The organism is Marinobacter lacisalsi, from assembly GCF_042651045.1.
Taxonomy (GTDB): Bacteria; Pseudomonadota; Gammaproteobacteria; order Pseudomonadales; family Oleiphilaceae; genus Marinobacter; species Marinobacter lacisalsi.
In genome coordinates this window covers 1-56766 of the sequence record NZ_JBHSDI010000001.1, presented here as the reverse complement: position 1 = coordinate 56766, position 56766 = coordinate 1, and the positions used below count along the sequence as shown (strand labels likewise).

Genomic DNA, 56766 nt, shown 5'->3' with positions numbered 1-56766 from the left:
GTAGGCCAGCTGTTTCTCTTCACCGAAGACGATCACCTTATAGTCGTCGGCAGCGGGCGTTGCCACGAACTGCTCCAGGAAATGGTGGCCTACCATGCCGTTGCCAATCACGATCAGGGTCTTGTTACTCATGGTTCTGTCCTCTCTCAATCTCTCGAATTCTGTTGTTCAGGCTGCCTGCTCGCAGTACTCGGGGCCGAAGGCGAGGTTGGCCCGCCAGGGGGTGATGTCATGCCCCAGCTGGATCTGCTCCGCATACCAGGGGCCGTCGGTGGTGTCGCCAAACAGCACAGTGCCCACCAGACGGCCGTCACTCAGCAGCAGGCGGCAGTAGCGGTTCTGTTCGTAGTCGTGCCAGACGATGGACTCGGTCGGTCCGTCCGCATCGGTCTGGCCGCAGGAAAAAATGGGGATGCCGCTGATCTTCAGCCGGGTGGGCTGGCTGGCGGACTGGAACGTCTGGTCACTGGCATGATCGCGGAGAACGTCCGCCAGAACCTGTGCCTGCTGGTAGCCCGGGTCCACCAGGCCAAAGGTATGGCCATCGATTTCGCAGCACTCACCCAGGGCGTAGATAGCCGGGTCGCTGGAGCGCAGCTGGCGATCGACCCGAACGCCACGACCGCACTCCAGGCCGGCCTCGCGGGCCAGCTCGGCGTTGGGGGTAATGCCGGCGGCGGTAATCACCAGGTCGGTGCTGATCAGGGTGTCGTCGTCCAGCTGCACCGCCCGTACGCAGCGCTTGCCCAGCAGGGCGGCGGGTGAATGGCCGGTGCGAATGCTGAGGCCTCGCTCTTCCAGGCTGTCGGCCAGCAGCTGGCTGCCAGTGGTGTCGAGCTGGCGGTTGAGCAGGTATGGATTGCGGTGCAGCACGGTGACGGCCATGCCCCGGCAGCGCAGCCCTTCAGCCGCTTCCAGGCCGAGGAAGCCGCCGCCGATGACCACAGCACGACCATAGCGCTGGCTCAGCTCGATCAGCCGGCGGGTGTCCCGCAGGTCCCGGAAGCTCAGCACGCCGTCCAGATTTTCCCCGTCGATACCCAGGGGCGCGGGGCGGGCGCCGGTGGCCAGCACCAGGGTGTCATAGCCGAAACTCTGGCCGCTGGCGGTTTCGACCTGCTTGTTATCACGGTCAATGCCGGTGACCGGGTCGCCGTAGTGTCGCTCAATACCGGCGGCGTCGAACCAGCTGTCTTCCTTCAGTCGGATCTGGTCCAGGGTGGCATCGCCAGCCAGTACGGACGACAGCAGCACGCGGTTGTAGGCGGCGTCCGGTTCTGCGCCCAGCACCACGATCCGGCTGAACGGGTGGCCGCCGTCGTGCAGCTGCTCCAGCAGTCGCTGGGCCACCATGCCGTGTCCGCAAATAACCAGTGTGTTCGAGTCCATAGGGCTGCTCCCGTTGGGTTCCGGTTGCCATTGGCGGGACGAAAAAAAGCCGGAGCATCAGGTCCCCCGAGGGAGAACGATGGTCCGGCGCCAATGCCAACAACGATGTTCTGTGAAGTCCGAAGACTCCTGGATGGTCCGGCCTGTCCATGGCCGGGACGATCATCCGTACCTGAGTTAATGCGAGTACCGTGCCAGCAAAAATTAATCCTTTGGTTTCATGTCGGTAGCGTATTCAGGCGATGTTCGGGCCGGGGTCGGCGTGCCCTCTGAGCGTTCACCACCCCGGTTTTCTGCACCGACATCGGGCACGAGAACCTTCAGGCTATGGCCTGCAGGCCCCTGCGGGTCTCTGAGCTTTCCTCATGGTCCTGGTCGTCATCGTCTTTCTGCTTTTCCTGGTCCGGGAAGCGCTGCTTCTCATAGAGGAACGACATCACGGCCTGCCGGTAATGCATGTAGTCCGGGTTGTCTGCCAGCGTCACCCGGTCGCGGGGCCGGGGCAGCTCGATGGCCAGGTCCTCGCCGATGGTGGCGGCCGGTCCGTTGGTCATCATGATGATCCGGTCCGACAACAGCACGGCTTCGTCCACATCGTGGGTGATCATGATCACCGTGTTATTGAGATCCTTCTGGATCTCCATCAGCGAATCCTGAAGATGCGCCCGGGTCAGGGCATCCAGCGCCCCGAAGGGTTCATCCATCAGCAGCACACTGGGCTTCATGGCCAGCGCCCGGGCAATGCCCACCCGCTGCGCCATACCCCCGGAAATCTCCCCGGGGCGCTTGTCGATGGCGTGGTCCATGTGCACCAGCGCCAGGTTGTGCAGGATCCACTCCTTGCGCTCCTTCCGGCTCATGGACTTGCGGAACACCTGCTGCACCGCCAGTTCCACGTTCTCGTACACCGTCAGCCACGGCATCAGCGAGTGATTCTGGAACACCACCGCCCGCTCCGGCCCGGGTGTTGTCACCTCATGGCCATCCAGCACGCAGCCGCCTTTGCTGGCGTTCAGCAGGCCAGCGACGATGTTAAGCACGGTGGACTTGCCGCAGCCGGAGTGGCCGATCAGGGAGACAAATTCCCCCTTCTTGATCTTAAGGTTCAGGTTGTCGAGGGCGACAAACGGCCCCGACTGGGTATCAAACGCCATCTGGACGCCGGTCAGTTCGAGATGTGATTTGTTCATGGAAGCCACCTTTGAGGTCTCGGAGTCCCGGGCGGGTAGTGCTTTCCGGGACCGTCAAAAACAGGGATGTTTTTGTCGAGCGTACATGGACGTATTTACCGCGTGTCCCGGAAAGCACTACCCGCCCGGGACGCCATGCACCGAAGCTTTAACTATTCGTTCCAGGCCACCTTGCGCTGAATCAGCAACATGCCCCGATCCAGCAGGAAGCCAATAAACCCGATGGCCAGCACCGCCACCATGATCCGGCTCAGGGACTCACTGCTGCCGTTCTGGAACTCATCCCAGACAAACTTCCCGAGGCCCGGGTTCTGGGCCAGCATCTCCGCTGCAATCAGCACCATCCAGGCAATGCCCAGGGACACCCGCAGCCCGGTAAAGATCATCGGAATCGACGACGGCAGAACCACCTTGCGAACGTGGGTCCAGAAAGACAGCCTCAGCACCTTCGATACATTCACCAGATCCGGATTGACCGCCGCCACGCCAAAACTGGTATTGATCAGCGTCGGCCACAGGCTGCAAAGGGTCACCGTGAACATCGAAGTCAGAAACGCTTTCTCGAACATCGGGTCGTCGCTGACATAGGTCGCTGATACCACCATGGTCACCAGCGGCAGCCACGCCAGCGGCGATACCGGCTTGAACACCTGGATCAGCGGATTGATCGCTGCATTCACATGCCGGTTCAGCCCGATCACAATGCCCAGCGGCACCGCAATGAGCGTGGCCAGGGCGAAGCCTGCCAGCACCGTCACCAGACTGGTACCAATCTGGTCGACAAAGGTCGGTGCGCCCGGATAGTCCCGGATCTTCACCTCCGCATCGGGGTTGTCCGCCAGGATGCGGGCGTTGCGTTCCTCCTGCATGGTGACGAACTTATCCGCCCGGGCCCGCTGGTCCTGATGCTCCTGCCACAGGGCGCCGGCCTGCTCCACCACATCGGCCGGCCCGGGAAAGGCGCCCAGGGAGGTCTGAACCTGGGGAGCGGCCACGTGCCAGAGCCCGACGAACACCACAATGCCCACCAGTGGCAGCAGAAGCTGCTGTGCCCTTGTCGCCAGCTGGCGTGGGGTGAAAAAGTCCGCCAGGGTGGCCAGCCAGCGGCCGGCCATGGTTGATGGATTGGTTTGGCTCAGGGTGCTCATAGCCGTTCTCCCTCTCTCAGTAAGTCAGGTTCAGGGCGTGTCATCGCCCTTCAGCCCGATATCAAAACTATCGATATAGGCGTTGGGTTCGCGGGGTGTGAAGACGACACCGTCGATCAGCTCCCCCTGGTGAGGCCGGACAAAGTTCTCCGCCTCCAGGTCCGGGAAATCGTCCGCCGACAGGGTGCCGTCCTCGATCAGGGTGCGGGCGGCTTCCTTGTAGATGTCGGCCCGGTAGACTTCCTGCGCGGTCTTCATGTACCAGTCATCGGACTTGGGCTCCGGAATCTGCCCCCAGCGGCGCATCTGGCTCAGGTACCAGATGGCATCCGAGGGGTAGGGATAGGTGGCGTAGTAGCGGAAGAACACGTTGAAGTCCGGTACTTTGCGCACATCGCCTTTTTCATACTCGAAGGTGCCGGTCATGGAGTTGGCGATCACTTCCTCATCCGCCCCCACATACTGCGAGCGGGCCAGGAGCTTCACCGCTTCCTCCCGGTTGGCATTGTCGTTCTCATCCAGCCAGTGGGCCGCACGAATCAGTGCCCGCAGCAACCGCAGATGGGTGTTGGGGTTTTCCTCAGCCCACTGACGGGTCACCCCGAACACCTTTTCAGGATTGTTGGGCCAGATTTCGTAGTCGGTGATCACCGGTACGCCGATACCCTTGAACACCGCCTGCTGGTTCCAGGGCTCGCCGACGCAGTAGCCCTGGATGGTGCCGGCTTCCAGGGTGGAAGGCATCTGCGGGGGTGGGGTGACTGACAGGTGTACGTCGGCCTCCAGGGTGCCGCTGGTGTCACCGCGCTGGGGGGCGTAGTAGCCGGGATTCAGGCCGCCGGCGGCAAGCCAGTAGCGCAGCTCGTAATTGTGGGTGGAGACCGGGAATACCATGCCCATGCGGAAGCGCTCGCCCTGGTCCCGGTACTGCTCAACCACGGGTTTCAGGGTGCTTGCGCTGACGGGGTGTTGCGGGTTGCCGTTGTCGTTGTCGGGAATCTGCTGCTTCATCACCTCCCAGACATCATTGGAAACGGTAATGCCATTGCCGTTCAGGTCCATACTGAAGGCCGTAATAACGTCGGCCTGGGTGCCATAGCCGATGCTGGCGCCGAGGGGCTGGCCGGCCAGCATGTGAGCACCATCCAGCTCGCCGGTGATCACCCCGTCCAGCAGGACTTTCCAGTTGGCCTGGGCCTCCAGTTCCACGAACAGGCCTTCATCCATGAAGAAACCCTGTTCCCAGGCCACCGCCAGGGGTGCCATATCCGTCAGCTTGATAAAGCCCAGTTTCAGGTCCGGTTTCTCGGCCGGGCCGATTTCCGCGTGGGCAGTGCCCGTCAGCCCGAGAACCAGGGATGTCGCCAGTATCAGATTCCGTTTCATTGCTTCCCCCTAAGAGGTCTTTCAGTTGGTGGAGCGCCTGACGAAAGGTCAGGGGCCCCTTTACTCGCAAAAAAAAAACGCCTGCCCTCCGGTTTCCAGAAGGACAGACGCCAATGTCTGCAGATCAGTCAGAATGTTTCGGAGCGGGCCACGCCATTGGGACCGTTCCTGAGTGGACTATTGCAGCTCTCGTGCCAGTTATTGTTTTCCTTTTAAAACAGCATGATGGGGTTTCCAGGTGGCGACTCGGCGGGAAAAGGGCCGTAGATGGCGGTGCATTTTCAGGCGTCACGCACCAGCGGTGTGCGAAAAAACAGCGGTGAACGAACGACTACGTCCTTCGATTCACCTGCAGAGAAGGGGGAGGGGTGCCCAACTGGCTGAGTCTGTTGTGATTTGGTGGGCGACAAGGAGGTATAGCCCAACCGTGCTGAGCGGTGGAACTATTCTTGCTTGGTCATGGGTATCTATATAAGGGTGTCCCGCCTTGCGTCTTTGCAACCGGTGGGACCTTGGCGGGCAACGACGCCCGACTGGTCTGTTCCCGGACCCCGGCTTCGGCCGGAGGTCCGTCAGGGCACGCCAGTCGGGCTTTTTTTATGCCCGGACAACCACCACAGGGAATTTGCGGAGCGACCGTGAGCAACCAGACACTACAACAACCCCGTCGAACCACCTGCCCCTACTGCGGAGTCGGCTGCGGTGTGATGGCCACTCCCCAGGCCGGCGACCGCGAGGCCGACAGTCCGCCGGTATCGGGCGACAAGGCCCACCCGGCCAACTTCGGGAGGTTGTGCGTAAAGGGTTCCAGTCTGCATGAAACCACGGGCAGTCAGGGGCAGACCCTCTATCCCCGGGTTCTGGGTAGCCGGGTGTCCTGGGACCGGGCGCTGGACGAGGTGGCCGGAGCCATTCGCGAAGCGGTGGAAAGCCATGGCCCGGAATCTGTTGCCTTCTACCTTTCCGGTCAGCTACTGACCGAGGACTATTACGCCGCCAACAAACTGGCCAAGGGCTTCATTGGCACGCCCCATGTGGATACCAATTCCCGCCTCTGCATGTCGTCGGCGGTGGCAGCCCACAAGCGGGCGTTCGGGGAAGATGTGGTGCCGGGGTGCTACGAAGACCTGGAACTGGCGGACCTGCTGGTGCTCACCGGCAGCAACGCCGCCTGGAATCACCCGGTGCTGTACCAGCGCATGAAGGCCGCCGACCGCCCCGGGCGCCGGGTGGTGGTCATTGACCCCCGGCGAACCGCCACCGCCGAGCTGGCGGACCTGCACCTGGCCCTGAAACCGGGCACCGATACGCTGCTGTTTAACGGACTGCTGGTCTGGCTGGCGGATACCGGGGCACTGGACCGCGGCTATATCGAAAAGCATTGTCAGGGCTTTGATGAAGCCCTGGCTGCCGCCCGCTGCGGTGCCTTTGCCCCCCAGCAAGTAGCCCGGGCCTGTGACCTGCCGGAACAGGATGTTGTCACCTTCTATCGCTGGTTTGCCGATACAGCGCGGACGGTGACCGCCTTCTCCCAGGGCATTAACCAGAGCTCGACCGGTACCGACAAGGGCAATGCCATCATTAATTGCCACCTGGCGACTGGCCGCATCGGTCGCTCGGGTGCGGGGCCTTTTTCCCTGACCGGTCAGCCCAATGCCATGGGGGGGCGGGAAGTGGGCGGCCTGGCCAATACCCTGGCTGCCCACATGGAATACGATACGCCGGGCGCCCGGGAGCGGGTGGGCGGCTTCTGGGGCACCGACCGGATTCCCCGGGCGCCAGGTCATAAGGCGGTGGAACTGTTCGACGCGGTGCATCGGGGCGAGATCAAGGTGCTGTGGGTGATGGGTACCAACCCGGCGGTCAGCCTGCCCGATTCGTCCCATATCCGTGAGGCCATGAAACACTGCCCGGTGGTGATTGTGTCCGACTGCATTGCCCGTACCGACACCACCGAACTGGCGGACATCCTGCTGCCGGCGGAAGGCTGGGGCGAGAAGGACGGCACCGTGACCAACTCGGAACGCTGTATTTCACGCCAGCGCCGGTTCCTTCCGGCAGCCGGCGACGCCAGGGCCGACTGGCGCATCCTGGCGGAGGTGGGCAAGCGGCTGGGCCACGGTGACGCCTTTCGCTGGGCCACCGCCGCCGATGTGTTCCGGGAGCACGCCCGTTTGTCGGCCCTGGATAACGACGGGGCCCGGCAGTTTGATCTGTCGTCACTGGCCCACCTGACCGACGATCAGTATGAGCAATTGTCGCCGGTGCAGTGGCCGGTCAACGGAAAACACCCCCGTGGCTGTGCCCGGCTATACGCCGATGGGCGTTTCAGTACCAATGATGGTCGTGCCCGCTTCGTGGCGGTGCAACCCCGGGTACCGGCGGCGCAGCCGGAACAGGCGGGGGAGGTCATCATCAACACCGGCCGCATCCGGGACCAGTGGCATACCATGACCCGAACCGCCCGCTCCCCCCGGCTGGTACAGCATCGGTCGGAGCCCTTTATCGATCTGCACCCGGACGATGTGGTTCATCTTGGCCTTGAAGCCGGTGGCCTGGCGCGGCTCACCGGCCGGAACGACCAGGGCGCTTTCCTGGGTCGGGTACGGGCCGAGCCGGGGCAAAGACGGGGCGAGGTGTTCGTACCCATTCACTGGAATGGTCAGTTCAGCCTCGGCGCTCTGGCCAGTTCACTGATCGTTCCGGTAACCGACCCGATTTCGGGCCAGCCGGAATCGAAGTATGGCGTAGTCTCCGTGCGACCGGTGCACGCCGCCTGGCATGGCCGGCTGATCCGGCCGATGTCCGCCCCCGGAGGCTGGCAGGCGGACTACTGGACCCGCGTACCCCAGGCCCATTGCGATGCCTGGTGGGTGGCCGGCTGCCAGCCCGTGGCGTGGCAACGGCAGGTGATCCGATGGCTGGGCGGTGCCCCGGACCTGGTGCTGGAAGACAGTGCCTCCGGACTCTATCGTGCCGCCAGGCTGCACAACGGACGACTTCAGGGAGTGCTACTGGTGGCCCGTCGTGCCGATGACCTGCCCGATACCGGCTGGCTGTCATCGCTGTTCGATGGCCGCACCCTGAGCGATCAGGAGCGTCGGGGCCTGCTCTCCGCGCGGGATGTGGACGTGGCGGATACCGGACCACTGGTATGCAGCTGTTTCGGTATTGGGGAGTTGCAGATAGAGGCCGCAATCCGTGAGGGGGCTGACGATGTGGAGGCCCTGGGCCACCGGCTGAAATGCGGCACCAACTGCGGTTCCTGCGTGCCGGAGCTGAAGGCATGTCTGGCTGCTGCCAGAGCGGAGCCAGTGGAGGCCATCCCCTGAACCGGGTCAGGCGTCAGCGGCTTCCAGCATGACAAAGGGCACCCGGAAACGCAGGCCCCGGGAAGCGCCGGTACCCTCCACGGTGCAGGTACGGCGATTGACCTTGATAACCTGACCTTCCCTGGCAGCCCGGCCTTCCCCGAAACGCACCTGATCCCCTTTTTGCCACTGCCCTGCCTGCTGTTGCTGGCAGGGCAGGGCCATCGTCCTGTCGTCCAGGAACAGTCCATGGTGCCTGGCGAGATCCGCCAGGTGCCGGCGGGTGCGATCTGCCAGTCCCACATCATTGAGCTGATCCAGCAACTGGTAGAAATGGTGGTTGTGCACCGAGCCGTGATAGCGCTTGCCGGCATGTTGCTGCAGCAAGTGGGCAAACTCATGGGTGCAGGTGTGCGCCAGCAGGTTCAGGACCGATATTTCGCCGCCAAAGTAACCCCGGCTGCGTATCTCACGGGTGGACAGCCAGCTGGCAGCCGTTTCCGGTGTCTGTTTCGCCATGACCATACGGACACCATAGGTGATCAGGTGAATCTGGTGTCGGTGGTCATAGCGATGATAGGTGGCACGACCGGAGCCGGTGCGGCATTGCAGGTCGGCATGGGGCCGTGTCTGGCGCAGCCGGTCACGATAGCTGGACCAGAGTGTGTCGCGGGTGGTGTCGCACATCAGCCGGGCGATGGCACGGCTGGCTTTCGGATCAGGTGTCATGTGTGTGCTGTAGTGGTCGGTTAACGCAACTTGTACCCTACCGGAAGGGTGTAGGTAAAGCTCCGGCCGACCATGGAATCGGGCACCTCCGGCAACGGGCTGGCGTCCCGCAGCAGCTCGAGGGCGGCTTCGTCGAGCAGCCGGTGGGAGGAAGAGTCCCGCAGCCAGGCTTCCAGCAGCCTGCCGTTGCGGTCGAACTCGAAGTGCACCACCGGGGTGCCCTCCTGGCGCAGGCGTTGGGCACGGCGGGGGTATTCCCGATAGCGGTTCAGGTGTCGGGCCAGCTTACTCAGGTACCGGTCGACCTCTTCATCTTCCCCTGCCATCAGCTGTACCTGTTCCTGTCGGGTGGCCTGGTCGGCCCCGGCGTCCGGTTCCGGTGTGTCTGCAGCGGCTTGTGCCTCGATGGTTGAGGCATTCACTGCCTCGGCAATCTCGGCTTCGGTGGGCGTCACCGGCTGAGGTTCTGCTTCTGCTGGCTTTGGCTCAGGTTCGGGTTCAGGTTCAGGTTCAGGTTCAGGTTCAGGTTCAGGTTCGGGTTCGGGTTCGGGTTCCGGCTCGGGCTCTGGTTCGGGCTCTGTTTCGGGCTCTGGTTCAGGTTCCGGCTGTGGCGCTGGTGCCGGTTCCGGTTTGGAGGGTTGCTCTTCCGTTGTCGGCTCAGGCGTGCCCCCTGCCAGCGACACCTTCAATGCCGGCATGGTGACAGTGGCATTGCCCTGGGTTTTCAGTTCGAGCCTGGGCACGGAGGGGACGGACAGCCAGACCGTCACCGCCGTCAGTGACAGGGCGATCACGAAAATGACGGTGCGGGCGGTGTTGTTCATTTCGCCGGCTCCGTCAACAGGATGACCTCTTCGTGACCAAGTTCCTCCAGCCTGCGGAACAACGTCTCCAGGTCGTTCATGGTGGTGATGCCGGATGCCCCGATGCGCAGTGGCTGTTCCAGCTCCTCTGCGGTTGGCAGGGCACTGGCCAGGTTGTCCAGGGCTACTGGCTCGTTGGCAACCAGGAACTGCCCCTGCTGGTTGACCACCAGGTCGGCTTCTGGCTGCTCGCCCGCCTCTGACGCCTTCATCTCGGGCAGTTCGGGCAACGGGGTATCGGTCAACTGGCCGGCCACGATAAAGAACATCAGCAGCAGAAAGACCAGGTTGATCAGCGGCAGCAGGCTGTCTTCCACCCGTTCAAGCAGCGTCTTGCGATCCTCGAAGGGTTCCGGGGTCAATGGGGTCATGGTGTTGACGTTGTCGTGCTGTCGGGGGGTGAGCGTTTCCATCGGGCGTCGATCCCGGCATTGTCCAGTTCGCTCAGGGTGAGGGTGAAGCGCTCCAGGGCCACTTCACCTTCCGTTGCCAGCCGGACCTCCCGGTGGCCGGCACCAAGCAGTTGCCGGCTGAGCTCCCGTGGTTGCCAGTTCCTCTCCTGCCAGCGCACCTCGCCGCTGGCCAGCAACTGAAGTTGCGGCAGCGCTTCGCCATCGACGCCCCGGCCGGGCGCCGTGTCATTTTCCAGCTCCAGGTAGCCGGTGGGTAGCAGGTAACTGGTCACCATAAAGAACACCAGCAGGATAAACACCACATCGATCAGTGGTGTCATCCGTATGGGCATGGGACGCGCGGGCCGGGGTTTAACCAGCGGCATGGGCAACCCGGGTGGGCTGGCGGGAGGCATCCCGGGGTTCCGGAGCCTGCCTGTCCTGCCGAGCAGGCTGCTGGTGCGCCTCGGCAGGCGCCGTGACGGTGGCGGTGTTCAGGATGTCCAGCAATTGCTCATTCATCTGGCTGTTGAGCCGGCGAAGCCGGAACTCGGCCCAGGCGGCGATGGCGGCAAACGGAATGGCAATCACCAGGCCGGCGGCGGTGGTTGTCAGTGCCTCGTAGATGCCACCACTGAGTTGGCTGGCACTGGCACGACCTTCGGTGGTGGCCATGGCGCTGAAGGCTTCCATCATGCCCATAACCGTGCCCAACAGGCCCAATAGCGGTGCCAGCGCGGCAATGACCTCGATAATTTTCAGGGGTGCCTCAAAGGGCTGCAGGGCTCTTTGGGCGCCCTGGGCGAGATTCTCCCGCAGACTGTCCGCTGGTTCGCCATTGCTGACACCGGCCATGGCACGGCGGGAAAGGGCCAGCATCGGGTTGCAGCGGGCCAGGAAAGAACCTGACGCCGTCGGCCAGGTGCCGGATTGCTTCCACTGTGCCACTTCACGGCGAACGCTTCCCACGGAACGGGGGGCGAACAGTGCCCCTGTGATGGTGAGGTAGAAAAAGGTCAGAACCCCCAGAGTTGCCAGGGCGATCAGCACGTACATGACCGGGCCGCCCATGGCTACCAGGTTTTGCAGGGGAGATTCCAGAGACGTCAGGTCTGCAGAGTCAGGCATGGCATCGATCCTGAATAAAATGCAAGTGAACGCAAACGATAACAATTTTTATTGAGTTCATCCAGTGAAACTCCTGTCACCGGCCAGGTTCGGGGTGGTCTGTTAAACTGGTGGCAGCAGATCGGTTCAATGAGGTAATGTGCCGCGCCATCGGGGCGTTAGCCGCCAGCTCCGATGTGCCTGACAAAGCCGTGAGTCATCAGAGAGTTTTTCAGCTACGCATGAGATTGATGAAGTTGCTGACAATATCAGGAGAGCGCATCGATGCGAGCCTGGTTTGACCGCCTGGCGAACAGGGGTGTGGTCCTGTTTGTGGGTGCGGTTGTACTGACGGTGGTCATCGTCAGTCTTATCAATATGGCCATCAGTCGTGATGAGCTCGAACGTCAGACCCGCACTCAGGTGTCGACCGTGGCGAAGATGGTCGCCTATGAACTGGACCGGAAACTGATCGAACGATTCGGCGTCCTGTCGGAGGCGGCGGACGCCATGAAAATGGACGCCACCTCGTTTCGCCAGTTTTCCCGCCTGATCATGGAGCGCCAGCGGCCGATCTCCCACCTGTTCGAAAATATATTCCTGATGGACGAGCAGGGAAGAATCCTGGAAAGCTATCCGGAAGTACCCGGGTTGAAGGGCGCCGATCTGTCAGGGCGCCCCTATTTCCAGGATACCGTCGCACAACTGACCCCGCAGATCTCGCAACCCTTCTCCTCCCTGCTGCGGGATTTGCCCACGGTGGTCATGACTGCCCCGGTGTTTGACCACAATGGAGCGATGGTAGGCGTGCTGGCAGGGTCTATTGTGCTGACGTCCAACAATTTCCTGAGCGAAGTCAGCAGTACCGGCGTTGGTGACGATGGGTACATCAGTGTGGTGAGCCGTTCTGGCCTGCTGCTGGTGCAGAAGGGTTACCACAGCGGTATAAAGACGGTGAATACCGGTAATGCTGCGGACCTGGCGGGAATGGAGGGGTTCGAAGGGGTCACCCGGGGCACCTCCCGCGACGGAGAATTGTCGTTGGTCGCAATCCAGCAGTTGAATATGGCCCCCTGGTACGTTTCCGCCACCTGGCCCCTGCATGATGCCATGGCCCCGGTCAATCGCCTGGGAGAAGACCTGGCGTGGATCGCCGCCATAGTGGCGCTGGTGCTGATGCCTGTCGCTTTCTATCTGTCCCGGCGTTATCTTAATCCACTGATGGACCTGGCCGAGCAGATCCGGGAGCGCCACCTTGGCGTTCGCGAGCAGCCGGTGGATGCCGGCGGCTACCAGGAGATTCGCGAACTGGCGGGTACCTTCAACCAGGTCATGTCGGACCGCTCGGAAGTGGAAGCGCGCCTGCGGGCAGAACAGCAAAGAGGGGAGAGCATCCTCGCCGTCCTCCATGAGGGCGTGGTGATGACCGATACCCGGGGCAACATTCGTTATGCCAACCCGGCCGCAGCGAGGTTCATCGGGTACGCCGACGACCTGATCGGGGCACAGCTGTTCGAGCTGGTGACGTTTCAGACCGAGAGCCAACCGCTGAGCGCAGAGGACTTTCTTGCCAGTGACGAGATCCACGGCCTGGATGGGGTGTTGGGCAACCGGGGCGGCCAGACCCTGGATATAGAGGTCACCATGCTTCATGTCAGTCGGGGTGAGCCGGACGAACGGCTGGTGTTTGTGATCCGTGATGACAGTGAACGCCGGCAGCAGGAGCAGCAGCTATCCTGGCAGGCCACCCACGACAGCCTGACATCGCTGCTCAACCGCCGGGCCTTCTCTGCTGACCTGGTGAAATGGCTGGGGGAGGCAGGCAGCCTGGAAACCCCGACGGTGCTGATGGCCATCGACCTGGATTATTTCAAGCCGGTCAACGACGAGGGCGGGCATTTGCTTGGGGATGAACTGCTTCGTCAGTTGGCGGATATCCTCCGCCGTTCGGTACGACGGTCGGATATGGTAGCCCGCCTCGGGGGTGACGAGTTCGCCATCCTGCTGCCGGCCTGTGGCCTTGATCGCGCCCTGATACTGGCTGAGCACATGCGCAGCGAGATTGAATCGCTCCGGCTTGCTCACGATGGCCGTGATTTCGGTGTCACCGCCAGTATCGGTCTGACGGAACTGAGCGCTGCGGACAGCAGCCCCCGGAATGCCATGGCCCGTGCCGATGAAGGCGCTTACGCCGCCAAGGCACAGGGCCGCAATCAGGTGGTGGCGATTCCGGCGCCAGAGGCAGGTTGAGCGGTTACCACTGCAACCATGCCAGCCACAGCAACCGGGCCGCGAGCAGTGTCAGAAGGACGTTGAAGATAAGCTGAAAGGACCGGTTGCCCAGCCGGCCCAGCAGGCGCAATCCCAGCCAGGTGCCGGCAAACCCGCAGGCGATCATGGCGGCCAGAAAGCCGATCCAGTCCCGGAATACAAAACCGGCGAGACCGAACACCAGGGCCTTGGGCAGGTGCTGGAGGGTCATGGCCGTGGCGAAAGTGGCCACGGTGGTGAATCGATCCTCATGAATCTGCTTGATAAAGGCCGCCACCAGTGGGCCGGTGGCCCCCACAAACAGCGATATAAAGCTGGTCAGGGCGGACGCTGCCAGAATTCCACCCCGGCCCAGGGCCAGGGGTGGCAGTTTGGGGCCCCAGCACAGGTACAGCACGAACAGTGCAATGGTCAGCTGCCATGCCCAGGGCGGCAGGCTTACCAGCAGCAGGCTGCCGGCGAGAGCGCCCAGTACGACGCCGGGGGCGAATGCGGCAATAACTCGCCAGTCGATATGTCGCCAGGTCATGGTCATGCGTCCGGCGTTGGACCCCAGCTGGATAATGCCATGGACCGGAATAACCGCGGCCGGTGGCACCCACATGGCCATCAGCGCCAGCAGCATGACGCCACCGCCAGCGCCCAGCGACGCAGTCACCATGGAGGTGAACACCGAGCAGACCATCAGTAGCAGCGCGATATCCGGGGCCAGGCCGGGTGGCAGGAATGACAGCAAACCATCCTCCGGTATGATTCAGAACGACCGGGCAATCGCCTGGGTCGCCAGTTCCACATCCGCCACATAATACAGTGATGCCAGGCCCAGTCGATCCCTGCCCAGGTTGTGGAAGATCATGCCAAAGGCGATGTCGCCGGCGCTGAAGCGTTCATGGTATTCGGCAAAGTATTGGGCAGGGCCATTCAGGTCGTCATCGTCCAGCAGGCGGCGAACGCGGGTGGCCCCGCCATGGTAGGCCTGGATCAGCAGCAGTGTGAACAGCCGTTCGCGTTTCGCCGTCGGCAGTTCGGCAAAATACGTGTTGATGGCGGGTTCCAGAATGCGGGCGTTCTGGCTCATGAGCTTGATGGCGCAGTCCAGCTGGGCAAGGCGATGCCAGTGGTTGCGCGGTGCCACACCACAGTCGGACAACACCTGTGGGGTGAGCTGCATGATGCCCCTGGCATCGGCGATGGAATGCGCCCGGGCGCGCCCGCCACTCTCGATCATCAGCATGCCGGCGAGATAACGGGGCAGCTCTTGCGGTAGTGACTGGCGTTGTTGGTTGCTGCGGGTACTATAGACATACAGGAGAGCGTCATGGAGGGTGCCCGGACTCTCTGGCGAAGCGAAGTCCAGGTCGTCCCAGCGCCCCCAGAGCCGGGCCTTGGGGTCATCTCCCAGGTAGCGGCTGCGGGCTTCCTCGAGCCGGGCATGGGGTTGGTCACAGGCCAGGGCAAACGGGTAGCCGGTGGTGCCGTCAGCGCCTGGCGTCCAGGCGGAGGCCCGTCCTTCCCGGGCCAGTTTTTCCCGTAGCCTGTTGAGGCGTTGCTGGGTTTCCTCGCTGGTTAAGGCGTTGCTGGTGTAGCCCAGGAATTGGCCCCGGTGGTTGAACAGCAGGTGCCGCTCGGGGTCCGCGCAGTAACCGGACTCTTCCAGTACCCAGCGACGTATGTCGAGAACATTGTTGTACACCCCCTGGCTCGACCAGTAGGGCGTGTTGCGGACAATGGTCTGCCAGTCGTTTACCGGGGCGGTGGGGTTGCCGTGTGCCAGCAGGGAAAGGCAGCACAGAATCAACACGCCCACCATGCGGAAGCGGCGGGGTAGCCGGCAAAGATGGTGCATGGGGCCCTTCAGTCGTTTTCGCCTGGCGCACTTGCTTACCGCGCCGGCTCCAGTGGTGGATTTGTCGGCATGTCAAAAAACTACTGATAAACTCCAGGGAGTTATGCGCAAGGTATACCTCAACGGCATCCGGAATCCCAACAACAACGGATTAACTCCATGAAACCTTCCGATTACCTGCAATACGACGCGACGGGCCTCGCCGATCTGGTACGCCGGGGCGAAGTGTCCCGGTCAGAGGTAACCGAGGCGGCTATAGAGCGTGCTGAAGCCCTGAACCCTGCCCTCAATGCTATCTGCCTGCCTCAATTCAGTGAAGCCCGTGAGCAGCGCCCTGTTGATGGGCCCTTCGGTGGCGTCCCCATGTTGCTCAAGGACCTGGGCCAGGAGCAGGCCGGCCAGCCCTGTACCATGGGCAGTCGGGGTCTGCGGCACCGGATCATGGAGCGGGATTCCGATTACGTCACCCGGGCCCGCAAAGCGGGCCTGGTATTTCTGGGTCGCACGGCGACACCGGAATTCGGACTCAAGGCGGTCACCGAATCCGCGCTCTGGGGGCCCAGCCGCAACCCCTGGGGCACGGATCATACACCGGGAGGTTCCAGTGGTGGCTCCGGCGCGGCCGTAGCGGCCGGTATCGTGCCGGTGGCCGGTGCCAACGATGGCGGTGGCTCCATTCGCATTCCGGCGGCCTACAATGGCCTGGTGGGCCTCAAGCCATCCCGCGGTCGGGTTTCCTGGGGGCCGCAGACCGGTGAAAGCTGGCTGGGTGCAGCGGACAATCATGTGGTAACCCGCACCGTTCGCGACTGTGCCGCCATGCTGGACGTGCTGGCGGGCGCCAGTGCCGGAGACCCGTTCCGGATCGATGCGCCCGGACGGCCATGGAGCGAGCTGGCCAGCGAGGCACCGGGCAAGCTGCGCATCGGCCTGTTTACCCGGTCGCCCTATGGTGGCGACGTGCACCCCGACTGTGTGGCTGCCGTGCAGGATGCCGCCCGGTTACTGGAATCTCTGGGGCATGATGTCGAGGAGGCCGCGCCGGCAGTTGACGGCGCGGCGCTGGCCCGATGCTATCTGGGCATCTATTTCGGGGAAGTGCCGGTGTTTATCGACATGGCCATGGCAGAGGGCGCCAGCAAGGATGACTTCGAGCTCGATTCCCGGGTGCTGGCGATGCTTGGTCGCAGTTTCCCATTGCCGGACTATGTCCGCATGCGCCAGCAATGGAACGATTTCGCCCGTACCCTCGGAGACTACTTCGGTCAGTACGACCTCTACCTGAGCCCCACCACCGCCCAGCCGCCGGCGACCATCGGTCAAATGGACCTGCCGCCCGCCATGAAGGTGGTATCGAAACTGTTGGTTCGGGCTCATGCCGGCAAGCTGATGCACCGTGCCGGTATTGTTGACCAGCTGGCCATGGAGAGCCTGGCGCGAACGCCGTTTACACAGCTGGCCAACCTGACCGGTACGCCGGCGGTTTCGCTGCCCCTGGGCTGGGACTCCCAGGGCATGCCCGTAGGTGTGCAGTTTGGCGCGCCCCATGGCGCTGAGGCCCGGCTACTGCAGCTGGCGGCCCAGCTGGAGGAAGCAGCTCCCTGGTACGGGCGCTATGAAAATCTCTGGCAGACGACAGCCGATGCAGACAGATAAGCGCCGGACTTGTGATCTGAGCCCATAAATCCCACGTTTATCTTTGGGGGCGGATCAGGCTATGCTGTGATGAACGGATAGCAGTCATCGCTGCCCCGTTCTCCGGAACCGGTTTCCGAGCCGGTTCCTCTTTATGATGGCATCGAGGAGGCGAGTATCATGAACCAACCGATGGCAATCGAAGAACTGGTGTCAGTAGCACAGGCGGAAGCCATGGGCGAGCTGGATGCGCCGATTATGGCCATCGTGCTTTCCAGCGAGCAGAGCTACGACCTTCCCATCAACTCCCTTGAAACCGATGCCGACAAGGCCCGGTGGGCCCTGATCCTTCGTGCTGCACGGGAACACGTTGAGGCAGATGCCGTGGCCCTGCTGTATCCGGCCTGGACCACCATCAGGCAGCGCAATAACAAAGCGGAAGCCCGCAAAGAACACGAAGATGGTCCTGAACCCATTGATACCCTGTTCGTGCAGCTGCACACCCGTGATCGTATCTACTGGCGTGGGTTCGAACAGATTCGTGACCCCCGGCATCAGCGTATCGTGGGCTTCCGTACCATCGGTGCGCTGTCCAACGAATATGAGCGGGAAGAGGCACCGTCCGTAACCTCCTGGCTCAACACCCTGTTCGAGCCTTTACCTGAAGAAGGTGAGGAAACCGACGTGGATCGTGAGCTGGCGGACATGCTGGAAGAGCCGGAAGTCAGCGCGGCGTTATACCCACGGCAGATGCGGGCCCTGCACTGACCCGCTAACCACCGGACCCCATGGCTTGTCATACAACCCATGGGGTCCGGAGCCTCTGTCGCCAGTGTACCGTCAAGCACACTAGTACAGCTGCCCGGCCCTCTCGGTCACCCAATAGATGCTGATGCAGGACACCGCCAGAATCATGGCGGGCACGCCCGCGCGGGCGTAGACACGATATTTTCCCAGGACAAACAGCAGGGGAAAGACCATGATCAGCAGTCCAAGCTGCCCCAGTTCCACGCCAATATTAAAGCCTGCCAGTGCGGTCACCGTCTGTGATACGCCGCTGGTAAGGTCCCCCAGAACACTCGCAAAGCCGAAGCCATGAATGAGCCCGAAGCCGAACGCCAGCTTCCAGGTCTTGTGGCCCAGTATTGGCCAGACAACGTTCATGGCCGCCACCAGAATGGACAGCGCGATCACCATTTCCACCCAGGCTATGGGTAATTGCACAATATCCAGTGCTGCCAGTGCCAGGGTAATGGAGTGGGCCACGGTAAACGCGGTCACAATCCCGGTTAGCTGCCAGAGCCGGGCCCGGAAACCCGCCCTTCCGGTTTCCGCCGCTGATTCGCGCTGGCGCCGTTGGAGGTACGTCGCTGGCAGGATCAGCACCAGAAGAAACAGAATATGGTCGAGTCCGATCAGCAAGTGCACCACCCCCTCATACAGGAAGCTCGCGAAGGTTTCGAAACCGGACGGTGGCGCCGCCAGATCCAGGCGCCGCTGATCCGGGCCCATCACCGCCAGCGATTCGCCCGAAACGGTGGTCCTCTGCACCAGGCCCCGGTGCAGAGGGTCCAGGTCGAACAGCAGGTTATAGTTCATGGCGGTGGCAGGGGCGTCGCCGGGACAGTGAATGTCATAGCGGGTGGCGGCATAGGGACCATCGCTGTGCCGCGCCAGGCCCCATTGGGTGCCCTTCAGGATACAGGCGCCGGCGTCGCTGCGAAGGTCCAGGCCCGACTCCACGAACCCGGTGACAGCCGCCCGCGCCGCCTTCACCTCGGCGCCGGTGAGTTGCCCGTCGCCGTTGCTGTCCATGGGCAGGGCCAGGGACAGGTCCCGCAGTGCCAGATCAACGCGCACGGTACTCGCTGTGGGGTTGCTCTGGTCCAGGTAGATAAAACCATCGCTGGCCTTGTGGGCGGATGCGTTGGTGGTAGTCAGGGCCAGAAGGGTCAGCATCAGCCAGTTCAGATAACGTGTCATGGCCGAACCTCCGGGTAGCGGGCATCCTGCTGGCGGTTGGTGGCCAGCCAGTTGGCGGTTTTGGTGACGGTTGAATCGTCAGCGCTGGCGAGGGCGGCCCTCAGTAGCAGACGGGTATCCATGGGTTCGCGCTGGTCCTGCCAGTTGTCGCGGGCGTGTGCGAGGGCCTGCTGCGGCTGCTGCTGCAGATCCAGCAGGAAGCGTGCGTAATCGCGTTGATGGAGCAGGTTGCCGCGCCAGCGGGCCTCGGCAAAGCGTTCCTCCAGGGACTGGATCAGTGCCCCCGCTGCCGGCGCGCCGGTGGCTTCCAGGGCAATCGCCCGCAGCACTGCCAGGGCGTCGACCGACTCGTGACCGTCAGTGAGGTCGATGACGTCCGGGTAGCGCCGCTGCTGGATCAGCCAGTCGGCAAGCTGGGTGCGGCTGTAGAGGTCATCCGGAGTCAGTGCCAGGGTCTGGCGCCAGTGGCTCTCGGCCTCCTCGCGACCGAGTTGGGCGGCAATATCCGCCAGGGTGCCCTGGGCCCAGGCCCGGGAGGCACGGCTGTGCCGGGGTTGTGGCTGCTGCGCCTGGGCCAGCAGCGATTGATAGGCGGACTCCGCCTGGCCGGTGCGGGCCGCCACCTGGGCGGCGCAGCTGGCGGCGATCAGGCCCGGGTAATGCTGTTGTAACCGGTTACAGGCCTGTTCAGCCTCGGTGTATCGGCCCTGCACGATTTCCAGGTTGGCCAGGGTCAGCAGGGCCTGAATCCGTTGTTGTCTGTCGGGATTGCCGCCAAGCACCCGATTCAGGTCCGCGCGCGCGTCGTCAAAGCGATGCAGGCTTTGCCAGAGGGTCGCCCGCAATACCCGCAAGCGCTCGGTCATGCGGTTCTCGGGCCAGTCCTGGAGCAGGCGCTGGGCATAGCCCAAAAAACGGGGGTCGCCGGTAGCGCGGGCCTGGTTCAGGTGTTCCTGGACCTGGTCGGCCAGGTTGCCGGCATTGGAAAAGGAGGTGTCGGTGACAGGGGCCAGGTCAGGCAGCGTCACCAGCACCTGGTCATCGGAAAATTGGGTCTGAATGGGTGCGGGTTCGCTGAGGCAGGCTGCTGACACGGTCAGTGTCAGCAGTCCCCAGGCAACCCTGCCCCGAAGGGCAGGGAGCAGGGCCCGGCGTCCGGACCGGAATCCGGACGCCGGCAGCTGCCCATCCGCTTCAGAACAGCGCGTCAATGGCTTGCTGGTCATTGAAGCTGAACTCCTTGTTGTCGAGGTTGACCGCGTCCCGGTTGTCGGTCGTGTTGTCCAGTTCCGCAATGATGAAGTCGGTACCGACCTGCTCGGTCATTGCGGGGCCGTCGTCGTTGCTGTCGTTGCTGCTGCTCCCGCTACTGCCGCCGCATCCGGCCAGGGCCAGTCCCAGCAGCGCAACGCCGGTTGTTCGCATAATGGCTTTCATCATCCGCTCCTTACGAGTTGGGTGAACCGGCGACGGGGGTGGCCAGATACGGGAAGCTGGTCTTCAGCTCCGCCGGGTCCAGCTGCACACCGTCGGTGAACGGGGCATCCTTGTTGGGGGCGTCGGTGGTAAGGGCACCCATAACCACTCGCAGGGCGATGTCCACCACGTCATCCACCGGGCGACGGCCATTGGGGAAGCCGGCATTGTCGGCTCCGAGAACACCCAGGTCGTTCTGGGAGACGGGTGCCGTTGCCGGGACCGCCGGGTTCAGGCGCAGCATTTCCGAGGCAGTGACGCCTTCAGGCTGGTTCAGGTCCGGTACACCGGTCAGGAACGCCGTGACCAGGTCCGTGCGCGGGAAGTTGTTGGGTGCCTCGGCACCGGCGCCGGCAAACAGGATTTCCAGCAGCTCTGGCAGGGTGGGGTGGGTCACGTAGGTGGCGAACTGGCCATCATCCTTGGGTTCGCTGGTATTGAAGCCATTCTTGTCCTTGAGGCCAATGACCACTTCGTTCACCAGGGGCATGCCCAGACGGGACACCTGGGCATAGGCGCCACCTTCGATAGCGGCACCCTTGTCATTGGCGTTGGGTGCAGGATTGAGTACCCGTATCTGGCGCAGGCTCGCGGTGGTCCAGGCACCGATCACCGGATCCCCCGAGGCGGTCTGGGCACTGCCGGTCAGGCACTCGGTGGGCACTTCCAGGGCAAAGGAGGTGACGTTCTTTTTGGCCAGGTCGCCGGCGCCCTCACCATTACGGGGCCCCAGGGGATTGGTGTTGACCAGGTCGAAGATTTCTCCAAGGTTCACCGCGAAGGCTTCCTTGCGCTGACCCACGAAGACCCTGCCGTCGGTGCTGCAACCGGGAATGGCGATGTTGTGGACAAAGCCATCGGCATAGCCGGCGTAATCGGCGAAGGATTTGCCGCCGATGTTGTCCAGGGGCTTGCTGAAGGTCTCCATGCCCGTGTCAACGTTCATGGCGGTCTGACTGGTGCCGGTGCGTCGGTCACCGCGGATTACCTTCACGGTGTACTCCTGGCGGAACTGGACATTGTCGTTGTTGCTGGCGTCGCCGATATTCTTGAGGGGCACCGACACCATCTCCTGGTTCCCGTCCGGTCCCACCGGTAGCTGGATGTCGTTGAGAAGGTCGCTGAACTTGAACTGGAAGGTCAGGTCCTCGGTGGCATCGCCATTGTTGTCCACATGGATTTCATAGATGGCGTCTTCATCCAGGTCGAAGTAGTTGGGGCCGCCGTAGGCGTCCTGCAATGGCAGGTAGTTGGCGATCATGGTCACGAAGCCATCACGGTTGGCCTCGTAGCTGCGGAACATGTAAAAGTCGGTGCCGTCCACCTTGGGGGCTTCGGTGATGAACGGGGCTTCGCGGTGGCTCGATGCCTGGCTCATGCCGGCGGCGAAACAGAGCCCGGTAATGGCGATGGCCAGGCCGGAGCGTTTCATTGCTGTAGTCATGGCTGATTCCTCACTGGTTGCTATTGTTGGTGTGTTCAGGGGAGGTAACGGGTGGTCTACGGAAAAAGATGCAGCTCTGTACAGAAATTTTTCACTGGTCCAGGTGCATCTTTTCCCGGGGCCGCCCCGTATCGTGAACAGGCGCGTTCACTCATCAGATGCCGGCAGGGAGATGTCCATGAATAAAGAAGCGGGCCAGGAGGACCTGATGCGGCTGCTCAACGCAGTGGCACATCAGGACCGGGAGGCATTTCAGGCGCTTTACGCGGCCATTGCCGGGCGCCTGTTTGGCCTGTGTCATCGACTGGCGGGCCAGCACGAACTGGCGGAAGAGGCGCTGCAGGAGGCCTTTATCCGCATCTGGCACCATGCCGGTGAATACCACAGTGACCGGGGCTCGCCCATGAGCTGGATGATGACCATTGCCCGGTATCGCACCCTGGATCTGATGCGGGCCCGCAAGGTGAGACAGGCCGATGGTGAAGACGCCCTCGCTGATGTGGCGGACGGCCGTGCCGGCCCCCTGGAATCCTCCCTCGCCGGTGCCGGTAACCGGGCCCTGGCCGGCTGCATCGACGAGCTCAGCGCCGATCAGCGGGACTGCCTGCTGCTGAGTTACTACCGGGGCATGACCCACGAGGAACTGTCCACCACCATGAGTACGCCAATAGGGACCATCAAGAGCTGGGTGCGCCGTGGCCTGCAGGCTTTGAAGAGGTGTCTTGAAGGATGAAAAAGACAACGGAGCGTATTGAAATGCTGGCGGCGGAATACGTGCTCGGTACCCTGCACGGGGGCGCCCGCCGGCGTTTTGAGCAGTGGATGATGGAATCGGGCCGGGTGCGTCAGGAAGTCTGGTACTGGGAGCAGCAGCTTTCCGGTCTGGCGGAACCGGTACCGGAGAAGCAACCACCGGCCCGGGTCTGGAAACGCATTGAACAGCGTATCTGGCCTGCCCCCAGTACGACGCCCATGGGCAGCCGAATCATGGCCTGGCTGTGGCCGGGGTGGAGTCTGGTGGCCACCGCGGCGGCCCTGGTGCTGGCGGTCATGCTGGTGCAACAGCCTGGCACAGGCCCCGGACTGGCCGGCGCCATTGTCCAGGAAAACCTCAGTGATCCACTCTGGCTGATCAGCGAGACCGCTGGTGATCGGAAGCTGAGGCTGCGGTCAGTGGCGGCGAGTGGACCGGAAGCGGGTAAGGACTACGAGTTGTGGGTTGTGCCGGAAAACGGGCAGCCGCTGTCACTCGGGGTGATGAAACTGGGGGGCGTGTATCAGGTCACCCTGGACGACGCGGCACGGGATGCCCTGAGCCGGAGCCGGACCCTGGCCATCAGCCTTGAGCCGGAAGGTGGCTCACCCACGGGTGCTCCGACCGGCCCGATTCTGCATGTCACCAAGCTGTACGAACTGTAGTGTTGGCGATTGGCAGGCTCTGATACCGGGCAGGGCCGCCGCTACTGGCCGGGGCGCCCGGCCATCAGCGTCAGACACAGTTGGGCATGCTGCAGGAAGTGGCTGAATGCCTGCAGGTGCTCGTCGCCGGGCTCGTTGCCGTTGGCCCCGAAATCCGCGTAGAACATCCCCAGCATGCGACCATTAGTCACCAGCGGCCCTATAAGGGCGGGCACCCGGCCGAGCCAGGGGTCGAAGTCCTGTTCCTGCACCGGTTTTCGTGGCTGGTAGACGGTGCAGGTATCCCGGGGCAGGAGTGCGCCCAGGGGACCTGTACCGTTGCGCGGGACCATGAAGTGGTTGCGCCAGCTTTCGGTCTGGGGTCCGGCGCTCTTGCGGAGAGTCAGGTATTGGCCCTCCCGGTCTGACATCAACAGCGCTACCCGTTTGAGACCGATTCCCCGCTGGATACCCTCCATGACCAGCTGGAAGACGTTATTCAGGTCTGGTTTTTCCGTCAGGCTCTGGGCCAGTTCCCTGAGGATGCGCAGCTGCAGGTCGGTGTCGACTTCCGGCGGCGGTGGCATTTCGATATCGCCGGTACCATCCGGCATCAGGGATTGTACCTGGGGTATGCCCAGGGACACCGCAACCTCACCCGCTTCTCCCGCATTCAGCCTGACCCGGTCACGGATAACGGCGGGCGTCTCATCCAGTTCGCCACCCAGGGTTTCCATCAGGCGATCCATCTCCGGTGTACGCCAGCCATCCTCCGCCAGCTCAGCCATATTCACGGCATGACGGGCCAGCTGGCTGGCGTCGGAGTTGGCGCGGCTGGACGATACCACGTCCCGGATAAAGGGCCCCAGGGCCCAGGCTTCCGCCAGTCCCCGGGTAATTTCCGGGAAGGTGGTGTGAAGTATGGCTTTCTGTGCCTCCACGTCGGGCTTGCCCGCCCTGAGTGCCTGTTCCAGTTCACTGGCCTGCTCCGTGTCACAGGCCCAGAATGCCAGCTCGCCGATATTCATCAGCAAGGCGCCGATAAACACTTCCTCCTGGGCCCGCTCATTGCGCTTGGGAAGCAGGTTGCGGGCCTGCACTGCCGCATGAATGGCCCGGGCCAGACATTTGAGCAGGTGCGGTCGGGAGGAGCGATTGAGCAGCGAGTCCACGACCAGGGAAGAGATCGCCATGGACTTCACCGAGTCGAAGCCGATCAGGGTAATCGCCCGGCTGACGGTGCTGACCTGCACCCGGGTCTGGTTGTAGAACACCGTATTGGAGAGTCGCAGTACCTGTGAGGTGAGCTGGGCATCGTTGATGATGACTTCGGCCAGCTGGTTGACGGTGCTGCTGTCACTGTCGGTGAGCTCATTGATCCGTCGCAGCGTATTGGCCAGTACGGGAAGTTCGACCCGGCTGAGGTAGGAGACCCATGCCTGGGTGGAATTCATCCGTGTAACTGAAGATTCGGGATCGCTCACGATGGGTAGCGCCTCCTGACGATAGATGACTCTGTAAACTAAATAATCATACTACACTTCACGGATTTACCCCGGCCTGGGACACCAACGGATACAAAATCCAACATTCGGGTTTGCCGGGTGATTGCGTTATAATCAGCGGCTTTTCGTGCCGCGCCCACAAGGCCACGGCCAAAGCCCTGGGAGTCGACCAGAGACTCCCTTACGGAAGGTTTTTAGCTTGTGATTGAACTTGACCAGGTTCAGAAATCCTACCAGGTGGGCGACCGGGCGATCCCCGCGTTGAAACCTACCGATCTGACCATCGACACCGGGGAAGTGTTCGGCATCGTCGGTCACTCCGGTGCCGGCAAATCCACCCTGGTGCGGCTGATCAATCTGCTGGAGCGGCCCTCGGGCGGCCGGGTTCTGGTGGACGGCGAAAACGTGACCCACTATGACGCTGCCGAGCTGCGGGCGTTCCGCCGCAAGGTGGGTATGATCTTCCAGCACTTCAATCTGTTGTCGTCGCGGACGGTGGCGGACAACATCGCTTTCCCCATGAAACTGGCGGGCATCTATTCGAAAGAGGAGATTCGAGCGCGGGTGGCGGAGCTGCTGGCGCTGGTGAGTCTTACCGACCAGGGCAACAAGTACCCATCACAGCTGTCCGGCGGCCAGAAGCAGCGTGTGGGCATTGCCCGGGCCCTGGCGTGTCGCCCGACCATCCTGCTGTGTGACGAGGCCACCAGTGCCCTTGACCCGCAGACCACCCAGTCGGTACTGCGCCTGCTGGCTGAGATCAACCGGGAACTGGGACTGACCATTGTGCTGATCACCCACGAGATGGACGTGGTGCGTCGTATCTGCGACCGGGTGGCGGTGATGGACGGTGGCGAGATTGTGGAGAGCGGCCCGGTAACGGATGTGTTCCTGCACCCGTCGCATCCGACCACCCGCGATTTTGTCTTCGAGAGCGAGAATATCGACCGGGAGGAGCTGGAGCAGGACTTCAATCAGGCCAGCGGCCGGATCCTGCGGCTGACCTTCCGGGGTGAAAGTACCTACAAACCATTGCTGGGGCATGTGGCCCGGGCGTCGGGGGTGGATTTCAGCATCCTCTCCGGTCGTATCGACCATATCAAGGATACGCCCTACGGCCAGCTTACCCTTTCCCTGGTGGGGGGTGACCTGGAGAAGGCCATGGCGGAATTCGATGCCGCGGATGTTCATGTGGAGGTGGTGCGATGATGGAATCACTGCTGGGTAATGTGGACTGGGTGGAAATCGGCTGGGCCAGCTGGGACACCCTGGTGATGGTGGGTATGTCGCTGCTGTTCAGTGTGCTCATTGGGCTGCCCACGGGCGTTCTGTTGTTCCTGACCGGCAAGCGGCAGTTGCTGGAACAGCCGGTGGCCTATGCCATCCTGTCGTTTGTGGTCAATGTGTTGCGGTCGGTGCCGTTTATCATCCTGCTGATTGTGATGATTCCGGTGACGGTGATGATCATTGGCACGTCGCTGGGGGTGGCCGGGGCCATTCCACCGTTGGTGGCCGGCGGTGCGCCGTTTTTTGCCCGTCTGGTGGAGACATCCCTGCGGGAGGTGGACCGGGGCATCATCGAGGCCACCCAGGCGATGGGTGCCAATGTCCGCCAGATCGTGCTGGGGGCGCTGCTGCCGGAAGCCCTGCCGGGCATCATTGCCGGCATCACGGTGACGGCGATTACGCTGGTGTCTTACGCGGCCATGTCCGGTGTTGTGGGCGGCGGTGGTCTGGGTGACCTGGCGATACGTTTCGGTTATCAACGGTTCCAGACGGATGTCATGGTGATTACTGTGGCGCTGTTGGTGGTGTTTGTGCAGTTATTGCAGATGCTTGGGGATCGGCTGGTTTTGTATTTTAGCCGCAAGTGATTTGATTTTTAGATTGGGGGAAGCGTCCAATTCGGTGACATTTTTCCGGACACGCCCGCAAGTACGTATATGGCTACGTCGCGCCATTCGAGAGCTTGGGCTTCTACATTGGGGCAAGGTCACCCGGAACGGTGACCCTTTTCTGGACACGCCCGCAAGTACGTCCATGTAGGGCTCGACGAAAACCGTCCCTGGTTTTCGACGGTCCAGAAAAGCGTCCCCGCACCGGGCGCCCCCAAACTCTTTTCGTGCCTTTAAATAATGCGTTTATATCTAAATAGCAGGAGTGTTTTTATGAATTTTAAGAAAACCCTGATCGGCCTGACCGCATTCGCGGCCTTTTCCGGTGCACAGGCGGAAGAAACCCTGTCGGTAGCGGCTACAGCCGTACCCCATGCGGAGATCCTGGAGTTCATCCAGCCGAAGCTGAAGGAGAACGGTGTGGATCTGCAGGTGAAGGTGTTCACCGACTACGTCCAGCCCAATATCCAGGTGGACCAGAAGCGGATGGACGCCAATTTCTTCCAGCACCAGCCGTACCTGGATGAGTTCAACGATGGCAGGGGCACGGATCTGGTCACCGTGACCGGCGTCCATATCGAGCCGTTCGGTGCCTATTCTCAGAAGATCGATTCCCTGGATGCGCTTGAGGAAGGTGCTACCGTGGCCATTCCCAATGACCCCACCAATGGCGGCCGTGCACTTCTGCTGCTGCAGGACGCGGGTGTGATCAAGCTTAAGGACGAGAGCAAGATCACTGCCACTCCGAGGGATATCGCCGAGAACCCGAAGAATCTGGACTTCAAGGAACTGGAGGCCGCTACGCTGCCCCGTATTCTGAACCAGGTGGATCTGGCGCTGATCAATACCAACTACGCCCTGGAAGCAGGCCTGAACCCGTCCAAGGATGCGCTGGTGATCGAGGGTGCCAACTCTCCCTACGTGAACATTCTGGTTGCCCGTCCGGACAACAAGGATTCCGAGGCCATGCAGAAGCTGGCCGAGGCGCTGACGTCTGAGGACGTGCGCGAGTTTATCAATGAGAAGTACGAAGGCGCAGTAGTGCCGGCGTTCTAAAGCTGGTCGATGCCTGCCGGCTCCCGTGAGTCGGAATCGTAAAAAAGCCAGCCAGGTTTCCCTGGCCGGCTTTTTTTGTGCGCCTTGGGCGCAGCCATCCCTGGCTATCGAATGGGTAAGCTTACTCGCCGGACCAGTTGGATCTGGGGTCCGGGGTCATGCGCAGGTAGGACTTCACGGCCTTGTAGCCTTTCGGGAAGCGTTGCTTGATTTCGTCCTCGTCCTGCAGTGACGGTACGATAACCACGTCTTCGCCCCGCTCCCAGTTGCCCGGGGTGGCGACCTTGTGCTCGTCGGTCATTTGCAGGGAATCCACTACCCGCAGTACTTCGTTGAAGTTGCGCCCGGTGCTGGCCGGGTAGGTGATGATCAGCCGGACCTTCTTGTTCGGATCGATGACGAACAGGGAACGGACAGTCAGGCTGCTATCGGCGTTGGGGTGGATCATGTCGTACAGCTCGGACACCGTACGATCCTCGTCTGCGATGATCGGGAAGTTCACCTCGCAGCCCTGGGTTTCGTTGATGTCGTTTATCCACTCCTTGTGGGAGTCCACCGGATCCACACTCAGGGCGATGGCCTTGACGTTGCGCTTGGCAAACTCGTCTTTCAGCTTGGCGGTCAGGCCCAGTTCGGTGGTGCATACCGGAGTGAAGTCAGCCGGGTGGGAAAACAGGATGCCCCAGCCGTCACCCAACCACTCGTGAAAGCGAATGGTGCCTTCGCTGCTGTCCTGTTCAAAGTCGGGTGCGGTGTCGCCTAGACGTAAACTCATACCTTTTCCTCCATTGGTGGTGCGACCTGCAGGCATCTGCACGGTCCATAGTGTTGGCCATGTCGAAGCTTCCGGGGCTGAGTGGCGTCGGAAGCCCGGAGTCCTGTCTGGTCAGTTTGCAGTCGTCAGCGAACTGATCAAACGGGACATCTTGTTTATTAGACAGTTATGGGTACGGCACAGCCATTCGACAAGGGTATGGCTGCGCCGGTTTTATACTCTTTGGTCATGTTCTTAGTTAAGCTGCCAGACCCGGGGTTATCCACCCACCCGGCGCTGATTCTCGAAGTGTTCCTTCGTCAGGCGGAAAACCACCGGGCTGAGAAGGATCAGGGCGATCAGGTTGGGCAGTGCCATCATGGCGTTGAGGGTGTCCGCCAATAGCCACACGAAGCCCAGGTTCAGGGTGGCGCCTACGGGTATGGCGATAATCCACAGCACCCGGTAGGGTACGATCGCCTTGACGCCGAACAGGAACTCGACGCTGCGCTCGCCGTAGAATGACCAGCCCAGGATCGTGGTAAAGGCAAACACCGCCAGGGCAATCGCCACCACGTAGTTACCCCCCGGGAAGCCCAGGGCAAAGGCTTCCGAGGTCAGTGCGGCCCCGGATTCGCCGTTGTCCCAGGCACCGGTAGAGATGATCACCATGCCGGTTATGGTGCACACGATGATGGTGTCTATGAAGGTGCCCAGCATGGCCACCATGCCCTGGTTGATCGGGTTGCGGGTCTGGGCGGCAGCGTGGGCGATGGGGGCCGAGCCCAGGCCTGCCTCGTTGGAGAAGATGCCCCGGGCAACACCAAAGCGGATGGCCGCCCACACAGCCGCGCCGGCAAAGCCGCCCTGGGCGGCGGTGCCGGTGAACGCATCGGTGAACACCATGGCGAAGGCGGCGGGCAGTGCGGTGGCGTTGAAGGCCAGGACCACCAGCCCGACAGCGACATAGGAAATGGCCATCAGCGGCACCAGGGCGCTGGCCACCTGGCCGATGCGGCGGATACCACCGATCAGCACCAGGCCTACCAGTACAGCCAGGACCAGGCCGGTGACCCAGTGCGGCAGGGCGAAGTTGGTCTGCAGGACATCCGCCACCGAGTTGGCCTGTACGGTGTTACCAATACCGAAGCCGGCAATGGCGGCGAAAACGGCAAACAGCACGCCAAGCCAGGCCCATTTCGGACCCAGGCCGTTGCGGATGTAGTACATGGGGCCCCCTACATGGGCGCCCCGCTCGTCCACTTCACGGAATTTCACCGCCAGTACCGCCTCGGAATACTTGGTGGCCATGCCCACCAGGGCGGTCAGCCACATCCAGAACAGGGCCCCGGGGCCGCCCAGGAATACGGCGGTGGCGACCCCGGCTATATTGCCGGTGCCGATGGTGGCTGAGAGCGCGGTCATCAGTGCCTGGAAGGGAGGAATTTCCCCTTCCGATTCCGCGTCACCGCCCGTGCGGCCTTTCCACATCAGGCGAAAGCCGTCCCCCAGACGAAGGACAGGCATCAGTTTCAGGCCCAGGCTGAGGAATAACCCCACACCCAGGATCAGGACCAGCATGGGTGGGCCCCACACAAGACCGTTGATGTAGGAAACGGCGTTGCTGATTGCTTCCATGGTGTGCTCCGTTGCAATGTGTCCGGGCGACAGGCGCCACAGAGTTCAATGAAGTATTGGAAATCCAGTTGAAGTTTAGTCAGGGATTACCGGATGTAAATGTTTCAAATCAGTAAGTTGGGCAATCCGGCACAAATAGGTGAGATAATGATATTTCGTTTTGCCGGGTTCTTGCCTAAGGTAGGGGCGTATGAGGACGGTTTAACCAATACAATAACAGGAAGAAAAGGGAACAGGAGGACGTTCATGATGCGCTCACTGAAAGCTTCGGACATCATGTGGAACCACATCGAGCCGGTGCGGCTGGGCACGCCGCTGCCAGCGGTGGTGAAACATCTTTTGCAGAACCATGTCACCGGGCTTCCGGTCGTGGATAATAGCCGCAAGGTGGTGGGGTTTGTGTCCGAACAGGACTGTATCCATGCGCTTCTGGTCAGCAACTATCACGGCGAGGGCGAGCCCTCGGTGGACGACGTGATGAAGACGGAACCGGTGACGATCAGCCCGGAAATGTCCGTGGTCGACCTGGCCCAGAACCTTGGGCACGGCAAGCCCAAAGTGTACCCGGTTGAGGATCATGGGCGTCTGGTGGGCATTGTCACCCGTACGTCCATCCTGGCGGAACTGGCCCGGGTGGGTGCCGGTATCGATGTCGGGCGTTTTGCCGAGGCTCGCTGAATTTCCCCGCCATCATTCTTTTCACTACGAATACCCGGGAGATCAGGTATGGAATGTCTGGCAACGAATGTCTGTTTCGGGGGAGAGCACCGTCGTTACCGCCATCGGTCGGCGGTACTGGACTGCGACATGGAATTTGCCGTGTTTCTGCCACCGGTTGCTGTCGGCCCTGAGCCGAAGACGGTGCCGGCCCTTTACTGGTTGTCTGGGCTGACCTGCACCGACCAGAACTTCATGCAGAAGGCCGGCGCCCAGCGCCGAGCCGCCGAACTGGGCATGGCGATTGTCTGCCCGGATACCAGCCCGCGGGGGCTGGGACTGCCCGGGGAGGATGACAGTTACGATTTCGGCTCCGGTGCCGGCTTCTACATAAACGCCACCGAGGAACCCTGGGCACGGCACTATCGCATGCACGACTATGTGGTGGCTGAACTGCCGGCACTGTTGGAGAGCGAGCTGCCGATCACCGGGCAGCGGGGCATCAGCGGCCATTCCATGGGTGGGCACGGGGCGTTGGTCTGTGCCCTGAGGAACCCGGGCCAGTATCAGTCCGTGTCTGCCTTTGCGCCCATCGCCAACCCCAGTAACTGCCCCTGGGGCCGCAAGGCGTTCAGCGGTTACCTGGGGGATGATGAGCAGGCCTGGCGGGAATGGGACGCCACCCTGCTGATTCCGGAGGTTCGGGAGCGCCTGCCCCTGCTGGTGGACCAGGGCACGGCGGATGAATTCCTGGAGCAGCAACTGGCACCGGAAGCCCTGGTGGAAGCCTGTGAAAAGGCCCATCACCATATCGACTTACGGATGCACCGGGGCTACGATCACAGCTACTTCTTTATTGCGTCGTTCATCGACGACCATCTGGACCACCACGCCCGGGCCCTGGGCCTGAAGTGAGCGTGGGGTCGCAGTGCATGGCGGTCAGGGATTGACCGCCAGCAACACCTTACCGGTGCTTTCGTTGCTGGCCAGGTAGGTCATGGCCTCATTGGCCTCCTCGATCGGCCAGGTCCGGTCGATCACGGGTTTGATCTCACCACTGGCCAGCCTCGGCCAGACGTGCTCGTAAAGGGCATCCATGACCTCGCCCTTCACGCTGACAGGCTGTGCCCTGAGGGTGGAGCCCATCACCCGCTGGCGCTTTCGCAGCATGGCCACAGTACTCAGTTTGGCGTCCGTGCCGCCCATCAGGCCAATGAGCACGATCCGGCCTTCCACATTGAGGCATTTCTGGTTCTCGGCAATGTAGTCGCCGCCGACCGGGTCCAGCACCATGTCAGCCCCGCCCCAGTCCTTGACCGCCTCGGCGAAGGAACCATTATGCCGATTCCAGGTGCCGGTAGCGCCCAGGGTGCGGCAGACGGCGAGCTTGTCATCGCTGCCAGCGGTAGCAAAGACCGGGTTGCCCATGGCAACCGCCAGCTGGATGGTGGCGGTGCCCAGGCCGCTGGCGGCGGCATGGACCAGAACACGCTCTTCCGGTTTCACGCCGGCAACCATGTACAGGTTCATCCAGGCGGTGGCAAAGACCTCCGGCAGCGCTGCAGCCTGCTTCAGGGTCAGTCCGGCGGGCACCGGCAGTACCTGTGCGGAGGGCACGTTGACGCGGCTGGCGTAACCACCGCCGGTGAGCAGGGCGCATACCTCGTCACCGGGTTCCAGGTGCGAGACGTTCTCGCCAACGGCCGCAACCCGACCGCTGACTTCCAGCCCAAGGATCTCAGATGCACCCGGGGGCGGCGGATAGGCGCCCTTGCTCTGCATCAGGTCGGCCCGGTTCATGCCTGCCCAGGCTACATCAATGGCGACTTCGTCGGCGGCCGGCTCCGGCAGGTCCGGGTGGTCGGTCCAGTTCAGGGTCTGGTTGTTCAGCGCGATTGCTTTCATGAGGGTTTCCTCGATTTTTTTGGGGGTATGGATTCGGGTGCCAGTGTCCCGTGCGGTTAATTCGCTGACCTACTGCGTGACGCTGGGGCCTCTGGCCAAGGCGCCAGTCTGCGGGTGTGGTGGTTCCACATCAAGGGCTGGCAACACCGGCCAGAGGCCCCAGCGTCGCGCCCTTCGGGAGCCACTGAGAGCCTTGATAGCTGTGTTGCGCTGACTCGATTTGGAACCACCAAACCTTCGCCATCGCGCCTTGCTCTCAAGGCTCTCAGTGGCTCAGTAGGTCAGCGAATTAACCGCACGGGACACTAGTCCTGATAGTCCCACAGGGCCTGGAAATCCATGGGTGGCATCATGTCGACCACTTCCACAGTACGGATGTTGAACTCCAGCAAATCAGTATTCCGTTCAAGTCCTTCGGTATAGGCGTTGCCGCGAGGATCGGTAATGGCCTTGGCACGGTGACCCTGCAACTGTTCCGGCCGGTGGGTGATCACGGCGATTTCATTGCTGGCCAGTCGTACCAGGGCGCCGGGAGGATAAGGCGTCAGGGCGTTGAGCAGTGCCCGGAACAGGGCCGGTCGCGGGCTTTCGTTGGCGGCATCGGAAAGGGCCTTGCGAGCCTGTGGAATGCTGAACCGGGGACGATAGCCGCGGCGGCTGATCAGGGCGACATAGTGTTCCGCCAGTGCCATGACATGGGCCTCCGGCAGGATCTGGTCGCCAGTCAGCCGCTCGGGATAGCCGCTGCCGTCGGAGCGTTCGTGGTGCTGCATGACGATTTTCAGCAACAGGCGGTTCTCGATGCCGGCGTCATGCAGTGCCCGGGCGGCCAGTTGGGGATGGCGGTGGATGATCGAGCGCTGCTGGTCGCTGAGGGCGTGGCTGGACGCATTGAGCTTGTCGAGAATGGGCATCAGCGCCAGGTTGGCAGACAGGGCGGCCGCCATCAGCACGACGATGCGGCCTTCGTCCATAGCCAGTTCCCGGCCGGCGAAATGGCAGACAATGGCGTAGAACAGGGACTGCTCGGTTGCCGTGGGCTCTACGGAATACAGGTGGACCAGCGCCAGGGACGGTTCCGGTGCTTCCCGGCATATGCGGTCGATCAGTCGCGCCAGGCCCAACAGCTTCAGGCGCGCCTCTGGATCGCGATGGGAGATGGCCTCGTAGGTGCGGTTCAGGGTCTTCAGCAGTGCCCGGTAGTCGGCGAACGGATTACGCTCGCCTTCCGCAACCTCTTCCTGCACCTCCTCATCAGGGTTTTCGGCCTGGCGAGGGTAGAACATGCCCCGTTTGTAGAGCTGTTCCAGCTGGGCGTCGCTCTGGATCACATAGCCCTGAGACAGCAACACCTCGCCGTAGCTGTCGAATACCGGCCAGGGTAGTGGTTTGCCCACAACCAGAACGCCGGGAGCAACCCGGACCAGGCTCTGGGCCGGCTGGGTCTGGCTATTCCCCGGCATGGCTGACAACAGTGCCGCGACCGGCGGTGACCATCCTGTCCCTCAGGTCATCGGGAATGGGTTTCTTGCCCAGGGTTTCAGCGTCCACTACCACGTAGACCACATCGGCCCGGGCAATGGGTTCATCATCCGGATAACGGACGAAATCGATGGCCAGGGTAAATGAGGTATTGCCCAGATGTTTCACTGTCACCCGACCGCAGAGGACATCGTCGAAACGGGCGGGCGCCGACCAGTTCAGGGTCATGCTGACCACTTGCATGTCCAGGCCCCGGTCCAGCATGTTCTGGTAGTGGCCGAACAGTGCCCGGATGTATTCATTGATGGTGATATCCACGTAATCGGCATAGCGGGCATTGAACACCACCTGCTGGGCATCACATTCCGCATAGCGGACCCGAAAGCGGTATTCCAGGGGTTTGTCGCTCATGAAGGCTCCTGTTGTTGTGATTGCCCCCAAGTGTACCCGGACAGCCGGGTTTGTCACCCGTTCGATCCGGGTTCCGGGCCTGATCGATCAGAGCGAGAACTTGCGAACCAGCTCGGACATGCCTTCAGCCAGGCGCGAGAGTTCTTCACTGGAGGAGCGGGTCTGGTTGGCACCGGTGGCGGACCGGGCAGCCAGGTCGCGAATATTGGTCAGGTTCCGGTCCACGTCCCGGGCCACCTGGGCCTGCTCTTCGGCACCGCTGGCGATACTGGCGTTGCGGTCGTTAATGTCTGCCACGGCCCGGGCAATCCGGGCCAGGGCATCGCCCGCTTCACGGGCAATCGACAGCGATTCGCCAGAACGTTCCGAGCTGCGGGCCATGGCCTTGCGGGCGTTCTCGCTGCCAGTCTGCACTGCGGAGATCATGTTCTCGATCTCGGTAGTGGAATCCTGGGTGCGTTGGGCCAGACTGCGGACCTCGTCAGCTACCACGGCAAAGCCACGACCGGCCTGACCAGCCCGGGCGGCTTCAATGGCCGCATTCAGGGCCAGCAGGTTGGTCTGGTCGGCAATCTCCCGGATCACATCCAGAACGCTGCCGATATCGCCGGCCTTGGTCGCCAGTTCCTCGATATACTGGACGGTACTGTTGATATTGTCGGCGAGCCCTTCCATGGCCATGACCGTGTCCTGCACTTTTTCACGACCGGCCTGGGACTGCTGGTCCGCTTCGCGGGAAGAGTCCGCCGCTGCATTGGCGTTCCGGGCCACGTCGTCGATGGCTGTGGTCATCTCGTTGACGGCGGTGGCGGCCTGGTCGAGTTCCTCGCTCTGCCGGTTCATGCTGCGGCTGGATTCCTCGGTCACCGAGTTGAGCTGGCCGGAGGTGGTAGCCAGTTGTTCCGATGAAGCGGTAATGGTGCTGATGGTGTCGCGCAGGTTGTCCTGCATCTCGGCGACCGCCTGCATCAGCTCGGTCATTTCATCGCGGCCACGGGTATCAATGCGGGCATTCAGGTTACCGCCGGCGATGGTGCGGGCAACGTCGAGTGCATGGCGCACGGGGAGTGCTATGGATCGGGTGATCAACAGTGCCATGACCAGGGTCAGCGCAATGGCTATCAGTACAGCGACGATCACGCCGTTGCGAACGTTGGCAGCCTTGCGGTCAGCTTCTTCTGAGGCCTGTTCCACGCGCACACTCTGCAGTTCCAGCAAGGCATTCAGGGCAGCGCTCATTTCATCGGTAACCGGCTCCAGCTCATCATCGCGAACCTGCCGTGCCCGGTCTGCCTGGCCCCTCTCGGCGTACCGGATGACATTACTATGGGCCTCCCAGAAACGGGCCTCGATGTCCTTGAACCTGGTATAGAGTTCGCGGTTCTGAGCACTACGAACCATGTCCTCGTACACTGCCTGGGTCTTGTCGAGCTTGTCCCGGGTGTCCACCAGGCGGCCGATCAGGGGTGCCCGGGTAGCCATGCTGCTGGCGCCGATCATGGCTTCGGTGTGGATGCGGGTGCGCTGGAACAGTTCGTTCATCCGGTTGACCGTCATGATGGCGGGTGCCCGGTGGTCCGTGACGTCCTGCAGTTCCTGCTTGAGGGCGTTGGTCTGGTAGAGCGAAAATCCGCCCAGGCCAGCCAGCAGCAGTACGAGAAATCCAAAGGCGAGCGTCAGGCGCAGGCCGACACGCAACTGTCTGAACATAGCGATCTATCCATTAGTTAGGTATTTGATAATCAGAAAGAGTCGCTATATTACTCATGCCGAGCGTGGGTAACCGTTCCAAAATGTTAACTGGTTCCGTTTCTTTCCCGGCCGTCGGGCGCTTCACCTGGAAAGCCTGGCGGCCCGGTACAGCCGCAAGACGGTGATGGCGGGTTTCAGTCTGATATCACCTGACCGGGTGGAACGGACGGTGCCTCATTCCTTGGAGGCACCGTAATACACAAACGCCTGTCGGATGTGGTCGCGGATGTGCTGATCGTCCCAGGGCTTGGTCAGGAACTTGTAGATGGAGCCCTGGTTGATCGCGTCGGTCACCGATTTCAGGTCGGTGTAGCCGGACAGCACGATGCGGACAGTGTCCGGGTATATATCCTTGACCTGGCTGAGGAACTCGGTGCCGGACATATCGGGCATACGTTGGTCCGAGACGATGACCTGCACGTTGTTGGCCGCCAGCAGCTCGAAGGCTTCGTTGATGCTGGTGGTGGACAGGATGCGGTAACCGTCACGGCGGAGTACCCGGGAAAGCGCCCTGAGAATATTGGCCTCGTCATCCAGCAATAACAGCGTGGGCTTGCCATCAGAGCTGTCGTCAGTGCCATGGGGGGCATTCGCGACCGCCTGGGTGGTCAGGAACTCCAGCATATTCTGGAAGGGCATCGGTCTGGCGAACAGGTAACCCTGTAACAACTGGCAGTTGTTCTTGCGCAGGAACGCGGCATGGGCATTGGTTTCCACGCCCTCGGCGACCACATCCAGGGAAAGGTGGTGGGCCATGGACAGGATGCCCTGGGTAATGGCGGCATCGCTGCGGTTGCTGATAACGTCCTTGATGAAGGCCCGGTCAATCTTGATCTTGGTGACCGGCATGATCTTCAGGTAGCTGAGGCTGGAAAAGCCGGTGCCGAAATCATCAATGGCGATGCCCACACCCAGCTCGCGCAGTTTGCGCAGTCTGTCGACCACCTGTTCGGTATCGTAGAGGATGGCCGACTCCACAATTTCCAGATCCAGCAGTTCCGGCGCCAGGCCGGTCTGGCGCAGGGTCTCGGTCACCAGGTCAACAAACCCGGCCTGCCGCAACTGTACCGGCGACACATTGACTGATATGCGGTGGTCCCGGTAACCCAGGCCCAGAAGCCTTACCGCATCCCGGCAGGCCTGCTGCAATACCCACCGGCCAAGTTCGATGATCTGGCCGGTATCCTCCGCCAGGGGGATGAACTGGATAGGTGACATCAGGCCGCGGACGGGATGATGCCAGCGAATCAGCGCTTCAGAACCCCGGATCTTGCCGGTGCGGCTTTCCACCATGGGTTGGTAGAACACTTCAAGCTGCTCCTGCTCAAGCGCCCTTTGCAGATCATTGCGCAGCTCGACCCGTTCGTTGGCTTCCACGTTCAGGTCGGAGGCAAACCACTGATAGGTATTACGGCCCTGCTGCTTGGCCCGGTACATGGCCAGATCGGCCTGCTGGACCAGCACCATGGGGTCGTCAATGGATCCGTCATCCAGTGCAATGCCGGCACTGGCGGTCAGTTGCACACTCCTGTCCTGAAGCTGGTAGGGGGCGGCCACGGCCTGCAGCAAGTGCTCCACGACCTTGATGACATCATCGCCATGGGCCAGGTCCGGGAGCACCACAATGAATTCGTCACCGCTGCCCCTGGCAACCGTGTCACCACTGCGGATGCCCCGTTTGAGACGTGAGGCGATTTCCACCAGCAACTGGTCGCCCACCCGGTGGCCCAGGGAATCATTGACCGGTTTGAAACCGTCCAGATCAAAGAACAGCACGCCCACCTTTCGACCATAGCGCCTGGCCATCTGACAGGCCTGAATCAGGCGATCCTCCAGCAGTGACCGATTGGGCAGGCCGGTGAGCACGTCGTGACTGGCGTTATAGGCCAGTTTGGTCTCCGCCGATTTTTTCTCGGAGATGTCGTTCTGTATGCCGATGAAGTGGGTGACATCGCCGGCACTGTCCCGTATCGGGGCAATAAAGAGATCGTTCCAGAAGGGCGTGCCGTCCTTGCGGTAGTTTCGCAGTACCACGCTGACTTCCCGCTCCTGCTGAAGGCCCTGGTGAATCTCCTCGAGGGCTTGCCGGTTGGTCTCATCGTCTTCAGCACCTTTCTGCAGGAACCGGCAATTGCGGCCGATGCTCTCCTTTGCCTGGTAACCGGTTATGGATTCGAAAGCCGGATTCACATAGACGATGGGCATATCCGGCTCAAGGGCATCGGCAATAATGATGCCGTTGGAACTGGACTCGATGCCCCGTTTCATCAACCGTAATTCACGACTGCTTTCGATACGTTCCGTGACATCCACCACCATGACCAGATCAAGCTGGCGCTGATTCAGGTACATGGCCTGATGGCGGACTTCCACGTAAAGCTCGCTGCCGTCCAGGCGACGATGGACCTCAAGCCGGCTGCCCGGCTGGGCAAACAGGCCTTCGGAACTGAGCACACGTGGCAGCCCTCCGGATTGTTCATGCGGGCTGACCAGGTCGGACAGGTTAAGGTGGCTTGCGTGTTCCGGGCCCATGCCGTACAGGGTCTGGGCAGCCTCGTTGATGGACACCACCTGACGGGTATCCGGCTCGGCCAGCATCATGGCCACGGGGTTGCTGTTGAACAGCAACCGGTAACGGGCTTCACTCTGGAGCAGGCCGGTAACCGCCAGGGAGCGGTCAATGGCATAACGGATACTGCGGATCAGTGACTGGGCGTCCACCAGCCCCTTGACCAGGTAATCGGCCGCCCCGATTTCCACCGCCCGGAGGTCCAGATCGTAATCCCCCTGGCCGGTGAGCAGAATAAGCGGCGTGCTGATACCTTCCTGCTGGGCCTGGCGGATCAGGTCGATGCCTGACTCCGGCCCCAGGCGATAGTCCACCAGAGCCACATCATGCAGATTTTCCCGCAGTGCCCGTATGCCGTCGTCGGCATTGTCGATCCAGTCAAGATCGAACGGCATGGCGCTGCCTTCCTCAAGCAGATCGCGGGTTATCAGTACATCGTCCTCGTCATCTTCAATCAGCAGGACGCGCAGGCGGGTTTCATTTTCAGACATAAGACTCTGATTGCCCTGGCAGTGTTGTGATTTTTGTCCAGTAGTGGGTCAGTGACCGGGTGATTTCCAGCAGCTCTTCATAACTGACGGGTTTGACAATGTAGGAGCTGGCGCCGAGGTCATAACAGGCGGCGATATCCTCCTCGTTCCTCGATGTGGTCAGGATGACAATGGGAATGCCCCGCAGGGACGAATCGGCCTTCAGTTCGGCGATGATATCGCGACCGTTCTTGCCTGGCATGTTCAGGTCCAGCAGGATCAGCTGTGGCAGGGCGCCGCGGCTGGATGTGGTCAGGCCGGACATGATGCCTTCGCCGTCTTCGAAGAACGTCAGGTATAGGAAGTCGCTGCTTTCCAGAAACGCATCCCGGATCAGCAGGCGGTCGTCGGGGTCATCATCGGCTACGAATATGCGTATGGGTGAACTGTGGGTCATGATTGACGACTCTCCCTGGCCTGGCCGGAGCGAGTGTGAGAGTTGGTGAAATGAATCCGGAAGATTGCACCTTCGCCGGGCCGGCCATCGGCTATGATGGTGCCCTGGTGACGTTCCACGATTTTCCTGACAATGGCCAGACCGATGCCCGTGCCCGCATAGTCATTCTTGCTGTGCAGTCTCTGGAAAGGCTGAAACAGGCGGTCCGCGTAGCTGGGGTCGAAACCGGTGCCATTGTCCTCTATCACCAGCGTCCAGCCTCGATCAGTGACGTTGTCAGGATAGACGAGTATTTCCGGCTTCACGTCCGGGCGCCGGAATTTTACGGCGTTGCTGAGCAGATTCTGGATGACCTGTCGCAGTTGCGAGGGGTCGCCCTCCACCGTTGGCAGTGGGGATATCTCGATGTGGGCGTCAGCGGCGCTGATGGCGAACTCCAGGTCCTGTAGTACTTCTGCCGTTATCCGGTTCAGGTCACAGCTCTGGAATGGCTGTGCCCGGGTGGATACCCGCGAGTAGGAAAGCAGGTCCATGATCAGCGTCTGCATGCGTTTGGCTGCGGCCTGCATCCGCTGCAGGTAGTCCTGTTCCCGCTCGTCAAGGTGAGCCGGGTCTCGCAACAGCCGGTCACTGAAGGTCTGGATCTTGCGCAGGGGTTCCTGCAGGTCATGGGAGGCGACAAAGGCGAAATCCTGGAGTTCCCGGTTGCTCCGCTCCAGTTCGGCCATGGTGGCCTCCAGTTCCTGTTCCGCCTGCTTGCGTTCGTTGATGCTGTTGAAGTAGATCGCGAGCCCCTCTTCTGATGGGTAGGTTTTGACGTCGCACCAGAGGCTGAGAGGTTCAAAATAGGCTTCAAAGGATGTGGTCTCGCCGGTTGCCATGGCATGCCGGTACTGGTCATCGAATTCTGTGCCGATGGCCTCGGGGAAAGCTTCCCACAGGCTGTCCCCCAACAGCTCATTGCGGGACCTTTGCAGCAGCTGTTCACTTTTGGCGTTCATGAAGGTAAAACGCCACTCGCGGTCCAGGGTGAAGAAGCCATCGGTAATGCTCTCGAAGATCCGTGACTGGCGTTCGGCCAGGCGTCGGATCTGGTCACTGGCCTCCTTGCTGGCGGTGATATCCTGGAGTGCCCCCTGCAGCGTGATGATCTCACCGTTCTGGTCGCGAACCGCCTCGCCAATGACCCGGACCCAGCGTGAACGTCCCTTGGCGGTCTCAATACGGGCCTCGTAATCGAAGGGCAGGCCCAGCTCACTTGCCACGCGAATGGCGTCCTCAACCCGAGGGCGGTACTCCGGTGTGTAGTAGAGGATGGCCGCGTTCACGTCTGGGGCCTCTCCTGGGGGGAGGTCGTGGATTTCGCACACCGCATCGGACCAGATGGATTTTCCGGAGACCCTGTCCACCATCCACCCGCCGAGGCGGCCGATATGTTCGGCCATGCTGAGCAGGTGCTCCTTCTCTCTGAGTTCCTTCTGTACTTCCTTTTCGCGGGTAATGTCGCGTGCGGAACAATAGATGCGCTGGTCATGCATGGAGGCGTTGAGCCGCAGCCAACGCTGTATGCCCTTTTGATGCAGAACCAGTATTTCCAGCTCGTAGATGGTCGCACCGCGAATCAGTTTGGCAACCGCCTGAATGACCTGGTCGTGATAGTCAGGGTGAATAATGTCCAGGTAAGGCCTGCCCAGCAGGTCGCTGCGGGTATACCCCAGGGTTGTCAGGAAAGCCTGATTGACCTCCAGAAAATAGTTGTCGGCGACGATACAGAACATTTCCGGTGTCAGGGAGAAGAACGCTTCCCGTTGCTGGGCCAGTTCCTCGGCCTTCAGTTCTGCCGTCATGTCCCGGCCGACGCAGAACATGGTGCCGTCTGCTGACGGCGTCCTCGCTTTCCAGTCCAGGGTCACCAGGTGGCCATCCCGGTGGCGGTAGCGGTTGCGAAGCTGTGGGGCATCCAGGGGCTCGCGGGCACGGAGCTGATTGGCGGCCTTATGGCTGGCGTCCCAGTCCTCTTCCACCACGAAGTCGCGGGCGGAACGCCCCTCCATTTCCGATGGCGCATAGCCCAGGATTCGTCTGCTGGACGGGCTGACAAAGCGGAAGATGCCCTTGCGGTCGATGATGCAGAGCAGGTCGCTGCTGAAATTGATGATGCGCTCGTTGGTTTCCCGCAGGTCCTGTTCCCGTGTCAGGTGGTCCTGCAACTGATCGTTGACCTGGCGCAGGTGGTGGTTCTGGGCTATTGCCATGGCACCGAACAGCCGGTTCACCATAATCAGCACGGTGAGGGCGAGTCCGCCGAACAGGATCAGGGTTTCCGTCAGGTAATGGATAACGCTGCCCCCCAACCGCTGGCCCTCTGAGGAGAGGCTCTGGTTCATCTCGGGGGACAGCTCCAGGGCCATGCTGGCCAGGTACCAACTGATCACGGTGATGGCAACACCGAGTACGCCAACCCACAGCACGGGGCGCCGGAACTCATGAAAACTGTCTTGATACAGGCGAGGAACTTTGAGTAGTACACCCCCGCCGATGATCAGGAAAATTGCTGTAGCGGGGTTGAGATCCGGCAGCAGGGTGAGCCGGGCCCACAGCGGCAGGCCGATATTGGCCGGGAACAGGTTCACCAGACCCGACGCCACAGTCAGGCCGGCAATGATCCGGATGGAGGAAGAAGGTACCGAGGCCAGGGTCGCCAGTATATAACCCAGGCAGAGCGTGGCGATCGCCACAGGCAAGCCCGGCAGTACGCCCACCCGTGGCATATCCAGTTCCACCAGCGCGGTGTTGGCCAAAGCCAGTGGCATCAGCAGTGCGGCCAGACCCAGCAACATAGAGGCCATCAGCCGACTCAGACGCCTTGAGGAGAATGCCAGCGCCAGGCAGAGGCCACCGGCCAGGCCGGCCATGGGGCCGCCAACCGGGTAAACGGTCTCTGGCTGGGCGTGGATTATAGCCAGCACCAGGTTAGCGGACAGGGCCACGCCCAGTCCCGCCAGGCAAAGGCCCAGAGCGAACATCAGCGACCAGCTCAGGGCCTCGCGATTGGTCAGCTCAGTCATGGAGCTCCTGGGGGCCAAGCACCCGCAGAATTTCCTCAGCGGTTGTCAGTCCCGCTTCCAGCTTCTCCAGGCCGTCATCCAGCAGTACTTTCATACCCTGTTCCTGGGCAATGGTCTCGATCTGCATGGCGCTGGCACCCTCGGTAATGGCAATGCGCAGTTTTTGGTTCATGGTAAGCACCTCATGCAGCGCCACCCGGCCATGGTAACCCTTGTGGCAGCGTTCGCATCCCTTGCCCCGGAAGAAGGTCATGGACGGCTGGCTGAAACGGGGCCCCAGCTGCTCCAGGATCTCCTGCGGTGGCTCTACCTCTTCCCGGCAATGGGTGCAGATGCGGCGCACCAGGCGCTGGGCGATGATGGCTTCCAGGGCCGAGGCCAGTACGAAGGGCTTCAGGTCCAGGTCCAGCAGTCGCGCCACGGTGCCGGCGGCGGAGCTGGTGTGCAGGGTGGAATACACCAGGTGGCCGGTCATGGCGGCGTGGAAGGCTACATCGGCGGTTTCCTCGTCGCGGATCTCCCCCAGCAGGATCACATCCGGGTCCTGTCGCAGGATGGCCCGCAGTACGGTGGCAAAATCCAGCCCGATGCGGTCCTTCACCGGTACCTGCCCGGCCATGTCCACATGGAACTCCACCGGGTCCTCAATGGTGACGTAATTGCGCTCTGGCGTGGCATTGTGCTGCAGCAGGGCATACAGCGTGGTGGTCTTGCCGCTGCCGGTGGGGCCGGTGGCCAGGATAATGCCCTGAGGCTTGCCCACCACGTGGACCAGCCGCTTGCGGTTGTGATCGGACAGCCCCAGTTGCTCCAGGGACTGGGCGGAGGACTGCCGCTCCAGCACCCGCATGACCACCTTCTCGCCGTTGATGGTGGGCAGGGTGGAAATGCGCAGGTCGACGATGCGCATGGGGGTCTTGACCGTGATGCGACCATCCTGGGGGCGGCGGCGCTCTGTGATGTCCATTTCCGCCATCACCTTGATGCGGGACACCACCGACATCAGCAGGTTGGTGGGTATGTGGATCTTGTCCTGCAGCACCCCGTCGATGCGATAACGCACCACCAGCGACTTGGTGCGGGGGTGAATATGGATATCGCTGGCACCCAGTCGCAGGGCTTCCAGGACAATGCCGTTGACCAGGCGAATGGCCGGCGGCTCCTCGGAGCTGCCCAGCAGTTGCTCCAGGCTTTCGCTGTCCTCGTCGTCCAGTACAATCTCGATGCCCTCATAGGGGTCATCGGTGCCCACCCTGGTGGTCAGCTCGTTAACATCCTCGGTCTGTTCCCCGAAGATCTCGTTGAGCTTGGCCTGCATCTGGCCCGCTTCCACCAGCAGGGGGTGGATGGTGTAGCCGCTCATGAAACCCAGCTCGTCGATCAGGTTGACGTCCATGGGGTCCACCATGGCCAGGCGCAGGCGCTTGCCCTGGACCCGCAACGGCAGGACCAGCTGGCGCAGGCAGACCGACTGGGGGATCAGTGACAGCAGGTTGGGGTCGACCTGGAACTCACGCAGGTCGATTTCCTCGAACATCAGTTCGTCCCGCAGCAGATCCCGCACCTTGTGGAAATCCACCCAGTCATGCTTCAGCAGCTGGCGGACCACGGGTGCCTTCTGGTTCTGCATTTCCCGGTGCAGTTGCTGGATCTGCTGGGGGTTCAGCCAGCCCTTCTTGTGCAGCATGATTGCAAGCTGACTGCGGTTGGTGGCGCCCAGCTTGGCGATGGTTTCCAGATCCTTGTTCTGTTTCCGGTTCTGCTGTTCCAGTTGTTGGGTTTTCTGGATCAGCTCGTACTGCTCCAGGGCCAGGGCAATGGTCAGGCGCAGGTCGTCATCGTTCCAGGGCTTGAGGATGAACCGGTACACCGCGCCGTCCTTGATGGAACCCATCACCGCATCGGTGTTGGCGTGGCCAGTGAGCATGATGCGGATGGTATGGGGCCAGTGTTCACGTACGGTGCGCAGCAGCTCACTACCATTCATGCCAGGCATCATGAAGTCGGTCATGATCAGCTCGACCGGCTGCTGCTCAAGAACCTTCAGGGCCTCGGCGGCGTTCCTGGCGAACAACAGCTCATAGTTCTCCCGCTTGAACACCCGTTTCAGGGCGGACAGGATGTTGGGCTCGTCATCCACCAGCAACAGGCGGTAGGGCTGGCGCGTGCCGCTATCGGCGGTTGCGTCGTCCTCGCTCTGTCTCTCGCCGGTAAAAAGGGATGCGTAACGTTTGGCCATGGTGATCCTGGTCGGGTTAGGAAGCGTGTGGCAGCAGCATGGTGACCCGGGTACCGGTGCCCTCGCGGCTTTCCAGCCGGACCAGACCCTTGTGGGCCCGGATCGTATCCTGTGTCACCGTCAGCCCGAGGCCGGTGCCGGACCCGACCGGGCGACTGGTGAAGAACGGATCGAACACCTGGTCCTGTGTCGATTCGGTGATGCCGCAACCGTTATCCTGGATCACCACGGCGACGTTGCCACTGTTGTCGGTGGCCGTCTTCACGATGATCCGGCCATCTTCATCGATGGCCCTGGCTGCGTTGTCCAGAACATTGTAGAAGGCCTCCGAGAGGCGCGCCGGGTTACCGGGGATTTCCGGTATCTCGCCAAGGCGCTGGTCGATGTTCAGCGTGCGGCTGCTGTGACTGGTCCGCAACATGTGCAGGGAGGCCTTGAGAAGATCGTTGACGTTGCAGTGGGTGTAATCCGCATGATCGATACTGGAGAACGTCTTCAGGTCCGACACGATGGCGGCGATGCGGGTGGAGCCATCCAGGGATTCGGCCAGCAGGTCCCGGAAGTCGTCCATTAGTTCACGGGTCTCGTCGTTGTCCGGCAGCTTGGTTTGCAGCTCATCCAGGTAGTCGCCCGCCACTTTCAGGTTGCTCTTGATGAACCCGATAGGGTTGTTGATCTCGTGGGCAATACCCGCCGCCAGTTGACCCACCGATCGGGTCTTGGCGCTTTCGTAGAGTTCCTGCTGGGCCTTCTGGATGGTGGCGACCTGCTCCTTGACCCGCTCCTGCAGCTGGCCCGAGAGTGCCCGGTACCGCGATTCAGATTCCTGGAGGGCCTCGTGCTTGCGTTGCAGCTCGGCGTAGCCCGCCTCGGTGGCGTCATGGTGGATATTGGCGGCCAGGCGATACTTGGCGACAAAAAACAGAATGAAGGCGACCAGGTCAGCGGTGGCCTTCAGCGTGTTGCTGTCACAATCCGCGCTGAGCCAGCCAATGGTTTCCAGGTTGAACTCCACCGGTACGGCACCTTCCCGCCTTTCGGCACTCAGCTGCACCTGACCCAGCCCCAGGCGGGCCAGGTTGGACGCCAGCCGGTCCACCTGCGCCGGATCCAGCAGGTCGGCAAGGCCGGGGTCATCTTCAAAATGTCGCATCGTTGCCCCTCGCACTGAGCCGGTCCACGAAGGTGGTTCGATCAATACCGTGATCCTGCGATAGCCTGAATTCCGGGTCGGACACGGTGTACAACCGGTCCAGCAGTTCCCGGAACGACTCCACGACGCCCGTACCGTTGAGGGCACTGGCCATCTGCAGGGGTGACCAGGGGGTCTCGGCCCAGCGCTGCTGGAGTTCTTCCTCGGCGACGATGCCGTCCATGTCGCGCTTGTTGAACTGGATGACGATGGGCAGGGTCTCGATGTCCAGCCCGACTTTCTCCAGGTTCTCCTCCAGGTTGCCAAAGGCGATGGCGTTGTTGTCCTGCTGGTTACGCTGGGAGTCCGCCACGAACACGATTCCGTCGGCCCGGGACAGCACGGCCTTGCGGGTACTGTCATGCTGTACCTGACCGGGTACGGTGTAGAGTTTCAGGCGCAGGTCCAGACCATGGCCGCCTTTCAGGCCGATCGGCAGCATGTCAAAGAACAGGGTGCGGTCGTCCCGGGTTTCCAGCACCATCAGCTCCCCCATGCGTTCCGGCGCCAGCTGGCTGTGCAGCTGCATCAGGTTGGTGGTCTTGCCACTCAGGGCCGGGCCATAGAACACCACCTTCAGATTGAGCCGGTTTTCCTCGGGAATAAAATCAGCCATAGCAGCGCTCAGAGCTGGTCGTCAATAACGATGGAACCATCCTGATCCCGGCGCACCCGGGTAATGCCAGGGTTATCCTCTTCAAGGCGAAGCAATTCCTCTTCCCGCCGGCGAAGCAGATCGTTCTGGCGCTTGATCTGGTCCAGTAGCTGCCGGTTTTCCACGGTGACCTGGTAAAGATCCACCGCCGACCGTATCGCAGCCTGTATCTCGTACTCCTCCCAGGGCTTGGACAGGAACCGGTAGATTTCGGCCCGGTTGATGGCGCTGATCATTGACTGCCGGTCGCCGTGTCCACTAAGCATCAGGCGAATCGCATCCGGCTGCCGCTGACGGGCAAACTGCAGGAAGGTGACCCCGTCCATCACCGGCATCTTGTAGTCAGATACGATGACGCTGTAGGTCGTGGTGCTCAGGGCCTCGATGGCGGATTCGGCGTCGGTGAAGGCGTCCACCTGCCAGTCCTCGTCTCGCAGCAGCCGCTTGAGTGCGCTGAGAATGTTGGCTTCGTCGTCCAGCAGCAGAATGCGGTTCATTGGATACTGGCCTCCATCAGTGGCTCTTCCGGTTCTTCCGGGTCATAGACGAACAGGGTGTAGCGGGTGCCTTCCGGCTCGCCCTTCTCGAAGGCAATCAGCTTGTCGATCAGGGATTTGGTGAGACGCTTGCCCTCGTTAAGCAGCAACATGCCGGATGCGGCGTGAAGGTCCCTCGCCAATACCATGCCGGCGGTGAGCTCTCGGGTGGGTAGCGCGATCACGCCTTCCTCGGTGGGGGCCAGGTCCGGGGCACTTTCCTCGCACATGACCGCAAACGCTTCACAGAGCTCTGGCTGGTAGAGACGGCCGCTCTGACGCCGGAGCAGTTTGATGGCGTCTTCCCGTGAGACCTTGCGGCTGAGAATCAGCCCTGCCTGAAGCTCGATGAAATCCACCGCCATGCGCAGGATGCGGGCGCCCATGGGAATGGCTTCGCCTTCCAGCTCGTCGGGGAAACCGCGGCCATTCCAGCGCTCCTGGTGGTGGCGGATGAGATGGGCGGTTTCCTGCAGGGGTTCCAGGGTCATCAACAGCTGTTCCCCGGCCGTCGGATAGGCCCGGTACAGGGCGGTCTGGTCCTTGGTGAGCTGGTCAGAGGGCGCCCGCAGCATGTCGTCCGACCAACTGAGTTTGCCCAGGTTATAAAGGGCTGCGGCCATCTCCAGGTTGCGGGTCTGCTCGCTGTCCAGGTCCTGGCGCTGGGCGAAGGCACGCACCAGGGCGCTGACCTTTGCGTTCGTCTGCAGGTCCCCGGGCAGTCGCTGGTTGAGCAGGGAGGAGAACACCTCGGTGGTGGTGACATAGCTGTTGCGCAACTCCGCCAGGGTGCGGTCCAGCATATCGGCGGTTTCCTGCAGCTCGGTAGTGCGGGCATCCACCTTTTTCTCCAGGCTTTCCGCAAGAGCGCGCAATTGCTTGTTTTGTTTGCGGAACTTGCGCTCAAGGGCGAGGCGGCGCCGCTCTGAATACTGGAACGCCAGTGCCTGGCGAATGGTGAGCCTCAGCTCGTCATCATCCCAGGGCTTGGCGATATAGCGGTAGATCTGCCCATCGTTGATGGCCTTGATGGTGGAGTTCATATCCGCATGGCCGGTGAGCAGGATGCGGATCACCCAGGGCCAGCGACGCCGTATGGTGCTGAGCAGCGTGGGGCCGTCCACACCTGGCATACGGGCATCGGAAATCACCAGGTCGATGCGCTGGTTTTCCAGCACTTCGATGGCGGCCTGGCCCGAGCCGGCCATCACCAGATCGTAGGGCTCCTTGCGCAGAATCCGTTGCAGGCTGCGCAGGATATTGGCTTCGTCGTCCACGAGCAGTATTCGAAGATCGTCGGGCAGCTTCTCGGTCATGGATGCCTCGTGAATCTCCTCAGTCATCGTCAGGGCTGCCCGGCTGGTTCACCGGCAACCGGATCCTGAAGATGGTGCCCTGGCCAGGGGTGCTCGCGGCGGTGATCTGGCCGTGGTGTTTTTCTATAATATTGAACGATAGGGATAACCCCAGGCCAGTACCCTTGCCCACCGGCTTGGTGGTGAAGAACGGGTTGAAGATGCGGGACAGGTCTGCCGGCTCGATACCCTTGCCGGTGTCTTCGAACTCCAGCGTGACATGGTCCCCTTCACTGCGGGTGCGAATGGTAATGGTGCCGGTATTCTCGATGGCGTGGGCGGCGTTCACCAGCAGGTTCATGATGACCTGGTTGATCTGGGACGCGATACACAGCACTTCCGGCAGGTCACCGAAGTCCCGCACAATCGCGGCCTTGTACTTGAGTTCGTTGTTCACCACGTTGAGGGTGGTCTCAATGCCCCGGTGCAGGTCTGCGTAGCGGAACTCTTCCTCCTCCTCCGTATGGGAGAAGTCCTTCATGGCGGCGATGATGGTCTTCACCCGCTCGATACCTTCCCGGGATTCCGACAGCAGATCCTCAAGATCCCCCCGCAGGAACTCGTAATCAATACTCTTGCGGATCTGATGGAGGTCTTCGAGGGAGGCCGCACTCTCCACTGCGTCGGTCAGCCGGAACAGGTCCGACAGATAATGCTCCAGGGTTTGCAGGTTGGAGTAGACATAACCCACAGGATTGTTGATCTCGTGGGCCACCCCCGCCGCCAGCTGACCAATGGCTGCCATCTTCTCGGACTGATGCAACTGCCGGTTCGCCTGCTCAAGGCGGGCTGACAGCTCCTGTGGCGGCAGGTCCTTTGGCAGGTTTGACGGCGTATCAGCCATGGCGGAAACCACGCTCTGGTTTGGAGGAGTGAAGCGATATTGCTAGTACATCAAATAGTATAGAACTCAGTCACAATTCGTTGGGTAACGTTTGGTATCTGGACGTAATTTGTGCTCGCTCGCCGCTGCGATCAAGCTTCTCCAGTGCTGCGGCCAGGGGCACGACCAACTCGGCATGTTGCCGGTGGAGGTAGTGAAACAACTGGAAGCGGGCGGCTGGTTCGGGGAATACATAAAAAGGGTCCCAGGAAGGGTCATGCAAAGGCGAAAAGCCTTCAATATCGGATACCAAGGCCAGATCTACCCGCTGCCATTCGAGCAGGGCGCGCATCTGGTCATAACGGTCGGCGCGAACCGGCACCATGTCGAGCGCTTCAGCGGTCTGTTCAGCAATGATCACGCCCCGCCTTACGGTCACCCGAAGTCTGGTGGTATCTATCTCGTCCAGGCTTTGCAGGCCGATAAGGTCGGGGTTGCCGGTAACCGCATCAAGTTGCCCCTCAAGCAACGGGTAAGGCACGCCAACCAGGTTCGGGTACTGGTCGCCAACGCTGGCAATCCGGAACAGGTCACCGTCCACCTCGCCCATGTCCGCTGTCAAAAGAGCCCGCCGGGAGGGTAGCTTCTCGGTGGTGATGCTGAGGCTCAGATCCTCGTAAGCGACACTCAGTAAGTGTGCGGCCAGATGGGTGCTGGGTACGTCGTCTATGATTGCAAAGCGCAGCGGCGAGTCTGGCGGGCTTGCGTGGGCCGTGGCCGGGCTCGCCAGCAGAAAAATGATGAGTAATGCTCGGCACCCCATGGTGACACACCGTCAGCTGGTTAAAATATGTACTGGCAGCATAGTCGATAGATGCCGTAATGACCGTAGTCACTTTGTAACGACAACCGCTGTTACTGGCTGGCCGAAGGCGTGTAGAGAAAAAACGTCACCCCAGTGGCAAGGCCGTCGCTTGAACCCTTACTAGCAATCAGACAAAATGTCACCAGATATCAATAATTGGTGACATTTTGTCTGACTCCGGTTTCGTCCGATCCTCCCGCGAACAACTCCAAACCTTGTTCCGTCAGCAAGGCGGCCATCTACGCCTGAGCGAAGTACTGGCCAGGGGCTTTAGTCGGTACCAGTTCTATCAGCTTCGGGATGAAGGGTTGATCGAGCCGGTCAGCCGTGGTCTCTACCGGCTGGCGGACCTGCCGCCCATCGAAAACCCGGATCTGGTGGCCGCCGCTACTCGTTTCCCCAATGCGGTTCTTTGCCTGATTTCCGCGCTGGACTGGCACGGCATCACCACGCAGATTCCCCATCAGGTGCATCTGGCGGTAGATCGGGGTGCCCGCCTGCCGGTACTGGATTATCCACCGGTGGTCGGGTACCGGTTCTCCGGGCGGGCCTTTAGCGAAGGCATTGAGCAGATCGAGGTGGATGGCATCACCCTGAATGTCTATACCCCGGAGAAAACCCTGGCGGACTGCTTCAAATTCCGCAATCGCATCGGCGTGGATGTGGTTCTGGAGGCGCTGGAGCTCTATCGCACCCGTAAAACCTTCCGTCCGGGCAAGCTGATGGAATATGCCAGGATCTGCCGGGTCGCCAATGTGATGGCTCCCTACGTGGAAGCCAAGTTTGGACCTTATTAATTGCTTCGGTTGAGAATGGAAAAACTATGGTCGCCTAGCGTTCAGCAAACTGGAGGTGATTCGGATTGCCGGAGAGACTCTCATTGTTTGGTGCTGTAATATTTTGCAGTTACCTTGAGTCATTTTTGGAGTACCCGGTTTGGTGGATTCCCTCACCCCTGTCGAGCGCAGCGAGCGCATGTCTCGCGTCAGGCACAAGAATACAAAGCCGGAAATGGTTGTGCGTCGCTTAGTGCACGGTATGGGTTACCGTTTTCGTCTCCATGCCAAGGATCTTCCCGGCAGTCCAGATCTGGTTTTTCGCTCCCGGCGCTCGGTAATTTTTGTACATGGTTGTTTCTGGCATCGACATTCAGGGTGCCGATTGGCAAGGTTGCCAAAGTCTCGAACGACCTTCTGGAGTCAGAAGTTGGAGGAGAATCAACAACGAGACAGGCGGAATCAGGAAGAGCTACGCGAATTGGGGTGGAGTGTATTAGTTGTCTGGGAGTGTGAACTCCGGGATCTGGAAGGTGTTGGAAGAAAGCTAAAGGGATTTCTGAATAACGAGACAGGAAAACAGCATGATGAAATCGGTTGAGCTCTTTGCTGGCGCGGGTGGTCTAGCTATGGGTGTTGCCTTGGCTGGGTTCGATACCCTGGCGGTTTTGGAGTGGGATAGGTGGGCATGCGATACCATGCGGGAGAACAAGAATCGAGGGTATCCGGTAGTTAGGGATTGGCCAATCTGGGAAGGAGATGTCCGCTCGTTCGACTGGACTGCGATTCCCGAGGATATCGATTTGCTTGCGGGGGGGCCGCCTTGCCAACCATTCTCCATGGGGGGTAAGCACAAGGCTTTTGGTGATCAGCGAGACATGTTTCCGACTACGGTTGGCGTGGTGCGCACGCTAAAACCCAAGGCATTCATTTTCGAGAACGTGAAGGGGCTTACCCGTTCCAGTTTTGCCAACTACTATCAGTATATCCTGCTGCAACTAGAATTCCCCGAAGTGATCAGGCGGAACGGCGAAACTTGGCCCGACCATTTGAAGCGACTCCAGGAAGAAAAGACCTCGGGTGCGCTGCACTTAAATAGTCTTACCTACAACGTTGTGCCTACGCTTGTGAATGCAGCCGATTATGGAGTGCCCCAAAAACGTGAGCGTGTATTCATTGTTGGGCTTCGTGCAGATCTCGGCGTGGAATGGTCTTTTCCACAGCCCACACATAGTTTCGATTCCTTGTTGCGTGAACAGTGGGTGACTGGTGAATATTGGGATCGTCATGAGATTGCAGCTGGAGAGCGGCCAGAAATGCCCGCCAGACTGGAATCCAGGATTCGGCGTTTGTCCTCGGAGTTGCTACCGAGTGAGGAAGCCCCCTGGCGAACTGTACGCGATGCCCTCCGGGATATTCCAGACCCCCGGTTGCCGGAGTCCCGTATGTACAGAAATCACCGTTTCCAGGGTGGGGCAAGAGCATACCCCGGCCATACCGGCAGCCCACTTGATCTGCCAGCGAAAACGCTTAAAGCGGGAGACCACGGTGTGCCCGGTGGGGAAAACATGATGGTCCGGGATGATGGTACCGTTCGTTACTTCACTGTTAGAGAGTCTGCAAGACTGCAAACCTTTCCGGATGGCTACATTTTTCATGGCTCTTGGAGCGAGACAATGCGGCAATTGGGTAACGCCGTTCCTGTGGCGTTGGGCCGAACTGTCGCGGCTTCGGTTGCAGCGAGGCTGGCGGAAACACAAATCAACAGACTGATGGGCGAAGGAGTCAAGAAAAGGGCATGACGGATAAAAAGGTAGTACCGTTTAACCCGTTGGATAAGCGACATCTTGGTGAAAGCGTGGGCCAAGCCATGTTACGGCAGCCTGTGGTTTCCATGAAGAATCTTGATCGTTTCTCTGGAGCAGGAATCTACGCAATATATTACAAGGGTGACTTTCCCGCCTACGAAATGATCGCTGAGCGAAATCGAAGAGGGACTTTCTCCGCGCCAATATACGTTGGCAAGGCTGTTCCCAAAGGTGCACGCAAGGGAGGAAGTCTGGAGTCGGCGCCTGGTTCGGTCCTTTATAGCCGTCTAATGCAGCACAAGCGTAGCATAGAGGAGGCAAGGAACCTGGACATCGCAGACTTCGATTGTCGCTTCCTAATTGTTGACGATATTTGGATTCCTTTGGGGGAGTCGCTATTGATCGCCAAGTTTGATCCGCTTTGGAACAAATTGATCGATGGGTTTGGTAACCACGATCCTGGAAAGGGTCGCCACGCCGGGTTGAGGCCTAGATGGGACGTTCTACATCCGGGGCGTGAGTGGGCCGAGCGTTGCAAAACTCGGGATGAGACGGCGGAACAGATTGTTGGTGAAGCGCGCGATTACTTACGGAATAATCCGCCGCCCCTGGATATAAACATGATTACGACATAGTTGGAATGGAAGACCTTGTAGTATTCTTTTAACTGTTTAGACGTGATCAATGCCTGATAAAGGACATGCTCGCAACGTAAGGAAACAAGATATGAGCGGGAGTTTTAGGGAAATCTACACAGAGGCTATTTCGGGTGCCTCTGCCTCAGCTATATTCATGGTGATGTCTGGGTGGTCTTGGGGGTTGGCACAACAGAATGCTGATCAAAGAATCGTCTTGACCGTGATATCAGTACTCCTCTTTTTAACAGGTTTTTTTGGGGCTTTTTTTTCGCTAACCGCAGCGATAGAAAGGTATTCGTGCGGTAGTTTGGGCCGAAAGGTGCTTGGCTATTTTGCCGCGACTTTGCTTGTTTTCAGCGTAATGGTCCTGATTGGTTTCACGGTTGTTCAAGGCTGGAACGCCGTCGGTTCAAGATGATTTTTACTGAGCTTTTTGAACGCATGATCATTGCCCAAGCGTCGCTCCATCACCATGAGAGTGTTTAGCTCAAATGTGTGGAGCCTGTAAAACCGCAAGGTAAGCAATAGCCTGGAGACCGGCCAGCAAGCCAATCACTATGGCCAGATATAGGAGGTCACTTACCCGCGCGTTGGGTTTGGGTATTACTTTGAAACGGGCAACCAGATAAGCAAGCATCGCTATACCCAATACAATCGTCAGCCAGGGATGCATAAGTGTTTCCAGTACTGATGCGCCAGCGCCCTGGTTGAATTCCAGTATTGAGTCTCCTTGTAAAGGAAAAGCGAGCAAGGCCAGTGAAAGAAACACGGCGGATATTCTTGCTAGCGCGATCAGTGCGCGCCCAAGAAACCGGCTGACAGGGAATGGTTGAGCCATGATTGTTTCTCCCCGAAATTAGTGAGGCATTAATCGCGCTCGTCCACGTATATTAAAGGGGGTTCAGAGCTATCTCCGGTTTGTGTTCAACGAGATTAACCCTGATCAGGTATAGCTTTACCAAGCCCCCAAGCGAAATGCTGTGATAACTACGACAACCAAAAAGGTGTAGCCGGAGAAAAGAAAAATTCGGCTAAGAGTTCGATCAAACGGGCTTGCAAACTGTCGAACTATTTCCACATCAATCAACGGGTCGGTTTTTGAATTCCAAAAACCAAGAGGAAAGGCAATGGCACGGGCATAAGATAGCGCTCGATATCCTATGCTGTCCCACCCAGCCGGGCGGTGACTTCCGTTCTTCGTGATTTCCCGCTCAATTCTAGCCATGGTCAGGCGGGAGAACGCCAACCAGCAGATGCCTTGAATGACGAAAAGGAGGCCGCTAGCAACAAGCAGCCATTCATTGAGTTGATTAACCACTACTCTTGTCCCAAATTAATGACGCAAGGGATTTGCCAACATGATCGCCGCCCTGGCTGGCTTGATAACCCACGTAGAATCCTGCGGCCATTACTGTGCCAAGTATTACCCAGCCCACTGGACCGGCTGCGGACAATCCTACTGTCGCTGCGAGGCCGGCTCTGATCGCTAGTTGACCACCCAGGCGTTTCCCCATGACAGCCATCGCTTGTCCGCCGAGTCGCGTTCCAGCTGTTATCGTCAAATCTCCTGCATAACCTCCAAGAGCGCCACCAACACCAAAACCCGTGACTTGCTTTACGCTCTCTTTCAGCCAGTCTTCGCCATTGACTTGTGCTGTTCTGACTTTGCCAGATCGTATAAAGATATCCGAAAATATCGCGGTGTAGCCGAGACCCCGTATAAATTTCACGAACGTATTCAGTCGACCAGCCTGGACCTGGTCAGCTACGAAAAGTCGTGGGTCCGGGTTTCCATGCAGCCTGCGATTGGCGAGCGTTATGGCACGTTTCTCTCCGCTGAGCGCAGTGCCCCTGTTTTTTTGCCACTCATTTCTATTGACGTAGTAACCGAGTTCAGCTCGGAATTGTTTCTGCAGATTTCTCGATGCTTCTTCGACTTCTTGCTTTGCGAGATAATATGAAACCGGGCCGCCGATGCTGGTGGCCTTCTTTCGGCTCTGCATACGGAGGAGCTTTTCCTGGAAGTCGATAAGTGCTTTCTGGAAGCTGGAAAGTCTGGCCATGGCCGCCGATGTTCCCGCGCCAACTAATCCGTTAACCGATTCCAGAGTTTCCCTATCAAAGTTGTCAGCGCAAAATTCTGCTATTGCGTTCGTTTCATTTCCAAATTTCGCTGACCAGGCCGAAAGTCGTACCCGTTCGGCCTGAGGGATACTATTCAAATGACGAACTATCGCACCAGCGTTCTGGTCGTCAAGATCCAGAGTGTAAGCGCGAAAAGGAGCCAGCTTATCGTTATCCTGGAGTCCGTTGACACGTCGAAAGGTATCGGAGGAATAACCTGTGTTGGCGACGATCTCTTCGATTTCGCGCAACTGGGATGAGAAAAAGATTTCGGCCACTGTCTCTCTCCTTGAGTTTGTTCAATTGATCAGGCTCCCATGCCTGATCGGGAAGGTATATCAATAGACACGTACAAGTCCACCTATCGCTGAAAGCGGCGAAACCAAGCAGGTTTGGGTCAAATAGCTGATGCTCAGCGAGTCAGATTTAGGACTTCAGGAGCTCTCTGGTACTGTCTCGATCCCGGAGTCTGTCAACGTAGTTGTCGCGTTTAAGTCATCAGCTCTTTAACAGTTCGCCGCCTTTTCCGGATTCAGAGTCACTGATTCCGGTAAGCTGAAGTTTCGGA

The 56766-nt window shown here is 60.6% G+C and carries 52 protein-coding genes (1 of these 52 only partly in view); 16 read left to right on the top strand and 36 right to left on the bottom strand.

What is annotated here, in order from left to right; all coding sequences use genetic code 11:
- The 5 genes from nirB to ACFOZ5_RS00240 form a co-directional block, all read right to left on the bottom strand.
- Positions 1 to 132: the beginning of a nitrite reductase large subunit NirB gene (gene nirB / locus ACFOZ5_RS00260; protein WP_379884590.1), read on the bottom strand. The gene continues 2388 nt to the left of window position 1, outside the view; 132 of the gene's 2520 nt are visible here — the first part of the coding sequence; its start codon is at positions 130 to 132; its stop codon lies beyond the left edge, outside the window.
- Between the two features lie 36 nt (positions 133 to 168).
- Entirely contained in the window at positions 169 to 1389 is a 1221-nt protein-coding gene (locus ACFOZ5_RS00255; protein ID WP_379884588.1) for an NAD(P)/FAD-dependent oxidoreductase, read from the bottom strand.
- A 320-nt stretch (positions 1390 to 1709) separates the two neighbouring features.
- Positions 1710 to 2543, bottom strand: coding sequence for an ABC transporter ATP-binding protein (locus ACFOZ5_RS00250; protein ID WP_379885408.1), 834 nt, complete (start codon positions 2541 to 2543; stop codon positions 1710 to 1712).
- Positions 2544 to 2731: 188 nt separating this feature from the next.
- Positions 2732 to 3727 (bottom strand): ABC transporter permease, encoded by a 996-nt coding sequence (locus tag ACFOZ5_RS00245; protein WP_379884586.1) that lies wholly within the window; start codon positions 3725 to 3727, stop codon positions 2732 to 2734.
- A 30-nt stretch (positions 3728 to 3757) separates the two neighbouring features.
- Entirely contained in the window at positions 3758 to 5113 is a 1356-nt protein-coding gene (locus ACFOZ5_RS00240) for a CmpA/NrtA family ABC transporter substrate-binding protein (RefSeq protein ID WP_379884584.1), read from the bottom strand.
- A 638-nt stretch (positions 5114 to 5751) separates the two neighbouring features.
- Here ACFOZ5_RS00240 and ACFOZ5_RS00235 point away from each other — a divergent pair.
- Positions 5752 to 8445 (top strand): nitrate reductase, encoded by a 2694-nt coding sequence (locus ACFOZ5_RS00235; protein WP_379884583.1) that lies wholly within the window; start codon positions 5752 to 5754, stop codon positions 8443 to 8445.
- A gap of 6 nt (positions 8446 to 8451) precedes the next feature.
- On the opposite strand, the gene ACFOZ5_RS00230 is transcribed toward ACFOZ5_RS00235, so the two are convergent.
- From ACFOZ5_RS00230 to ACFOZ5_RS00210, 5 genes are read right to left on the bottom strand one after another with little or no spacing between them, the layout of a single operon-like run.
- Entirely contained in the window at positions 8452 to 9153 is a 702-nt protein-coding gene (locus ACFOZ5_RS00230; RefSeq protein WP_379884581.1) for a hypothetical protein, read from the bottom strand.
- Positions 9154 to 9173: 20 nt separating this feature from the next.
- Positions 9174 to 9977: a TonB family protein gene (locus tag ACFOZ5_RS00225; RefSeq protein ID WP_379884579.1), complete on the bottom strand. Its 804-nt coding sequence runs from the start codon at positions 9975 to 9977 to the stop codon at positions 9174 to 9176.
- Positions 9974 to 10429, bottom strand: coding sequence for an ExbD/TolR family protein (locus ACFOZ5_RS00220; RefSeq protein ID WP_379884577.1), 456 nt, complete (start codon positions 10427 to 10429; stop codon positions 9974 to 9976). Before ACFOZ5_RS00220 ends, ACFOZ5_RS00225 begins: the two co-directional genes overlap by 4 nt.
- Positions 10384 to 10794, bottom strand: a complete 411-nt coding sequence (locus ACFOZ5_RS00215; protein ID WP_379884575.1) for an ExbD/TolR family protein — start codon at positions 10792 to 10794, stop codon at positions 10384 to 10386. Before ACFOZ5_RS00215 ends, ACFOZ5_RS00220 begins: the two co-directional genes overlap by 46 nt.
- Positions 10781 to 11536, bottom strand: a complete 756-nt coding sequence (locus ACFOZ5_RS00210) for a MotA/TolQ/ExbB proton channel family protein (RefSeq protein WP_379884573.1) — start codon at positions 11534 to 11536, stop codon at positions 10781 to 10783. The genes ACFOZ5_RS00215 and ACFOZ5_RS00210 overlap by 14 nt, the downstream gene beginning before the upstream one ends.
- A gap of 264 nt (positions 11537 to 11800) precedes the next feature.
- Between ACFOZ5_RS00210 and ACFOZ5_RS00205 the strand changes: the two genes are divergently transcribed.
- Positions 11801 to 13765, top strand: coding sequence for a sensor domain-containing diguanylate cyclase (locus ACFOZ5_RS00205; protein WP_379884571.1), 1965 nt, complete (start codon positions 11801 to 11803; stop codon positions 13763 to 13765).
- Positions 13766 to 13769: 4 nt separating this feature from the next.
- Here the strand turns inward: ACFOZ5_RS00205 and ACFOZ5_RS00200 are convergent, their stop codons facing one another.
- Both ACFOZ5_RS00200 and ACFOZ5_RS00195 read right to left on the bottom strand, forming a co-directional pair.
- Positions 13770 to 14471, bottom strand: coding sequence for a TSUP family transporter (locus tag ACFOZ5_RS00200; protein WP_379885406.1), 702 nt, complete (start codon positions 14469 to 14471; stop codon positions 13770 to 13772).
- 69 nt (positions 14472 to 14540) lie between these two features.
- Positions 14541 to 15632 carry a lytic transglycosylase domain-containing protein gene (locus ACFOZ5_RS00195; protein WP_379884569.1) on the bottom strand — a complete coding sequence of 364 codons (1092 nt, stop codon included), beginning with the start codon at positions 15630 to 15632 and terminating at the stop codon, positions 14541 to 14543.
- Between the two features lie 159 nt (positions 15633 to 15791).
- Here ACFOZ5_RS00195 and ACFOZ5_RS00190 point away from each other — a divergent pair, with 159 nt between their 5' ends.
- Together ACFOZ5_RS00190 and ACFOZ5_RS00185 are read left to right on the top strand one after the other, a co-directional pair.
- The gene (locus tag ACFOZ5_RS00190) at positions 15792 to 17288 is read left to right on the top strand and encodes an amidase (protein ID WP_379884567.1); all 1497 of its coding nucleotides are present in this window, start codon (positions 15792 to 15794) and stop codon (positions 17286 to 17288) included.
- Between the two features lie 159 nt (positions 17289 to 17447).
- Positions 17448 to 18035: a hypothetical protein gene (locus ACFOZ5_RS00185; RefSeq protein ID WP_379884565.1), complete on the top strand. Its 588-nt coding sequence runs from the start codon at positions 17448 to 17450 to the stop codon at positions 18033 to 18035.
- Positions 18036 to 18116: 81 nt separating this feature from the next.
- On the opposite strand, the gene ACFOZ5_RS00180 is transcribed toward ACFOZ5_RS00185, so the two are convergent.
- The 4 genes from ACFOZ5_RS00180 to ACFOZ5_RS00165 are packed head-to-tail and all read right to left on the bottom strand — an operon-like array spanning position 18117 to position 22170.
- The gene (locus ACFOZ5_RS00180) at positions 18117 to 19250 is read right to left on the bottom strand and encodes a HupE/UreJ family protein (protein WP_379884562.1); all 1134 of its coding nucleotides are present in this window, start codon (positions 19248 to 19250) and stop codon (positions 18117 to 18119) included.
- Complete coding sequence (locus tag ACFOZ5_RS00175; protein WP_379884560.1) at positions 19247 to 20476, bottom strand: hypothetical protein; 1230 nt, start codon at positions 20474 to 20476, stop codon at positions 19247 to 19249. The genes ACFOZ5_RS00180 and ACFOZ5_RS00175 overlap by 4 nt, the downstream gene beginning before the upstream one ends.
- Entirely contained in the window at positions 20445 to 20687 is a 243-nt protein-coding gene (locus ACFOZ5_RS00170) for a hypothetical protein (RefSeq protein ID WP_379884559.1), read from the bottom strand. Before ACFOZ5_RS00170 ends, ACFOZ5_RS00175 begins: the two co-directional genes overlap by 32 nt.
- Positions 20688 to 20697: 10 nt before the next feature.
- The gene (locus ACFOZ5_RS00165) at positions 20698 to 22170 is read right to left on the bottom strand and encodes a DUF4331 domain-containing protein (RefSeq protein WP_379884557.1); all 1473 of its coding nucleotides are present in this window, start codon (positions 22168 to 22170) and stop codon (positions 20698 to 20700) included.
- A gap of 178 nt (positions 22171 to 22348) precedes the next feature.
- Between ACFOZ5_RS00165 and ACFOZ5_RS00160 the strand changes: the two genes are divergently transcribed.
- Positions 22349 to 22903: an RNA polymerase sigma factor gene (locus tag ACFOZ5_RS00160; protein ID WP_379884555.1), complete on the top strand. Its 555-nt coding sequence runs from the start codon at positions 22349 to 22351 to the stop codon at positions 22901 to 22903.
- Positions 22900 to 23589: an anti-sigma factor gene (locus tag ACFOZ5_RS00155; protein WP_379884553.1), complete on the top strand. Its 690-nt coding sequence runs from the start codon at positions 22900 to 22902 to the stop codon at positions 23587 to 23589. The genes ACFOZ5_RS00160 and ACFOZ5_RS00155 overlap by 4 nt, the downstream gene beginning before the upstream one ends.
- A 41-nt stretch (positions 23590 to 23630) precedes the next feature.
- On the opposite strand, the gene ACFOZ5_RS00150 is transcribed toward ACFOZ5_RS00155, so the two are convergent.
- Positions 23631 to 25052 carry an HDOD domain-containing protein gene (locus ACFOZ5_RS00150; RefSeq protein ID WP_379884551.1) on the bottom strand — a complete coding sequence of 474 codons (1422 nt, stop codon included), beginning with the start codon at positions 25050 to 25052 and terminating at the stop codon, positions 23631 to 23633.
- 222 nt (positions 25053 to 25274) lie between these two features.
- Here ACFOZ5_RS00150 and ACFOZ5_RS00145 point away from each other — a divergent pair, with 222 nt between their 5' ends.
- The 3 genes from ACFOZ5_RS00145 to ACFOZ5_RS00135 all read left to right on the top strand — a co-directional run bounded on the left by ACFOZ5_RS00145 (position 25275) and on the right by ACFOZ5_RS00135 (position 28024).
- Positions 25275 to 26282 carry a methionine ABC transporter ATP-binding protein gene (locus ACFOZ5_RS00145; protein WP_379884549.1) on the top strand — a complete coding sequence of 336 codons (1008 nt, stop codon included), beginning with the start codon at positions 25275 to 25277 and terminating at the stop codon, positions 26280 to 26282.
- The gene (locus ACFOZ5_RS00140; RefSeq protein ID WP_379885405.1) at positions 26282 to 26947 is read left to right on the top strand and encodes a methionine ABC transporter permease; all 666 of its coding nucleotides are present in this window, start codon (positions 26282 to 26284) and stop codon (positions 26945 to 26947) included. Before ACFOZ5_RS00145 ends, ACFOZ5_RS00140 begins: the two co-directional genes overlap by 1 nt.
- A gap of 294 nt (positions 26948 to 27241) precedes the next feature.
- Positions 27242 to 28024, top strand: coding sequence for a MetQ/NlpA family ABC transporter substrate-binding protein (locus tag ACFOZ5_RS00135; protein WP_379884547.1), 783 nt, complete (start codon positions 27242 to 27244; stop codon positions 28022 to 28024).
- A gap of 121 nt (positions 28025 to 28145) precedes the next feature.
- Here ACFOZ5_RS00135 and ACFOZ5_RS00130 read toward each other — a convergent pair whose 3' ends face one another.
- Together ACFOZ5_RS00130 and ACFOZ5_RS00125 are read right to left on the bottom strand one after the other, a co-directional pair.
- The gene (locus ACFOZ5_RS00130) at positions 28146 to 28799 is read right to left on the bottom strand and encodes a peroxiredoxin (RefSeq protein WP_379884545.1); all 654 of its coding nucleotides are present in this window, start codon (positions 28797 to 28799) and stop codon (positions 28146 to 28148) included.
- 258 nt (positions 28800 to 29057) lie between these two features.
- Entirely contained in the window at positions 29058 to 30416 is a 1359-nt protein-coding gene (locus ACFOZ5_RS00125; RefSeq protein WP_379884543.1) for an alanine/glycine:cation symporter family protein, read from the bottom strand.
- 249 nt (positions 30417 to 30665) lie between these two features.
- On the opposite strand from ACFOZ5_RS00125, the gene ACFOZ5_RS00120 reads away from it, so the two are divergent.
- Positions 30666 to 31094: a CBS domain-containing protein gene (locus ACFOZ5_RS00120; protein ID WP_379885404.1), complete on the top strand. Its 429-nt coding sequence runs from the start codon at positions 30666 to 30668 to the stop codon at positions 31092 to 31094.
- A 48-nt stretch (positions 31095 to 31142) separates the two neighbouring features.
- Positions 31143 to 31988: an S-formylglutathione hydrolase gene (gene fghA, locus ACFOZ5_RS00115; protein WP_379884541.1), complete on the top strand. Its 846-nt coding sequence runs from the start codon at positions 31143 to 31145 to the stop codon at positions 31986 to 31988.
- A gap of 24 nt (positions 31989 to 32012) precedes the next feature.
- Here the strand turns inward: fghA and ACFOZ5_RS00110 are convergent, their stop codons facing one another.
- The 14 genes from ACFOZ5_RS00110 to ACFOZ5_RS00045 all read right to left on the bottom strand — a co-directional run bounded on the left by ACFOZ5_RS00110 (position 32013) and on the right by ACFOZ5_RS00045 (position 50810).
- Positions 32013 to 32978, bottom strand: a complete 966-nt coding sequence (locus ACFOZ5_RS00110; RefSeq protein ID WP_379884539.1) for an NAD(P)H-quinone oxidoreductase — start codon at positions 32976 to 32978, stop codon at positions 32013 to 32015.
- Positions 32979 to 33283: 305 nt separating this feature from the next.
- Positions 33284 to 34441: an HD-GYP domain-containing protein gene (locus ACFOZ5_RS00105; RefSeq protein WP_379884537.1), complete on the bottom strand. Its 1158-nt coding sequence runs from the start codon at positions 34439 to 34441 to the stop codon at positions 33284 to 33286.
- On the bottom strand, positions 34428 to 34871 hold the full coding sequence (locus ACFOZ5_RS00100; protein WP_379884535.1) for an acyl-CoA thioesterase: 444 nt from the start codon (positions 34869 to 34871) through the stop codon (positions 34428 to 34430). The genes ACFOZ5_RS00105 and ACFOZ5_RS00100 overlap by 14 nt, the downstream gene beginning before the upstream one ends.
- Positions 34872 to 34958: 87 nt before the next feature.
- Positions 34959 to 36581: a methyl-accepting chemotaxis protein gene (locus tag ACFOZ5_RS00095; protein WP_379884533.1), complete on the bottom strand. Its 1623-nt coding sequence runs from the start codon at positions 36579 to 36581 to the stop codon at positions 34959 to 34961.
- Positions 36582 to 36797: 216 nt separating this feature from the next.
- Entirely contained in the window at positions 36798 to 39683 is a 2886-nt protein-coding gene (locus ACFOZ5_RS00090; protein ID WP_379884531.1) for an EAL domain-containing protein, read from the bottom strand.
- Positions 39676 to 40119, bottom strand: coding sequence for a response regulator (locus tag ACFOZ5_RS00085; RefSeq protein ID WP_379884529.1), 444 nt, complete (start codon positions 40117 to 40119; stop codon positions 39676 to 39678). Before ACFOZ5_RS00085 ends, ACFOZ5_RS00090 begins: the two co-directional genes overlap by 8 nt.
- The gene (locus ACFOZ5_RS00080; RefSeq protein ID WP_379884527.1) at positions 40116 to 43187 is read right to left on the bottom strand and encodes a PAS domain-containing sensor histidine kinase; all 3072 of its coding nucleotides are present in this window, start codon (positions 43185 to 43187) and stop codon (positions 40116 to 40118) included. Before ACFOZ5_RS00080 ends, ACFOZ5_RS00085 begins: the two co-directional genes overlap by 4 nt.
- A complete protein-coding gene (locus ACFOZ5_RS00075) occupies positions 43180 to 45426 on the bottom strand; it encodes an ATPase, T2SS/T4P/T4SS family (RefSeq protein ID WP_379884525.1) in 2247 nt (748 codons plus the stop codon). Before ACFOZ5_RS00075 ends, ACFOZ5_RS00080 begins: the two co-directional genes overlap by 8 nt.
- Positions 45427 to 45442: 16 nt before the next feature.
- Positions 45443 to 46579, bottom strand: a complete 1137-nt coding sequence (locus ACFOZ5_RS00070; RefSeq protein WP_379884523.1) for a sensor histidine kinase — start codon at positions 46577 to 46579, stop codon at positions 45443 to 45445.
- Entirely contained in the window at positions 46566 to 47234 is a 669-nt protein-coding gene (locus tag ACFOZ5_RS00065) for a GTP-binding protein (protein WP_379884521.1), read from the bottom strand. The genes ACFOZ5_RS00070 and ACFOZ5_RS00065 overlap by 14 nt, the downstream gene beginning before the upstream one ends.
- An 8-nt stretch (positions 47235 to 47242) precedes the next feature.
- Complete coding sequence (locus ACFOZ5_RS00060; RefSeq protein ID WP_379884519.1) at positions 47243 to 47770, bottom strand: response regulator; 528 nt, start codon at positions 47768 to 47770, stop codon at positions 47243 to 47245.
- Complete coding sequence (locus ACFOZ5_RS00055; RefSeq protein WP_379885403.1) at positions 47767 to 49125, bottom strand: HD domain-containing phosphohydrolase; 1359 nt, start codon at positions 49123 to 49125, stop codon at positions 47767 to 47769. Before ACFOZ5_RS00055 ends, ACFOZ5_RS00060 begins: the two co-directional genes overlap by 4 nt.
- A 19-nt stretch (positions 49126 to 49144) precedes the next feature.
- A complete protein-coding gene (locus ACFOZ5_RS00050) occupies positions 49145 to 50008 on the bottom strand; it encodes an ATP-binding protein (protein ID WP_379884518.1) in 864 nt (287 codons plus the stop codon).
- 70 nt (positions 50009 to 50078) lie between these two features.
- The gene (locus tag ACFOZ5_RS00045; protein ID WP_379884516.1) at positions 50079 to 50810 is read right to left on the bottom strand and encodes a hypothetical protein; all 732 of its coding nucleotides are present in this window, start codon (positions 50808 to 50810) and stop codon (positions 50079 to 50081) included.
- A 209-nt stretch (positions 50811 to 51019) separates the two neighbouring features.
- Between ACFOZ5_RS00045 and ACFOZ5_RS00040 the strand changes: the two genes are divergently transcribed.
- From ACFOZ5_RS00040 to ACFOZ5_RS00020, 5 genes are all read left to right on the top strand, one after another.
- The gene (locus tag ACFOZ5_RS00040) at positions 51020 to 51649 is read left to right on the top strand and encodes a type IV toxin-antitoxin system AbiEi family antitoxin domain-containing protein (protein ID WP_379884514.1); all 630 of its coding nucleotides are present in this window, start codon (positions 51020 to 51022) and stop codon (positions 51647 to 51649) included.
- 142 nt (positions 51650 to 51791) lie between these two features.
- On the top strand, positions 51792 to 52229 hold the full coding sequence (locus ACFOZ5_RS00035) for a very short patch repair endonuclease (protein WP_379885402.1): 438 nt from the start codon (positions 51792 to 51794) through the stop codon (positions 52227 to 52229).
- On the top strand, positions 52213 to 53430 hold the full coding sequence (locus ACFOZ5_RS00030) for a DNA cytosine methyltransferase (protein WP_379884512.1): 1218 nt from the start codon (positions 52213 to 52215) through the stop codon (positions 53428 to 53430). Before ACFOZ5_RS00035 ends, ACFOZ5_RS00030 begins: the two co-directional genes overlap by 17 nt.
- Positions 53427 to 54071 carry an Eco29kI family restriction endonuclease gene (locus tag ACFOZ5_RS00025; RefSeq protein ID WP_379884510.1) on the top strand — a complete coding sequence of 215 codons (645 nt, stop codon included), beginning with the start codon at positions 53427 to 53429 and terminating at the stop codon, positions 54069 to 54071. Before ACFOZ5_RS00030 ends, ACFOZ5_RS00025 begins: the two co-directional genes overlap by 4 nt.
- Positions 54072 to 54162: 91 nt before the next feature.
- Complete coding sequence (locus ACFOZ5_RS00020) at positions 54163 to 54492, top strand: hypothetical protein (RefSeq protein WP_379884508.1); 330 nt, start codon at positions 54163 to 54165, stop codon at positions 54490 to 54492.
- Positions 54493 to 54561: 69 nt separating this feature from the next.
- Here the strand turns inward: ACFOZ5_RS00020 and ACFOZ5_RS00015 are convergent, their stop codons facing one another.
- From ACFOZ5_RS00015 to ACFOZ5_RS00005, 3 genes are all read right to left on the bottom strand, one after another.
- Positions 54562 to 54912 carry a hypothetical protein gene (locus tag ACFOZ5_RS00015; protein WP_379884506.1) on the bottom strand — a complete coding sequence of 117 codons (351 nt, stop codon included), beginning with the start codon at positions 54910 to 54912 and terminating at the stop codon, positions 54562 to 54564.
- 117 nt (positions 54913 to 55029) lie between these two features.
- Positions 55030 to 55392 (bottom strand): hypothetical protein, encoded by a 363-nt coding sequence (locus tag ACFOZ5_RS00010; protein ID WP_379884504.1) that lies wholly within the window; start codon positions 55390 to 55392, stop codon positions 55030 to 55032.
- Positions 55385 to 56476: a hypothetical protein gene (locus tag ACFOZ5_RS00005; protein WP_379884502.1), complete on the bottom strand. Its 1092-nt coding sequence runs from the start codon at positions 56474 to 56476 to the stop codon at positions 55385 to 55387. The genes ACFOZ5_RS00010 and ACFOZ5_RS00005 overlap by 8 nt, the downstream gene beginning before the upstream one ends.
- Between the last annotated feature and the right edge of the window lie 290 nt (positions 56477 to 56766).

Coding starts and splice junctions, on each gene's coding strand:
- ACFOZ5_RS00130 (WP_379884545.1), bottom strand. CDS start 28,799: ATGAGTTTACGTCTAGGCGACACCGCACCCGACTTTGAACAGGACAGC.
- ACFOZ5_RS00045 (WP_379884516.1), bottom strand. CDS start 50,810: ATGGGGTGCCGAGCATTACTCATCATTTTTCTGCTGGCGAGCCCGGCC.
- ACFOZ5_RS00090 (WP_379884531.1), bottom strand. CDS start 39,683: ATGTCTGAAAATGAAACCCGCCTGCGCGTCCTGCTGATTGAAGATGAC.
- ACFOZ5_RS00095 (WP_379884533.1), bottom strand. CDS start 36,581: ATGTTCAGACAGTTGCGTGTCGGCCTGCGCCTGACGCTCGCCTTTGGA.
- ACFOZ5_RS00025 (WP_379884510.1), top strand. CDS start 53,427: ATGACGGATAAAAAGGTAGTACCGTTTAACCCGTTGGATAAGCGACAT.
- ACFOZ5_RS00140 (WP_379885405.1), top strand. CDS start 26,282: ATGGAATCACTGCTGGGTAATGTGGACTGGGTGGAAATCGGCTGGGCC.
- ACFOZ5_RS00100 (WP_379884535.1), bottom strand. CDS start 34,871: ATGAGCGACAAACCCCTGGAATACCGCTTTCGGGTCCGCTATGCGGAA.
- ACFOZ5_RS00255 (WP_379884588.1), bottom strand. CDS start 1,389: ATGGACTCGAACACACTGGTTATTTGCGGACACGGCATGGTGGCCCAG.
- ACFOZ5_RS00080 (WP_379884527.1), bottom strand. CDS start 43,187: ATGACTGAGCTGACCAATCGCGAGGCCCTGAGCTGGTCGCTGATGTTC.
- ACFOZ5_RS00200 (WP_379885406.1), bottom strand. CDS start 14,471: ATGGTCTGCTCGGTGTTCACCTCCATGGTGACTGCGTCGCTGGGCGCT.
- ACFOZ5_RS00210 (WP_379884573.1), bottom strand. CDS start 11,536: ATGCCTGACTCTGCAGACCTGACGTCTCTGGAATCTCCCCTGCAAAAC.
- ACFOZ5_RS00240 (WP_379884584.1), bottom strand. CDS start 5,113: ATGAAACGGAATCTGATACTGGCGACATCCCTGGTTCTCGGGCTGACG.
- ACFOZ5_RS00030 (WP_379884512.1), top strand. CDS start 52,213: ATGATGAAATCGGTTGAGCTCTTTGCTGGCGCGGGTGGTCTAGCTATG.
- ACFOZ5_RS00110 (WP_379884539.1), bottom strand. CDS start 32,978: ATGAAAGCAATCGCGCTGAACAACCAGACCCTGAACTGGACCGACCAC.
- ACFOZ5_RS00165 (WP_379884557.1), bottom strand. CDS start 22,170: ATGACTACAGCAATGAAACGCTCCGGCCTGGCCATCGCCATTACCGGG.
- ACFOZ5_RS00015 (WP_379884506.1), bottom strand. CDS start 54,912: ATGGCTCAACCATTCCCTGTCAGCCGGTTTCTTGGGCGCGCACTGATC.
- ACFOZ5_RS00180 (WP_379884562.1), bottom strand. CDS start 19,250: ATGACACGTTATCTGAACTGGCTGATGCTGACCCTTCTGGCCCTGACT.
- ACFOZ5_RS00160 (WP_379884555.1), top strand. CDS start 22,349: ATGAATAAAGAAGCGGGCCAGGAGGACCTGATGCGGCTGCTCAACGCA.
- ACFOZ5_RS00245 (WP_379884586.1), bottom strand. CDS start 3,727: ATGAGCACCCTGAGCCAAACCAATCCATCAACCATGGCCGGCCGCTGG.
- ACFOZ5_RS00075 (WP_379884525.1), bottom strand. CDS start 45,426: ATGGCCAAACGTTACGCATCCCTTTTTACCGGCGAGAGACAGAGCGAG.
- ACFOZ5_RS00185 (WP_379884565.1), top strand. CDS start 17,448: ATGAACCAACCGATGGCAATCGAAGAACTGGTGTCAGTAGCACAGGCG.
- ACFOZ5_RS00230 (WP_379884581.1), bottom strand. CDS start 9,153: ATGACACCTGATCCGAAAGCCAGCCGTGCCATCGCCCGGCTGATGTGC.
- ACFOZ5_RS00175 (WP_379884560.1), bottom strand. CDS start 20,476: ATGACCAGCAAGCCATTGACGCGCTGTTCTGAAGCGGATGGGCAGCTG.
- ACFOZ5_RS00225 (WP_379884579.1), bottom strand. CDS start 9,977: ATGAACAACACCGCCCGCACCGTCATTTTCGTGATCGCCCTGTCACTG.
- ACFOZ5_RS00050 (WP_379884518.1), bottom strand. CDS start 50,008: ATGGCTGATACGCCGTCAAACCTGCCAAAGGACCTGCCGCCACAGGAG.
- ACFOZ5_RS00125 (WP_379884543.1), bottom strand. CDS start 30,416: ATGGAAGCAATCAGCAACGCCGTTTCCTACATCAACGGTCTTGTGTGG.
- ACFOZ5_RS00065 (WP_379884521.1), bottom strand. CDS start 47,234: ATGGCTGATTTTATTCCCGAGGAAAACCGGCTCAATCTGAAGGTGGTG.
- ACFOZ5_RS00250 (WP_379885408.1), bottom strand. CDS start 2,543: ATGGCGTTTGATACCCAGTCGGGGCCGTTTGTCGCCCTCGACAACCTG.
- ACFOZ5_RS00020 (WP_379884508.1), top strand. CDS start 54,163: ATGAGCGGGAGTTTTAGGGAAATCTACACAGAGGCTATTTCGGGTGCC.
- ACFOZ5_RS00135 (WP_379884547.1), top strand. CDS start 27,242: ATGAATTTTAAGAAAACCCTGATCGGCCTGACCGCATTCGCGGCCTTT.
- ACFOZ5_RS00220 (WP_379884577.1), bottom strand. CDS start 10,429: ATGGAAACGCTCACCCCCCGACAGCACGACAACGTCAACACCATGACC.
- ACFOZ5_RS00070 (WP_379884523.1), bottom strand. CDS start 46,579: ATGCGACATTTTGAAGATGACCCCGGCCTTGCCGACCTGCTGGATCCG.
- ACFOZ5_RS00215 (WP_379884575.1), bottom strand. CDS start 10,794: ATGCCGCTGGTTAAACCCCGGCCCGCGCGTCCCATGCCCATACGGATG.
- ACFOZ5_RS00085 (WP_379884529.1), bottom strand. CDS start 40,119: ATGACCCACAGTTCACCCATACGCATATTCGTAGCCGATGATGACCCC.
- ACFOZ5_RS00195 (WP_379884569.1), bottom strand. CDS start 15,632: ATGCACCATCTTTGCCGGCTACCCCGCCGCTTCCGCATGGTGGGCGTG.
- ACFOZ5_RS00155 (WP_379884553.1), top strand. CDS start 22,900: ATGAAAAAGACAACGGAGCGTATTGAAATGCTGGCGGCGGAATACGTG.
- fghA (WP_379884541.1), top strand. CDS start 31,143: ATGGAATGTCTGGCAACGAATGTCTGTTTCGGGGGAGAGCACCGTCGT.
- ACFOZ5_RS00205 (WP_379884571.1), top strand. CDS start 11,801: ATGCGAGCCTGGTTTGACCGCCTGGCGAACAGGGGTGTGGTCCTGTTT.
- ACFOZ5_RS00170 (WP_379884559.1), bottom strand. CDS start 20,687: ATGAAAGCCATTATGCGAACAACCGGCGTTGCGCTGCTGGGACTGGCC.
- ACFOZ5_RS00190 (WP_379884567.1), top strand. CDS start 15,792: ATGAAACCTTCCGATTACCTGCAATACGACGCGACGGGCCTCGCCGAT.
- ACFOZ5_RS00105 (WP_379884537.1), bottom strand. CDS start 34,441: ATGCCGGGGAATAGCCAGACCCAGCCGGCCCAGAGCCTGGTCCGGGTT.
- ACFOZ5_RS00120 (WP_379885404.1), top strand. CDS start 30,666: ATGCGCTCACTGAAAGCTTCGGACATCATGTGGAACCACATCGAGCCG.
- ACFOZ5_RS00060 (WP_379884519.1), bottom strand. CDS start 47,770: ATGAACCGCATTCTGCTGCTGGACGACGAAGCCAACATTCTCAGCGCA.
- ACFOZ5_RS00055 (WP_379885403.1), bottom strand. CDS start 49,125: ATGACCGAGAAGCTGCCCGACGATCTTCGAATACTGCTCGTGGACGAC.